The sequence below is a fragment of the Acinetobacter sp. SwsAc5 genome, from assembly GCF_013391485.1.
Lineage (GTDB): Bacteria > Pseudomonadota > Gammaproteobacteria > Pseudomonadales > Moraxellaceae > Acinetobacter > Acinetobacter towneri.
Genome location: NZ_JACAXD010000016.1, coordinates 1 through 57,671 on the forward strand (window position 1 = coordinate 1; position 57,671 = coordinate 57,671).

Sequence of the window (57,671 nt, forward strand, 5' to 3'; positions counted from 1 at the left end):
TACTCACCCGTCCGCCGCTAGCTCAGTTACCGAAGCAACCTCGCCCGCTCGACTTGCATGTGTTAAGCCTGCCGCCAGCGTTCAATCTGAGCCATGATCAAACTCTTCAGTTAAAATCATTTTGAAGCTTTAATCTAAACTTCCAAATCTGGCTCATCAATTTTCTGACTTAAATTTCGCTCAAATAAACTTCGAGTAATTTAAACCAATCAATCAATGAAATATGTTCGATCAATCAATCAGTAAAAATCCACACAAGTTGTTCTTCATAATCTCTTAATGATCTTCTCGATGCTTCGTCAGCATCAAGCTAGGTCGGCTATATTACGCTTTATTTCTAAAGTGTCAACAGGTAATTTAAATTATTTTAAACTTTCTTTCTAAAACCCAACTCAATCATTTTCAATCAAGTCATTGTTTTATCAGAAGTTTTAATCCGCATCACCGCCGATGGATGTGCATTATAGGTGAAATATTTCGCCTTGCAACACTTTTTGCAAAAGAAATATATCGGGTGTTTATTTTATAAACCCAAAAATACATAAACCATTGTTTTATATTGTAAATTTATTTTAAGAAAAATCCTCTTAATTCTTTAAAACCCAGCCATGAAACGTAACTCAATGTTTTATATGTAATTATTTTTATGCAAAAGCAAAAAGCAGAGCCGAAGCCCTGCTTTTGGTTTAAATAAAGTTCAAATTAGAACTTCATACTAATACGCGCCCAATAGTTACGACCAATATTGTTAAATTGCTCATTTGCAGCAAAACCCAAACCTGCATTACCCATTTTGTTTAAATGCTCGGTATAAGTTTTATCTAGTACGTTATCAATGCCCACAGACACATCAACACTTTTATTTAGGTTATAGCTGCCGTTTAAAGATAGTATGCCAAAACCACTACTCTCTTTCACATCATAACCTACGATATTACCTTCACGTTCACTGATACGACTTTGACCATCTACTACACGTAATAATGCACCTAAAGTATATTTATCCTGAACATAGCGCAGGTTTAAACGTCCTTCCAAAGGTGAAATTTGTGGTAACGGCGTATTGTTTGTGGTGTTTTCACCCCACGCATACATAGCACTCACATCTGCCTGTAAGGCATCAGTAAATTGATAACCTATACCAACTTCTGCACCTGCAATCGTTGCATCCACATTTCGAGTATGCGCCTCTAAAGGATTTTCTTTACTCTGAGGCTTTTTTTCATCTCTCAGTTTGTAATTCGTCAAAATATAATCATTAATTAAACCTGCATAAGCCGATGCCCAAGAGCTGAATGCACCATGTTCATGTTGATAGCCAAAGTCCAATTGAAGGGTTTTTTCAGTATTAATGTGATTAAACGTATTTTTATTTCCGTTACCCGACAGAGGACTAAACAATTCCCAATAATCAGGCATACGCTCTACATAACCCAAACCGACATAAGTTTTAGCATCATGGTGTGGATGTTGATTTTCCAAACGAATAAAACCACTTGGCAAGGTTTCTTTACGTTGTTGAGCCGTTTGTACTGCGTCTACTTCGATCTGATCAACACGTATACCTGTAACCAACTTATTATGATCATTCAGTTCATAACTCAGCTCACCAAAACCACCATAGGATTGAAATTCCATATCGGTTGTTACAGGGAAATTCATTTTCGGCATTGTGGCTGAATACATGCCTTTACCATGCTTATTCTGTTGACTATCAATACCTGTAATAAACTGCAATTTATCCCACTCATGTGTCACCGCCATACGCGCATTTAAAGTACGGCGAGTCACATTCATGGCAGATTTAGCTTCCACAAGTTCTTTAGTCATGTGGTGTTCTGCCATTCCCACTTTACGCAGACTATAATTGTCCATCACATGATCATTAAAACTATAGCTCACCTGTGCTTCAATTTTCTTAATCACATCGGTGATATTTTTCTTTTCTACACGTAAACCCAAACTTTCGCGGTCAAATTCAGAACCATCCATCATGCGGCCTGCATAAACCACTTCGGCATCACCACGACCACCTGTCAGCTCAAGCCAAGTATTTTCATCGGGTGTCCAACCTAAAGCCACATCGGCATTCCAACGCTCCCAATCTGAAGGAACAGTTGTACCATTGCCATCTTTATAGCTGTCTGCCACAGAACGGTTGGCGTTTAAACGAATGTATTTCTGCGCATCGCCCGCTGCTGCTTCAATATTATGATCCAAACGACCAAATGAACCCATCAAAACACTGGCTTGTCCACGATAGTTTTGACCTTCACCAAATTGTTCAGGCTTACGCTCAAACAACACCGTTGCTGCCGAACCCGTGTTGGCATATTGCACCGTTTGCGGGCCTTTAATCACGGTAATTTCATCAAAACTTTCTGGTGAAATATAAGAGGTTGGCGAGTCCATACGGCTAGGACATGCGCCCAAGTTTTCAGAACCATCGGTTAAAATTTTAATACGCGAACCAAACATGCCACGGAAGGTCACATCACCATTGGTACCCGCGCCACTGTTCACTGCACTAAAACCGACAATGCTTTGTAAATAATCTGCACCATCTGTAGCAGGAATAGGCTGAATGGGTTGTTTAGGATTGGCACGTACCACCAGACCATTGGCATCATTGCCCTGTTGTGCGGTTGCAACAATAGGCGCAAGGCTATGCGTATTTGCAGACAGCATACTTTGATCGGCAAACGCACTTGCTGAATAGCAGGCAACACAAACTGCAGCCGCAATGGGCTGTAATAAAAATTTAGGCTGAGCCATTTTATTTCTCACTTCAAAACATAAATACAGTTAGGGTCAAAGCAGACCCGAAAAACATTGAATTTATGCAAAGTGAGGTGGAGCACGTCCTTGCGGAAGTAAAAAGAGTTGCTGAAGTGCAAACCAAACATGTTGAAAGCGTTTTTGGAAAGCCAAAAGACGCACCTGAATGCGATCAAGTACTTCTTTAAGCTCTAATTCAGGTGGCAAGACCAAGTTGCCATAGACCGTACAATACTGACATTGATGTGAAGCATCGTGATGATGATGTCCATGCTGTGCAGTCAGTTGTTGATCATCAGCTTGCGATGTAGATGAATGTGCAGCATGCGAAGAATTTGTATGCACGGCGTGGGCTTGTGGCAACAAAAGTGCACGCGTGATGGTTTCACAGACTGGCGCAACTTGATATTGCTCAGGCAGCAAAGGCTGTAAAAAAACAGCAATCTGTAAAAAAACTGCGATAAATGAAAGCAGTAAACCACTACGCAACAACAAAAACATCTATCCTGAATTTGTGTGGCACAAGTATAACAAAGCCCAATCGAAATTGGGCTGATTTTTAGGCTTTGGTCTAAACTTGCGCGTCTAGTCTTCTTGATTGTTCTACGTCTTAACGCTTGACCGCGACTTTTTCTTTCTGACGCTGGCGCACTACTTTTTCGACTTTTTCACGGGCACGCTGACGCTTGAGCGGCGATAAATAATCGACAAATAATTTGCCATTTAAGTGATCCATTTCATGTTGGATACAAACAGCGAGAAGTTCATCCGCTTCTAGCGCAAAGGATTGGCCCTCAAGGTTAATCGCTTCAATTTTTACACGTGACGGACGCTCAACTTTGTCGTATATTTGAGGCACTGACAAACACCCTTCTTCATACGGTTGGGTCTCTTCAGTCAATGCGATAACTTTGGGGTTAATGAAGACCATGGGTTGATCTTTATTTTCAGATAAATCCATGACAATCAGCTGAATATGATGATCGACCTGCGTTGCAGCCAGACCAATTCCGGGTGCGGCATACATCGTTTCAAACATATCTGCAGCAAGCTGACGAATCTCGTCGGTGACTTCTTCGACGGGTTTGGCAATGGTACGCAAACGGGGATCCGGGAAACTTAAAATAGGTAATAAGGCCATGGGACATCCTCACTTATGCCATTGATCAAAAAACCGAATGAAGGAATGCTTCATCAAAAAAATGTGTGTAAGATCGTTATTATAACGCAACTACATACATAATTTTAGGAATTATGATAATGAAAAAGGTTTTGACAGACACATCCTCTTTTCGTGTCTTGGGGTTTAAAAAGCAAGTTTTAGCACTCGCAGTATGTCTCACAGTGGGACTTGGTGCGATCAGTGTGGCTGAAGCAGCACCTGCACGAAACATCAATCCGCCTGCCTTAAAAGCCAGCGCACCAAATGTGTATGTGGTAAAAAAAGGCGATACCTTATGGGATATTTCCAAAAAATTCCTGAACAATCCATTACGTTGGCCTGAAATTTGGGCAAGTAACCGTCACGTAAAAAATCCACACTGGATTTTCCCAGGTGACCGTTTGTTGATGTGTACCTACGAAGGTCGCCCTATTATTGGTAAAGATGAAGGCGATGGCTGTGAAGGCATTATTCGTCGTTATGCAGGCAAGAGCACCAATTTACAGCCGCAAATTCGCGTGGAGTCTTTAAATAATACCATTCCTGTGATTCCACTTGACTACATCAAACACTGGTTAGAGCGCAGCAGCATTATTGCCGCAGATGCGTTACAAGGCACACCATATATTTTAGGTACTTCTGATCAACGTGTTTTAGCTGCTAAAGGTCAAAGTGTGTATGCACGTGGTGCAGGTCTGGAAGTAGGTCAACGCTACGGTGTATATCGTGAAGGCGAACCGTACATGCTGACCGATGCCAATGGTCAAAAATTCAATGCAGGCATTGAACTCACTCAAGTTGCTGCAGGTATTGCAGTACGTGGTGAAAATGACATCACCACACTTGAATTGACCGATACCTACAATGCCGAAGTGCGTCGTGGTGATCGCGTCTTACCAATTTATGACCCAATGCTGCCAACCTTGTTCTACCCAACGCATGCTGAAAATGTCAGCACAGGTGGTCAAGTGCTACGTGTGATGGGTTCGATTGGTACTGCAGCAAAACACAGTGTTGTGGCAATTGATCGCGGTACATTACATGGCGTGCAATCTGGTCATGTGTTTAGCGTAGCGCAAAAAGGCGAAGTGGTCACCGACCCGAAAACCAAAGAACGTGTTCAGCTTCCAGGCGAACGTATTGGCAATATCATGGTCTTCAAGAGCTTTGACCACATTAGCTATGCCTATGTTTTAGACAGTGAATTACCAATTAAAGTCGGTGCGAGCTTACAAGCACCACGAATGGACGACTAAAACGGTTTAAGATGGTGATGTTGAATTCATTCAGCCCACAGCAAATCAACTACATTTTGTTGTGGTATTTGGTTCAACATTCACTGTCTAGTTTTTCCAAACTCGTACAACATTATGGTTCCGTGGCTGCCGCAGTGCAGCCCGAACACCTCCTCACATGGTCAGATGTGCGCATTCATGCCAACCATCTACAACGCGCCAAAGAATATCTCAGCCCAACAGGGCAACTCGCCTTTGAACAATGTCTGAATCAACTGCAACAGCAGTGCGATTTTATTCTAACTTTGGACGATGCGGACTATCCCAATCAGTTACGACCCTATTCCAACAAGCCACCCATTTTATTTGGGCAAGGCAATGCACAGGCTTTGTTGCAAGCGCAAATTGCGATTGTCGGCAGTCGCAAAGCCAGCCCGCATGGTCGGCAAGTGGCTTATGATTTTGCTTATTATTTAAGTGAACAAGGGTTCTTTATCAATAGTGGTTTGGCACAAGGTATTGATGAAGCCGCACATCAAGGTGCTTTGCAACATCAACGTACCATTGCAGTCATGGGCACAGGTTTGGACAGCACTTATCCAAGTGCACATCACAGCCTGCGCCAAAAAATTGTAGAATCTGGTGGTGCCGTGATTACGGAGTTTTTACCACAGACTAAGCCCTTACAGCAACATTTTCCACGACGTAACCGTATTGTCAGTGGACTAAGTTTAGGCGTGATTGTTGCTGAAGCCAGTTTAAATAGTGGCTCGCTGATTACTGCGAAACTGGCAGCAGAGCAAGGCAAATTAATTTTTGCCATTCCAGGACATATTTACAGTGAATTTCATCAAGGTTGCCACCAATTGATTCGTGAAGGTGCAATTTTAGTGGATCATCCTGAACAAGTGATTGAAGATTTAGCCCTACCCACCCAATGGCAATATCAACAAAACCAAATAGCATCAAGCCAAAATCAGACTACAGCAGCTTCAACAAAAGCAAAATTATCTACACCACCGACTGAAGCAATACTTCAAACCACCACAACAAAAACAGCAGATACAAGTACACCGCATATTCCCGAGCATTTATTGGCACTGTATCAACAACTGGATTGGGTCGGACAAAGCATCGATCACTTGGCACAGCAACTGAATTTAGATATTGCCACACTCACCAGCGCATTAATGGAACTGGAACTCATGGGCTTCTGTTTACAACAATCAGGTTTATATCTGCGTTGTCGTCCACTCAAATAAGGTTCACAATAAGCGCCTATTTCACGTTTCTGTTTAGGTAAAACTCCCATGATTACAACTTCTGTCACCGAAGCCGCTGCATGTCTACAACAAGGACAGGTACTGGCCTATCCTACAGAGGCAGTGTGGGGTCTAGGTTGTGATCCTTATAATCAACAGGCATTTTTGGAAATTTTACGTCTAAAACAGCGTCCGATTGAAAAAGGTGTGATTTTACTGGCAGGACATCTATCACAAGTGGAGCATTTACTGCAGGATTTAAACCCCGAAATGCGAGACCGCGTGATTGCATCATGGACGAATACTCATCCCACAGATCGAGCGACCACATGGCTATTACCCAGCACATCTGCTATTCCAGAGTGGATTACAGGTCAACACCCCAAAGTGGCGGTGCGCGTAACCAATCATCCTTTATGTATGGCGTTATGCCATGCCTTTGATGGCTTTATTGTATCGACTAGTGCCAATCCTGCGGGACTTGTCCCTGCACACTCTTTGCAAGAGACAACGCAATATTTTCAACAACAATTGCACTACTTAAATGGTGATTTGGGTTTAAGTCAGCAACCTAGCCGTATTTTAGATGCAGAGAGTGGGGCAGTGATTCGCGCCTAGCTTTAGACAAATTTTAGTTGACATCCTCCCCGACCTAAAGGACGGAGATTCCTACTGCTAGACGCTCATGTCCGAGCGCAAGAATATTCAGTGCGGAATTTACATCCCGATCATGGAGCGTACCGCACTCCACACACTGCCATTCTCTTATTCCAAGTCCTGCTCTACCTTCCGGACTACTGGAGCGTGAGCCACAGCACGAACAAATTTGGGTGGTATAGGCTTCATTGACTTCTTCATAACATACCCCTGCGTTCTCGCATTTATACTTGAGCATGGTTCTTAGTGTTGTCCAACTGGCATCTAGCACTGATTTAGCCAATCTGGTTTGTGCTAATGCTTTGGCATTCACATTGCCAACGAAGATGGCTGCATGTTCATTCACCAGTTTTCGGCTGAATTGATGCAGCATGTTTTGTCTTACATTTTTAATCTTGGCATGGATGGCTTTGACACGTTTCTTATTTTTTGCACGTTGAGCAATACCAAGTTTTTGTTCATATTGCCGATAGATTTGAGGTGCTTTAAGTTTTACGCCATCTGAACAAGTCGCTAAATCTTTTAAACCTAAATCTATGCCAATTGAGGTTTTAGCGTTGTTTTTTCTATTTTGACTGCATCAACTACAAGACAAACATACCAACGTCCACGACTATCTTCTACGAATGTGCCTGTTTTGATATTGTATTGACTTAATCCGTAACTATCCCATAGTTTAAATTGATGCTTGCCATATTCAACATAGCCATCAGCATATTTGATTGCAACCTTTTTAAACGGTATCCAACCCAGTGAACGTATAGCTGATTTTTTATTACTGACATGCCATTTTAGTTTTGCTTTTTTGAACTGCTTGCGTCTTGTGACCAATTCTTCTGTCACTGCCTGAATAGTTTGACTGTGCAAGTTGCATTCTTTCGATGTGCCTTTCGTGTATTTTGCAAGGTCGTATGCTGAAAAGAATTGTTGTTTACGTTGTAGATGCTTAAAACACAAATCATTGACATAATTCCAGACAAAATTTACTTCGGATGCTAACTGATTTAGCACCTTGCAATGTTTGTCTTTTATGCGTAATTTGAGTGTCTTCATCCAATTATTTTAACAGTATTTTTCTTAATAGTGACTATAGTACAAGTATTTAAAACGACATTTCGTGTCGTTCATATGGTTTACTCCAGTCGCTTATATCCTCGTGCTGAACCACGAGGTTTTACGCTCCAGTGGATAAAAAAAAGCTCAACCATATAGGGATGGTTGAGCATAAAAAGGATGTGTATAAAAGCACATCCAGAGGGTTTGAAAATCTTGCTGCAAATGATATTTCACTGATTATTGAATACTGTGGATCATTTTCAGTACGTGAATTATGGAGTAATTTAGTCGACTATACAAATAGATTTTTCCTATTAATCCAAGACAAATATTCAATGAAAGATTCATCTTTTTTTCTTAACAATTTAAATTATCTTACTATTTTTACAATTATTTTAGAAAAATTAAAAAAACTGTCATAACTCATAACACTCAATACTGTATAAATTTTGAATAAAAGGCATTTTAAATACACCTTTATGTGATCAAAAAAACACCAATTAAACTCAACTTTTTGCTTGAATGTGTACGCGTGCTTTCATTTGTGCCAACACAATACCCGTTAAAATAATCAATCCACCGATACTGTGATAACTCCCCCACACTTCTGCCAACCAAAAATATGCAATGATAGCCGTGAAAACAGGCATCAAATTCATAAAAATACTGGTGCGATTTGGCCCTAAATATTGAACGGCCAACATCCATACCAAAGGTGCAATAATTGAAGGAAATATACCTGCATACAGTACACTTAAACCATTTTGGCTATTTAAATGATCCAAGCCGAACCACAAAATAAATGGCAGATGGTAAAGTAAGGCGAATATAATTTGCACATAAAGACTCAGCATGAGCGGCAATTTTAAATTCCATTTCTTTAAAAACACCCCATAAAAGGCGTAAAAAAATACCGCCAAAACCATGAGCATATCGCCCGCATGTCCTGTCAGCTGACTGAGTTGACGCAAATCTCCTTGTGCAATCACATACAACAAACCCGAAAATGAAATAATGCAGCCCAAAACCGCAAATCGTGTCGGAATGTCTTTTAAGATCAGCAATGAAACCAAAACCGTAAACATGGGAATAAACGCATTAATAATGCCCATATTGGTTGCAGTGGTGTAATTGGCTGCGGTATAGCTTAGACCTTGATACAGCACCAAACCAAAAGCACTAAGCACTGCCAACTGTTTCAAATGTGGACGAATCAACTCACGCTGCTGCCAAACTTTGGGCAATATCCACGGGGTTAAAATCAGAAAAGCAATCAACCAGCGATAAAAACTGATACTGACGGGTGAAATATACTCCGCCACATACCTCGTTACTGCAATATTTAAAGACCAAATCAATACCGCAATCAATGGCAATAAAATTGCCCAAAATACGCCTTTATCTGACCGTATCATGTATTCATCATCCTTGTTGTACCAAACAGCATACCTGCTGTGAAACCCTTTTCTATAACTGACTTGTGATGCAAAGTGCTAAAAACCCAGTGTCTATTTATGGCACTTTTCGCTCGATTTATCCATCAATAAAATAAAATGCAGATACGAATTACATTTTTCTGCGCAATATCACGGCTATGCGGGATTCCATCAGTGTCGTAAATTTCTTTGCTATAAAACTTGCTGTACCCAAAAATTACAGTTACAACAGCAGCGGTAAAATACAGATTCTAGGAAGCAACTATGCGCACTTCAGTTTATGACATTGCAGTAAAAACCAATCAGGGTACGGAAACCACATTAAATCAATATGCAGGAAAAGTGTTGTTGATCGTGAACGTGGCATCAAAATGTGGCTTAACCCCGCAATACGAAGGCTTACAGCAACTCTACGCAGCAAAACAGGCACAAGGCTTAGAAATTTTAGCCTTTCCATCGAATGATTTCTTGGCACAAGAACCGGGCAGCGATACAGAAATTCAGGAATTTTGCTCACTGAATTATCAGGTGAGTTTTCCATTGTTTGCTAAAATTCCAGTCGTGGGTGCAGAAAAACATCCTCTCTACACGGCTTTAACGCAAGCAATTCCTGAACGTATTGGTGAAGGCCCATGGTGGAAAGATTTGGTTGATTACGGCTTAACCCCAAATGAACCACCTGAAGTATTGTGGAACTTTGAAAAGTTTTTGGTGAATAAACAAGGTGAAGTGGTGGCGCGTTTTGCCCCAGATTTAACCGCAGATGACCCGCGCATTGTAGAAGCGATTGTGGCTGAATTGGCTAAATAATTTTTTATTCAGCAAGTTAAAGAGTTCTTTCATAAATTCTCTTTAAATCAATAATTCAGCTCCCTCATCCTCTTGCGGAATATATTCCTCATCCTGAGCCATATATGGCGCAAGAGAAGGGACTATCAATATCAATTCGACGCATTACTTATGATCATTTTTCTTTTATGAAAGAAGTGTAATTCATAGGAGTTTCTTTAAAACTCCTATTTTTTTTGATTTAGACAAAAAAATTAAGATTTGTTATTGCTTTGCAACAATCTGTTTTTTATTCATATTTTCGTTTTATATTCATTCTCAATGAGTACCAAAAATCACATGAATATGAAAAATGTATCTTCGAAGACACTACTTCCGTTTGCACTATTGAGTTCTGCCTTGCTACTCAGCGCCTGTGATCAAATGAACACGCCGCAAACGCAAACAACTAATCAAGATGATTCCAGCGCATCATCCAACAGCAATACAAACCCAACCAACGCTCCATTAAGCAGTGGCAATATGTTCTATATTGTGCGCGATGTGGCTGATCTACAGCTCAAAGCAGGTCAATATGTCGAACAACTGAATCAAACCAAGTCTGAATTGCAAACCGCTGTAGATGCGCAAGATCCACAACAATTACAAATTGCAGCGACTCAAATACAACAGCAGTTACAAGGCTTCAATCAAACACTAAGCAGCCTAGACTTAAAAACACAGGAAATTGATACCATCCGTCAAAACTTATTGGCTGCCAATCAGCAAGTTTTGGCTTCACCATTTTTAAATGGACAAATCGATTTAAGCAAAGTGGACTTTAAAAAACTGGAACAGCAAATGGGGAGTATTCAAGCTGAAATGCTAAAGCTGGCGGGGATGATTTTACAGGGCGAATCGAATCAACCTACTGATACCACCAATATGGCATCCTAAGCAAAGATAAGACTTCAATTATAAACAGTATAAAAAAAGCCACTCTTTCGAGTGGCTTCTTTCAATCTTAAACCGACAATTAAAGTGCGCGGTTTTTGATTTTGCGGATGGTTTCCAACTGTGCAGCAGTTTCTGCCAAAGCAGCCAAAGCAGCAGCAGAGTCCAAATCGCTCTTTTGATTTGCCAACAATTGTTCAGCGTGTTTACGCGCTTCAATAATTGCCGCTTCATCTAAGTTTTCTGCACGAACTGCAGTATCTGCAAGAATCGTAACAACATGCGGTTGAACTTCTAGAACGCCACCAGATACATAGATTAATTCTTCTGTACCATTTTCCAGCAGAACGCGGATTGCACCCGGCTGAAGCAAAGTTACCAGTGGTGCGTGACCCGGCATAATACCGAGTTCACCGCCAGCACCTTTTGCAATTAGCATAGTCACAGTGCCAGAGTACAAAGACTCTTTTACACTTACAACATCACATTGCATAGTCGCCATGAGAATCTCCTAAATTAGAGCTGCTAATTAAAGTTTCTCGGCTTTAGCAATCACTTCGTCAATACCACCAACCATATAGAACGCTTGTTCTGGGATATGATCGTATTCACCAGCTAGAAGACCTTTAAAGCCACGAATTGTATCTTTAAGCGGTACAAGTTTACCAGGCGCGCCAGTAAATACTTCAGCTACGTGGAACGGTTGAGAGAAGAAACGTTGGATCTTACGTGCACGGTATACAGTAAGTTTGTCTTCTTCTGACAATTCGTCCATACCAAGAATTGCGATAATGTCTTTCAATTCTTTATAACGTTGAAGAACGTTTTGAACTGAACGAGCAATTTCGTAATGCTCAGTACCAACAACTAATGGATCTAACTGACGTGAAGTTGAGTCTAGTGGATCGATCGCAGGGTAAATACCTTGAGATGCAATATCACGGCTCAATACTACAGTTGCGTCTAAGTGCGCGAACGTTGTAGCAGGTGATGGGTCAGTCAAGTCATCGGCAGGTACGTATACAGCTTGAATAGATGTAATCGAACCAGACTTAGTTGAAGTAATACGTTCTTGAAGAACACCCATCTCTTCTGCAAGTGTAGGCTGATAACCTACTGCAGATGGCATACGACCTAGAAGTGCTGATACTTCAGTACCTGCTAGTGTATAACGGTAGATGTTGTCTACGAACAATAATACGTCACGACCTTTACCGTTCTCATCTTTTTGATCACGGAAGTACTCAGCCATAGTCAAACCAGTTAACGCTACGCGTAAACGGTTACCAGGCGGCTCGTTCATCTGACCGTAGACCATTGCTACTTTGTCAAGAACGTTAGAGTCTTTCATTTCGTGATAGAAGTCGTTACCTTCACGAGTACGCTCACCAACACCAGCGAATACAGATAAACCTGAGTGCGCTTTAGCGATGTTGTTGATCAACTCCATCATATTTACGGTTTTACCAACACCCGCACCACCGAACAGACCAACTTTACCACCTTTCGCGAACGGGCAAAGTAAGTCAATGACTTTAATACCAGTTTCTAAAAGGTCAGTAGAAGCCGCTTGTTCTGCATAAGAAGGCGCTTGACGGTGAATTGGTAAACGCTCTTCAGTTGCAACTGGACCAGCTTCGTCGATAGGGCGACCAAGAACGTCCATGATACGACCAAGTGTCGCTGTACCTACTGGTACAGAGATTGGCGCGTTAGTGTTAGTTACGTTCAAACCACGCTTAAGGCCTTCAGTAGAACCCATTGCAATAGTACGAACTACGCCATCACCAAGTTGTTGCTGAACTTCTAATGTAGTTTCAGTACCGTCAACTTGGAGAGCGTCATAGATCTTAGGAACGCTGTTGCGTTCAAACTCGACGTCGATAACCGCGCCGATGATCTGAATGATACGACCGCCACTCATTGCTGTCTCCTCAATTCAAACTAATAATGTTAAACGGCAGCGGCACCACCAACGATTTCAGAAATTTCCTGAGTAATCGCGGCTTGACGCAGCTTGTTATAAATAAGTTGTAGGCTCTTGATCAGTTCACCTGCGTTATCTGTTGCAGCTTTCATTGCAACCATACGCGCAGACTGTTCACATGCGATGTTTTCAATCACACCTTGATAAACCATAGACTCGATGTAACGAACCAATAAACCATTTAACAGCTCTTCAGCTTCTGGTTCATAGATATAATCCCAACCGTATTGACGGTTAAGAGTCTTGTTTTCTTCAGCAGATGCTAAAGGAACAAGTTGTTCGATTTTCTGATCTTGAGTCATGGCATTGACAAAGCCGTTTGACACGAGGTAAATGCGATCTAACTCGCCTTTATCGTACGCATCTAACATCACTTGCACAGAACCAGATAACTGTTCAAGACTTGGCGCGTCACCTACGTTTGTAGTTGCACCAAGCACTTTACCGCCGTAGTTTTTAAAAAACGAAACCGCTTTTTGACCAATTAAAGCAAACTGAACTTCAATTGACTGCTCTTGTTGTTGCTGTACATGCTTTACAACTTTCTTGAACAAGTTAATGTTCAAGCCACCTGCCAAACCACGATCTGAAGACACGATGATATAACCAACGCGTTTTACAGGGCGTTCAATCATATAACGGTGTTTGTATTCAGGGTTCGCCTGTACCAAATGAGCAATTACACGGTGCATATTTTCGGCATACGGACGGCCTTGAGCCATGCGCTCTTGCGCACGACGCATCTTAGAAGCAGCAACCATTTGCATCGCGCGAGTAATCTTTTGCGTGCTCTTGATACTAGCAACTTTGGCGCGAATTTCTTTTAAATTTGCCATACGCTTAACCTAGTATTCGAAAGCCCTTTCAGGCTTCCGAAGGTTGATTCCGTGAACCAAACCCCTAACTAGCCAATGCTAAATTAGTAAGTTTGAGTCGCTTTAAAGCTTTCAATACCTGCTTTGATTGCAGCTTCGATGTCTTTGTTAAAATCACCAGTTTCATCGATTTGTTGCATTAACGCAGCATGTTCTGAACGGAAGTAAGAGATTAACGCAGCATCAAAGTCTACGATTTTCTTCACTTCTACGTCAGCCATATAGCCTTCGTTAGATGCATAAACTGAAACAGCTTGGTCAGCAATTGAGTATGGCGCATATTGTTTCTGCTTCATTAACTCAGTTACACGTTGACCATGTTCAAGTTGCTTACGAGTTGCTTCGTCAAGGTCAGAAGCGAACTGAGCAAACGCTGCCAATTCACGGTATTGCGCCAAAGCGGTACGGATACCACCAGACAATTTTTTGATGATCTTAGTTTGAGCAGAACCACCAACACGCGATACAGAAATACCCGCGTTCACAGCAGGACGGATACCTGCGTTGAATAATGATGTTTCTAAGAAGATCTGACCATCTGTAATCGAAATTACGTTGGTTGGTACGAATGCAGATACGTCACCTGCTTGAGTTTCAATAATCGGCAATGCAGTTAAAGAACCAGTTTGACCTTTAACTTCACCGTTAGTGAATTTCTCAACATAGTCAGCAGATACACGAGAAGCACGCTCAAGTAGACGCGAGTGTAGATAGAACACGTCACCTGGATACGCTTCACGACCTGGTGGACGACGTAAAAGCAATGAAATTTGACGATACGCAACAGCTTGCTTAGACAAGTCATCATAAATGATAAGCGCGTCTTCACCACGGTCACGGAAGTATTCACCCATTGTACAGCCAGAGTACGGAGCAAGATACAACATTGCTGCTGGATCTGCCGCTGCTGCTGCAACAACAGTTGTATACGCCATAGCGCCAGTTTCTTCTAGCTTGCGTACTACGTTTGCGATAGTCGATTGTTTTTGACCAATTGCTACGTATACACACTTAATGCCAGAGTTTTTCTGAGCGATGATCGCATCGATCGCCATTGCTGTTTTACCAGTTTGACGGTCACCAATGATCAACTCACGTTGACCACGGCCTACAGGGATCATGGTATCAACTGATTTATAACCAGTTTGAACAGGTTGATCCACTGATTGACGCCAAATTACGCCTGGTGCTACTTTTTCTACAGCATCAGTTAATTTTGCATCAATAGGGCCTTTACCATCAATTGGGTTACCCAAAGCATCTACTACACGGCCTAAAAGTTCTGGACCAACCGGAACTTCTAATACACGACCTGTGCAACGTGCTTTTTGACCTTCTTGAAGGCTTAAGTAGTTACCTAAAACAACGACGCCCACTGAATCCTGTTCTAGGTTCAGTGCCATACCAAATAAGCCGCCGTCGAATTCGATCATTTCACCGTACATTGCATCAGCAAGGCCGTGAATGCGCACAATACCGTCGGATACCATAACAATGGTACCTTCGTTTTTAGCGGTCGCGCTGGTGTCCAGATCGCCGATACGCTGTTTAATGAGCGCACTGATCTCGGATGGATTCAGTTGTTGCATTGCGCTATACCTCAATCTTTTATTAGTTCAGTCTTCGCAATTAAGCTAAAAGACGTGTCCGCATTTTTTCAAGCTTGTTAAGCGCAGAATCATCTATCACTTGGTCGCCTGCACGAATAACCACACCCGCAATTAACGCTGGGTTCACTTCTACAGAAACATTTACTGCCGCAGCGAAACGTTTTTCTAACGCTTGAGCAAGAATTTGTTCTTGTACAGAAGTCAATGGGAATGCTGATTCAATCACAACATCCACAGTATTGTTATTCTGTGATTTGAGCTGTTCGTATTCTGCTTGAATTTCAGGAAGCAAAGCCAAACGGTTGTTTTCAGCAAGCAATGTCAAAAAGTTTGACACTGCTGCAGTTTGGTCTTCACCTAAAACTTTGGCAAAAATACTCACCTGCTCAGCAGGCGTAAGCTCAGGGCGATTTAAGTAAGCTGAAAATGCTTCGTCTTGCACCGCAGCACTGAGCAAGTTAAGTGCTGTTGACCAATTGTCAGTTGCACCTTGCTCAGAAGCGTAAGCAAATGCTGCTTTAGCGTATGGGCGTGCCAACGTCAAGAGTTCAGCCATAATCTGCCTCTCTCTTAAAGTTTAGCAGCCAGCTGAGTCAGCATGGCATTGTGAGCTTCTGCGTCAACTTGCTGGCTAAGAATTTTCTCTGCACCAGTTACTGCAAGCGCAGCTACTTGTTGACGTAATTCTTCGCGAGCAGAATTGATTTCTGTATCAACAGCTTCTTTCGCTTGTTGACGAATACGCTCACCTTCAGCAGATGCTTGGGTACGCGCTTCTTCTACCAATTGTGCTGCACGACGATTCGCTTGTTCGATCAATTGAGCCGCTTGTGCTTTAGCTGCATCTAATTCAGCTTTCACTTGAGCTTGCGCATCGGCAAGATCAGCTTTGGCTTTCTCAGCTGCATTTAAGCCGTCAGCAATACGACGCTGACGCTCACTAATCGCATTGATTAGTGGTGGCCATACAAACTTCATGCAGAATGCGACGAAAATCGCAAATGCAATCGCTTGGCCAAACAATGTGAGGTTGATATTCATTGCAAATTCCTCAAATAGTGAATTTCGGAATTAAGCTGATTAACCTACAAATGGATTAGCGAAGATGAAGAACAAGCCAATACCAACACCGATCATAGGCACAGCATCAAGAAGACCTGCGATTAAGAACATACGAGTTTGAAGTTGTGGAGCCAATTCTGGTTGACGAGCAACAGCTTCAAGGAAGCGACCGCCTAAAAGACCAAAACCAATCGCAGTACCTAAAGCACCGAAAGCGATCAAGATAGCAGATGCAATTGCAACTAGACCTAAAGTGAGTTCCATGATAATTCCTCAGAGGTTAGGTTTTATACCAAATTAAGTTAAAAAATTGTGTGCCCAACCGCCCGATGACAGTTAGGCCATACCATTAATGCTTTTCGCTTGCCATGCTCATGTACACGATAGTCAACATCATGAAAATGAATGCTTGTAGCGTAATAATCAAAATGTGGAAAATCGCCCAAGGCACAGACAATGCCCACTGGATCCAGAACGGTAATAACGCGATAAGAATGAAGATTAACTCTCCCGCATACATGTTACCGAACAGTCGTAGAGCCAATGAAACTGGTCGCGCCAAGAAAGTAGTCAATTCCAACAATAAGTTGAATGGAATTAAAAGCACTTTAGCAACTGGATTACTTGGGTTGAATGGGTTAAGTGCCAACTCACCAACGAAGCCGCCAACACCTTTCTCACGAATACTATAGAAAATAATTAAGAAGAATACAGAAATAGACATACCTAAGGTAATGTTTGGATCTGTAGTCGGAACAATTTTAAAGTAAACCTGATGAGGGTCCACACCCAGCATAGATGCAATCGCCTGTTGAGCTACATAAGGAATAAAGTCAACAGGGATTAAATCCATCAAGTTCATGAGGAAAATCCACACGAAAATGGTTAATGCTAAGGGTGCAATTAATCGAGACTTCCCATGGAAGGTATCACGTACACTTGAATCCACAAACTCGATAATCACTTCAATTACTGACTGGAATTTACCAGGCACGCCTGAATTTGCAGCTTTCGCAACAATCCAGAACAATAAACAGAAGATCAGACCAAGTCCGATAGACCAACCCATTGAATCCAAGTGAATAGCAGTGAACCCCATCTGTTGAGCTTCTTCAGCAGACTCAGCCAACTTCCATGAACCGTCTGGCATTTTGCCATAGGTCATATTGGTCAAGTGATGCTTGATATACTCGGTCGAAGTAAGGGCATGTTCTTCAGCAGCCATAAATCACACCTGGTCAATGTAAAAAAACTAATAGAACAAACGAACATCGCGTGCTGCTTGATATCTCGCCTATTCCTGAAAAACTTTTCAATTTTTGCTGCGTTTAGACTCGTTTTTGTAATCGTGACACCCAAAATGGCGCAACCCACGACATGCTTTGAACGAGCATAAAACCACAAAACAATGCCACCGGGGATAACGGCTGTACATTGCTTAAAATTAAAATGAATCCTACGATCACGATTGCAAACTTACCGAGCATTCCTCTATACATGTTCGAAAGAACCTGTCTGGACGCTCGTGCACCTGCTGCTCGAAACGACTGCCATGAAAAATAACAACTTGCCAACCAACAAACACTAGCACCAAGTGCAGCGCTTAAGGCAGCCGTTGAGTCTTTCAAGACCCACGCTATCAGGGCTGAAACTGGAATCATGAATGCTTGTAAGAAGACCAAAGCTTTAGCTAATCGTCGGTCAATCAAGCGACTAGTTCGGCTCATTTTTTATCCACTCACAGCATTAATGCTTGACAAGTTCAACTGATGATCGTTTTTTATCGCAGGCATTATAGAGTTAGCCCCCTGAACATGCAATCGTTTCCCGACCTTAGTCGTGTTTTTTTGCATGTTTGTCTCGGAATTGTCATATTTCAATTTTGCTTAAAAAACGCATCATTTTCGTGCATTTAATACACAAGCCTTGGTTTGCTTGGCTAATTGCTGCCACGCTTGCACAAAATCATCTGCACCGCGCATGCTTTCATCGACCTTTTGAAACACAATTGGATTCAATTTCATATACTGATTTTTACTGGCATGTCCTTCTGCAAGTAGGCACATTTTTGGATTTGGTCGGTGATCGTTCAAATATTTAATTTGTGCGACTGTTGGCGCAATATGCGGATCATTGGTCATCGACCCAGAAAATTCTAAATTTAAGGCACGTTCTAAATATTGATAGGCATCGTGATAAGCCCAATATGGCTGTACTGCTGTTTGAGTCTGAAACTGACTTGCACTTTTGAATAAACTCTGTGCGAAGGAACGTGCGTTGTTCCAATAAGCATCGCGATGTTCAGGCATTTGCTGAGAACGTAACGCGGCAATAAAGAAGCCGATACGCACCGCATTGTTTGGGTCTAGCCAGACATGGCTGTCTACTGTATTTTTTAATGCTGCACCACGTTCTGAACGCTGCGGCAAAGTTTTCATAATGCCCGTATCTAATAAAGCAATCGCTTTAGGATTTTGATGTAATACACGTTCTAGCGGTGCTTCATGCGCCTTACCTAGCCAAATAATTAAATCCGCATCTTGGATGATTTTTCGATGTGCAGGCGTGAGCGATACATCATGCCCTGTTTGATCTGCCAGTAATAACGTGGGTGTTTCGATATTTTGCGTGACTTTTTGGGCAATCAAATAGATAGGATGGGTAGACACCACCAAAGCCTGCGCCATGCTGACAGTACTGCATAACGCTAAAAGACAGAAACTAAATAAACGAAACATTGCGACATATCACGAAAAATCGACAAATGTTATAATATAACAAATTTATAAAAATACCTACGTATAATCGAAACTAATAACGCTTCATGCTAAGATTTACTGTCGTTTTTCTTTTAAAGTTCAACTGGGGTGGCTATGAGCTTATGTTCGCACGAGCATCACAATGCATTACATGGCGTTCACGACCATCACAATGTCGATCAACGTCTTGCCGAAGCTGAAAGTTTATGTGCGGCAACAGGTGCTCGTTTAACACCGCTACGTAAAGAAGTGTTGGAACTCATTCTCAAGGCATCTGCACCAATGGGTGCTTATGATTTATTGGCGAAAATTAAAAGTGAGTCTGATCGTCCTGCAGCACCGCCAACGGTGTACCGTACTTTGGATTTTTTACTGGAAAAAGGACTAATTCACCGTTTGACTTCAATCAATGCATATATTCCTTGCTGTCATCCACGTGAAGGACACCAAGCGGCTTTTTTGATCTGTACTGAATGTAAAGTCGTTAAAGAAGCTTCAGCGCAAGGTTTATTAGAGCAACTCGATCAGTTGGCAGCCTCTGACCGCTTTAGCCCGCATCACAGCATTATTGAGATTTCTGGAAAATGTCAGCAGTGCAACAGCAAATAACCACTGCACCGCTCATCGCCTTGCACAATATTCAGGTGCGAATAGATGAGCGCGATATTTTAAAAAATGTCGATTTTGAATTACATGCACGTGAAATTGTCACGCTAATTGGCCCCAATGGCGCAGGAAAATCGACTCTAATTAAAGTCTTGCTTGGCATTGTCAAACCAAATGCAGGCAAGCTCGTAAATGCTCGCAAATTGACCTTTTCTTATGTGCCGCAAAAGTTTAATCCTTCACACAGCTTGCCTTTAAGAGTGAAAGATTTACTGGCTTTAGAAAAATGCCCAGACGCAATTAAAGCAGAAATTATCCGCGATACTGGCATTGCCAAACTGCAAGATTCAAAAGTACAACAACTGTCTGGTGGTGAGCGGCAACGGGTGCTATTGGCACGCGCCTTATTACGTCAACCTGATGTTTTAGTACTGGATGAGCCGATGCAAGGACTAGATATTCAGTCCGAAGCTGAACTGTATGACTATGTGCGCAACTTACCGAGCAAATATGGCTGTGCGGTGTTGATGGTGTCGCATGATTTGCAATGGGTCATGCAAGGTACGCATCGTGTGGTATGTTTAAATAAACACATTTGCTGTAGCGGTTTGCCCGAAAATGTACAGCAACATCCTGAATACCAAGCTATTTTTGGAACCAATCGGGTGTTTTATCAACATCACCATGAACACTGCGCCCATGGCGATCATGCCGAGCCTTGTCAGCATGATTCACGTCCTCATATTCACCCTGAACCGGAAGCTTAACCCATGATGGATTGGCTACAATTGCTGTTACCTGCATGGATCATGGGCAGTTTATTGGTATTTTTGACCGCCCCACTTGGCTGTTTAATGCTGTGGCGACGCATGTCCTTTTTTGCCGACACGATGGCACATGGTACGTTATTGGGGGTGGCGATTGCAGGGGCGTTGAGTTTGCCTCTGTGGATGGGCGTGACATTCTTGGCATTATTATTGGTGGGTGTTTTGTGGATTTTACATGATCCACGGTTGCCAAATGATGCATTATTGGCGCTCTGCTCTGCAACATTGCTCTGTTCAGGTTTGCTTTTTATTCAGCATATTCCAAGTTTGCGTCCTGAATTGCTGAGCTATTTATTTGGCGATTTACTCACGATTTCATGGGCAGATTTACCTGTATTTGCCCTAGTGATTATTGTTGCTTTAGCGGTGCTGTATAAATTTTGGCAGGCACAAATTCAAATTGCAATTGACCCTGATATTGCGGTCAGTGAAGGCGTGAATGCCCAATGGCAACGCCTGATTTTTATGTTGTTGTTGGCATTATTTACCGTATTGGCTTTACGTGCAGTCGGTTCTTTATTGATGGGCGCATTGTTGGTGATTCCCGCTTTAACCGCACGTTTATTGGCTCACTCGCCTAAACAAATGGTGATTTGGGCATTTATTGTGGCGCAAATTGCAGTCAGCGTAGGTTTATGGTCAAGTGCGGGCTTAAATATTTCGACAGGTTTAAGTATTGTGATGACTATGGCGATCATTTTTGCGGTGATTTTTAGCGTTCAAAAAGTCAGAACCATGGCTTAGTTTTTCGTTAATGAGTATCTATATTTTTGTATTGCAGCAATGAGCATTACGACTAAAAGTGGCAGCATATACACTATCCACAGTGCCATATCACTGTGAATCACTTGCTGTAAAAGACTCAATTGCTGCTGACCTTCTGAAACAGCATTCCAATCTATTGTTTGTAGATAAAACATTGCATGAATGGCAATCAACAACACAGCCGTAATATTAATCAACACCACACTTTGCCACACCGTATGTTTAAAATAAGTTTGCAAGGCGGCAAATACAAAAGAAAAAATCAAATTGATACTCAAATGTGCCATCAAAGCAATTGGCCAAAACACGCGATCTACTGAAAACTGAATTGCTAATCCAATTGCAATTAAAGTTGAAAAACTCAAAAGCAACATGCTAATCTAACAATGTTGCCAATAACGTGCTCGCGGAATACCTTTTATTTTCAACGTATATCTCAATCTATTTTTTTATAATTACAACATACACTTTTGTTTAATTGAAGGCATTACTGATGCACCAAACTCAACAAAAAAGCAGCGCCTGCAAACAATGCAGCAAAAGTACGATTCATGACTTTTTGCTGCTTCGGTGATCTTAACAAACGTAAAACTTTAGCAGCCAAGCCCGTATAGCCCGCCATAACAATCAAATCAATACTAATCATGGTCAACGCCATAATTGCATATTGCGCCCATTGCGGTTTAGATAAATCTAAAAATTGCGGTAAAACTGCCAATAAAAACACAATTGCTTTGGGATTGCTCATATTGACCAGAAAGCCGTACATCACCAATTTTCCAGCAGATTTTCGCGTCAGCTCATGCTGAATTTCAATCGACTGTGCAGGCGCTGCCCATTGCAAATACGCCAGATATAACAAATATGCCACACCAAACCATTTCACAATTAGAAATGCCCAAGGTGTTGTCGCAAATAATACCCCTGCCCCTGCGGCTACAATCGCGATTTGCAATAATAAAGCGAGTTGTAGACCAATCGCATTCCAATACCCATGTCGAAAACCATAATTCAAACCACTCGACATAGATGCTATTGCACCCGCGCCAGGTGAAACACTAATCACCCAACAGGCCAACATAAACGCAATCCAAACTTGATAAGACATATATCGCCGCTTTTCACAAGACAGTGCATTATATGATATTTCACTTAATCTCATGACTAAAAACGTTGAATAAAATCGGGTTCAGGCTATTAAGCCTGCATGCAATCAGGCACAATAAAGTCAACTTTATAGAAAACAACAAATTTTCAGGAGCTATACATGACTGCCCAATCTGTAATTTTGCCACTACCTTCAGATCATGCTCGCTTTCTTGTACTTCGTTTAAAAGACTTAAGCATTACTGAGTTAAAAGAAAAATTGGCTGACTTGTTTAGCACACGGGATCGTTTGATTACCCAACATCCACATGCCCAAATTAAAACTGGCGTTGCTTTTGGCCCTGAACTTTGGGCACAGCTCTATCAGCAATCTCCAGAGGGTTTTAAACAATTACAACCAATTCAAGGTGCGTACCCAATGCCTGTCGTGCCTGCCGATGTGATCATTCACCTCGCCAGTACACGTGCGGATATTTGCTTTGCACTCAGTCAGGCATTCTTTGAGGGGATTCAAGACAAAATTGAGGTCTTGGATGAACGGGTCTGTTTCCGTTATTTTGATGGACGCGACATGACGGGCTTTATTGATGGTACCGAAAATCCACAATTTCCAGATGATCGTGCCGAAGTTGCACTTTTAGGCGAAGATGCAGGCGTGTTTGCCGATGGTTCTTTTATTTTTGCACAGCGCTATTGCCACGATTTAGAAAAATGGAAAAAGCTGAAAGTCGATGCTCAGGAACACGTGATTGGTCGTACCAAACTTGAATCTATTGAGTTGGATGACGAGGTTCAACCTGAGAACTCGCACGTGTCGCGTACTGTGGTTGAAGATGATGCAGGCGATGAGATGGAAATTTTGCGTCACTCGCTGCCTTATGGCGATGGTCAGGGTGATCAAGGCTTATTCTTTATTGCCTACACCAAAGATTTGAGCATTATTGATGCCATGTTAGAGCGTATGTTTGGCACGTCTGGTGATGGCATCCATGACCGTTTACTGCACTTTGTGACTGCTCTAGACGGTGCATATTACTTTGCCCCAAGTGAAGAGTTGTTAGAAGAAGTGATGGAAGGTTGATCAAAGCTATCATGAAGTTGCTACAAAGCGACTTCATGAGGATTATCCTATACATCAAATAACATCGGACAGCATAATATATGCCTTTACCACTCCATTTTTTTTACTAATATAATCAATACTTAGGAAAAAATTATCTTTGTTTTTTGCAATATGGTTTATTTTGACTCGATCCCCTTGGATGAGATAAGACTTTTTCCGAATAAAATAACGATCAAACAAGAATGCTTTAGGAGAAGTTATCATCAGATTTTGAATCTCTCTTCCTAAGTCATCTTTAAGCACATAAACTTTATAACCATTTAAAAAATAAGTACTTATATTTATGTTTGGAGCCAAAGATTTCCATTCCTCTTGTCTTGAATAGCTTCCAGACTTTAATGTATAGATTCTTTTGTAGCTGATTGCTCCATCTTTGAACCTTTCAATAATCTGATTATTTATAAATTCAGGATCATACAAAGGACTTAAATAAAATTCTTTTGCCTTCAGGGAAGAAATTTCAAATATTCGATACTGCCCACTTGGATTACAGTCTTCAGTATAATTGACCACTACATATTTTTTTAAAGGAATACCAAAATACTCTACTGAAAAAGCATCTTTATCAAAACAATAGTCTTTTTTATTAAATAATAAGAAATTTTCTCCGTTTTCATTATAATAAATACTATTTTTTTCTTTAATCAATATTTCTTCTGCCGATACATAACAAGTAAAAAGCAATAAAAAAAATAGATAAAATTTATTTAAACCCATCTCTTTTCTCAACCTCTTTTAATATTTTTATAAATAATTTTTTTCTTTCAGCCATACCATTATTTCCACCGTTTATTCTCCTACTAACAGATTCAACAACTTTTAAATGATAGTTATCACTATAAGTGCCATTTAAATCTTTATATCCTTTGTGAATTAAACTATCAGCATTTTTAAATACATTAAAAGCCCAGACTGAGCTATCTACAGCATGAAATAAATCATCACAGAGTAATTCCGGATTATTAACCACGTCAATTCCAGAATAGCTTTTATATTTTTTATACGCACTTTTCCAAGTTAGCTGAATTAAGCCTCGCCCTTTGTATTTAGGGCCATCTCCTAAAGATGTGTTTCCTTCAGCCAAAATTTGTTTTCTTCTTCTACATGCTCGGCTTTTTTTTATATCACAAACAGATGGTGGAAAATTTGAAATATCATAATCCTTACCGCTCGCATACTCAATCAATGTATTAAAATGATCACACTCATGATAAATTTGTGCTAAAAAATGACATAACATTAATTTGTCTTTAAGATTATGCTTAATTAGGCTTTTGTTTAACTCTATAACAAATTTTTCAGGTGGAGTATTATGTGTCGATCGCCCTTTCATTACACGATGAGAAAATAGTTTATTAGAGCCATAAACAGCTTTAAAAAAACTTAATGAAACTATCTCCTCTAAATTATACTTGATACTTTTCTCAATACTCGGCCTACCCTCTGCCGTGATACCTTTAACAACCTCCACATCCAAACGCAATTCAACCGCATCTGCACGCATTCTTTTTGCACTATAAGTCACAGGGCTTAAAGCATCCCCATTCGGCTTTAATACTCTAAATTGCAAACGCTGCCCCACCATACTGAACAATGGAGTACTGCCATTTAAAATGGTAATTATCTGTTTTTTACCCGTATCCAACATCAACATTTCAATATCAGTTGGAGTTTCAATTAACTGCTCACCTGTTCTATCTTTTAGTTTTAATTCAGATCGGCTTTTGAAATTACTATATGGTTCATCGAGTTGTATTAAAATCGGCTGCTGTGAGCCATTTTTAGAATTTACCTCACATTTCACGACAAATTGATCATTTGAAGTTAACACCAAAATTTCAATATCACGCTGTGGTGATGACAATACCTCCACGATCCCATTTTCATTGGTATATCGTTCATAAGCATTTTTCCGCCCTCTAGGTCTTGATTGAATAGGAAAATTTGAAACCACTTTCCCAGCACAATCTACCACTTTAAAAGTAGTTGTAACAATTCTAGCTTTGGTTTCACCTAATTCTTTTTGTTTATATTCTTCAATTGTTTTAGGTAACTGAATTTTTATTGGATCTTGTGATGATGAACCAATAGATGTATGAATGACCTTAAAAACAGTAAAATCTTTTTGATTGGGTGGTTTTGCCAGTATTTCTACTGTTCTTTGTGGAGATGCCTGAAATACAAACTGCCCATGAAGATCAGTTTTCTGAAGATTTTCACGTTTTGAACCTTGGTATCTAGACATAACATTTAAGTTGATCACCCGACGCCCTGAACGATCATAAAATTTTGATGTAATTGTGACTAAATTACTCATTAGCCTAAATCCTCTTCTGCATAAACTTCATCTTCTTCTAATTCTGTTTCTTCTTCTATTTCAGCCCATAATTCATCAATATTATTATCTTGTACAGCCGACTGAGTTAAATAGACATAGGATGAATTAAACCCTAACGCAACGAATTCAGTTTTTTCTGACGTATAAAATCTTAATGAACTGACACTCTGATTTGCATCTTGTATATTTTTATTCGTGTTAATGAGCCTTCCATCTTGCTTTCCGACAACAAAAATCTCTTTCTCATCTTCAGTTGCAACATCCCACTGATAATCAATTTGATGACTATATTCAGTCTCAGCTTGAGGCAAACTGTATTGGACGCTTGCCACCCGTTCCCCACCCTCAAAACAATGCTGCCCCGCCTTACATTCAAATTTCCCACCTGTTGTATTCAACACACCTTTTGAATTTATTTTGATTTGTGAACCGCCTGCCGTTAGCACAATTTCTTTCGGACTGCTGATTTCAATGCGCCCCTCAGTTGAAATAATTTGAATCCCTTCCCGTGCAAAAAAATCTACACCATCATCTTGTGCCTGAATTTCGACTTTACCCTTGGCTGCAAAAGCACGTATACCTTGCTCCGCTGCAAATAAACTGATTTTATCGCGTGCATGTGTAATCACAGATTTTTGGGTAGAAACATTAATACTGCCTGCGGCACTTTGATGAATATGTTGATCTGCAGAAAGGTGTAAATCTTGCTGAGTTGAAACTGCAATTGAGTTGGGCGCACAAAGAATCATAACCGCCTGCTTAAAACTTGCCACTTTAGTTTGATCTTCTAGTTCAATTTGATTTAAAAATTCTTTGAGATGCTCCAGTGTTTCCAAAGGATCTGTTTGCTGATTTTGTGCCAACTCACTTAAGCCTTTGCTTGCCGCTAAACTGGACTCCAATTGCCTTTTGGCAGGACTCGCATCTAAATGATACGCTTGTGCCTGTGCTTGTGGATGAGTTGAAAGCAGTAAGCCTGCACCTGCACGCACAGCTCCCCACCGATCAGTTCTTAATTCAAAGCCTTCGCCGCGCCCAATTGAATCCTCCTGCCGCATTGGATGGCTCAAATATCCTAAATTCAACTGACTCGCAGCATGACTACTCTGCAATTGCGCACTGAATTGTTTGGTGGTGTCATTGAAGCGAAGTTGGTTAAACCCTGCACCACGTATTTCTTGTGAACGAATCCCGCTCAAGTATTTGGTATCGGGTAGAGTTCCAACTGTATCGAATTGTGTCTGTTGTCGTTCTGCCTCATGTAAACGTCCAACCACAAAAGGACGATCAATATTGCCATCAAAGAAATCCACCACCACAATTTCACCAATACGTGGGTGAAATCTTGCACCATAACCCTCACCTGCCCACGGTGTGAGTACATCCACCCACGCCGAATCGCTCTCATTGTCGTTGGCACCCGCACCACCATCATGCAAGTGGTCATCACTTCGGGTAAATAAAAACCGAACTTTAATACGCCCCCACGCATCTACATGCACGGTTTCATCCTCAGGTCCAACCACTTTAGCGCGCTGTGGATAAGCCACGGGACGATGCAGTAATGGATTAAACTCTGGAACGAGCGCAATATGTCGTCGAATCAAATTCAATTGACAAAATTGTTGAGGATCACCCTCCAACGGTAACTGAAATGTCCACTGACTTTGTTGCAGCAGACTCAAAAAATGCTGTTGTAATTCAGGTGCTAAATTGTTTTGGTTATAAAACTGTTTGGACAGTATTAAAAACTCTCGTTCAGTTTGGGGATGTTGATCAATTTCAGCATGCCCGTGTAATTCAAACCAATACCCCACTTGCGCATCACGTAAATTACTTTGCGCGGAAAAATATTTTGCCTGCAAATCATAATACTGAGCCAATTGTTGTCCCAATTGTTCTAATTGTTCGGTACTTGCAGCTGTCACCTGATCTTGCCCAGTTAAGTCTTGCATCCACGCAGGACTCACGCACCACGCCTGTTCTAAACTTAAAGCTTCACTATTTTGTGTGCTACTTTGTAAGGGCGATGTGAACTGTACTGAATTTTGGTCCTGTGCCAAAAGATCGGGTTGCCAGCGTTGTAACTGTACTTCAGTGGGTTGCAGGTTACGCTGTGCCATCCAAGTGTAAATGCTATCCCGCTGCTCGATTGCACTTGTACGCTGAAATGCCACTCGTCTACGTTTTAAGGGCTGATAATGACTATTCTGCTCAATCAGTCTTAATTTTTGTGTATCCATAGGCGTTAAAAAATGCTCAACCCAAGGTTGTTTTTCATCCACCAACCAATTGATGCCTTCGCTACGCCACAAACGGGTTAAAAACTCATAATCGCTTTCGTTGGATTGTATGATGAGAGGTCGAACTGCATAACGCTGACTGAGACCACTTAAATCTAAACTTAAACTTGCAGCAAATAATGCACTGCGGTCTTGCCATTCTTTAAACAGAATTTCACTCACCTCCACCACAGTTTTATTCATAAATACCCGACTGTTGCGGCGTTTATGCCACAAAGCCGTTGCATCCTGAATCTGCAATTTATAGAGACTGAGCGTGCCATCACTTTGCCCTTGCGCTGCTGCAGTAATAATGCCGCTATGTCGAAATAATTCGCCTTGATCGGTGAGTTGATCTACAGCCACCCGACTGCCAATAAATTGTTTCAACGGCAAATTTGCATGCGGTGAGAGGCATAAGACATCCATCTGCAAACCTTGGTTGATGGCATGCTGACCATAAACGCACTGCAAAAAGACCTGATGATTTAAGGCTGAATTAGAAAACTGGATATGAATTGTGCGGTGTTGAGGGCTTAAGCCAAATTTTTCTAATACAGCAAAGAGTGAACTTTGCATTGTTATTATCGTTGCTATTTTTATAGTGGCGCTATTCTAATCAGCAACTTGGCAATTATCTAGAGCGTAAAATGGATAAAGCGATAAACGGAATTTGCAGTTAAGACCATCTCCATCGCCAATTTTGATAATCCTCAATCCCTCTATTGATGAAAAATCAACAAACATGACACATTGCGTTACTCTGCAGTCAAGACAATCTTCAATCGCTATGCTACAACTGAGTTATGCCGTCAAAAAAGGAGAGGTGAAGAAATTTATTGTTTTTTATCAAAACCTTTTTTTATTTTTATTTCGTCATCTCAGCTTTCTACATAAAAGGGTCATCATTAAGCTTTAGCATAATAAAAGCATGCAAATGCCTTACATATATAACTGCTATTCGGGAGCGAACATGAATAACAGCCAAAATTATGTCAAACAAATTAAAAATGCTAAACGTGGAGGATATACGCCTACCATCGCCAAAGACATCAACAAACATAAGATTCAAAAAGCCATTCGCCTAATTGAACAATGGAGAACGCTCGCAAATGAACTCAAACCACAAATGCAACTTGATATGGCCTTTACCTTAGAAGAATGTGCACAGGATTTAGATCGCATCTTAAGAAATAAATAATCGCTTTTCACACTTCATTTCAAGTTATTTTCTTCAATGAGCCCACCCGCTGGGCTCATTTCATACAAAACCTTCTATGTGATTTCCTCGTTTGTAACGCGCCAAAATACTGTGTACAAAATCTTCAAAAACTCTATGCCCTGCATTAAACGGTTACTTTTTGGCTTGCGCACACGTAAAAATTCTGTAAAATTCTCTACACAACGCCGGCATAGCTCAGTTGGTAGAGCAACTGACTTGTAATCAGTAGGTCCACAGTTCGAATCCGTGTGCCGGCACCATATTAAACCTCATAAGTTTTTAATTTATGAGGTTTTTTGTTTCTATAAACGTATATTTTTATCTTCCTCATGCTGCTCGAATCTCCAATTTATTTAGGGCTTCGATGTATCTGCAAAACTTCAATTGCAATATAAGATTGTGACTTTTCACTTGTTAAATGTATTTTATGATTTAGAATGCTGTACACATATTTCAGATCGTATTTTTATATTGATGGTCTATTTTGTTGATGTTTCATCCATATAAACTGACATTTAAAAATATTTTTGTGAATTAAAATAAAAATTTAAAATTATAAGTCTTAGAAAATTGAGTATTAAAACAATGCTTCTCTAAAATTTTCCAGTTTAAGGAAGACCTCATGGCTCAAAGCTTTGCAACGCATCATTCCATGACCAATCATGGTGGAATCATCCTTGCCAACCAAATGCGTGTTTCTCAAATGGGAAATTTATTTTTAGTGGCGGGTGATGGACATTTCTGCCCTCAGTGCCAACGTTGGTCCACGATTATAAAAAGTCACGATCATATTCTTTTTGATGACAAAGCCGTGGGTTATGTCGGGGATCAATTGACGTGTGGCGCAAAAATTTTACCGAAGCAGTTTCATGTGGTGGGTGGGATTTAAAGCCAATTATGAACATCCAAACACCGAAAAACTTCATTATCTAGCAGCTGATTACGATAGATTAAGCTTTTTCCGCACTCACCTGCACATATTTAATCCAGCCATCCGCATAGAGCTTGGCACATAAACGTGCGGTCATGGCAATTTTAAACCAGTCTGTATCTCGCGTTTGTACTCGATGCTTGAGATGCTGATTCACATAGTCAGCAAAACCCGCCAAAACTTGTGCCGACAAATCTTCCACCTGAATCTGTTTAAATTCAAACTGTTCTAAAACCGCTCGAAGCTGACTTTCAGACATCAGATCTTTAAAATTGACAGCGGCAGATTTTAATAAGGCACGATATTGCAGCTGTTTGAACGCATGCGTTGGCGCTTGTTCTGCCCAAATTAAATAATGAAAGCCCAAACGTCCATTTGAATTCAAAACCGCACTGACCTGACTTAAAAATGAATTCAAATGACTGTGATATGCTGCATCGATACAGAACACCACATCAAAACGTGGTTGTGGAAAAAGTGCTTTTAAATTTAAAAATGAAGCAGCGTGAATTTTAATATTTGAATTTAAATGTTGTCGAATCGACTGCACATGATGATCTTGTAGCTCAACAGCTTCAAGTCGTTGTATTTGATAGTGTTCCAACCAATATTTAAGACTGGCACCTTGCCCACAGCCTAAATCCAGTACAACATCTTTTGAATTTAAATGCACTGCTGCGGCCAAATGCGCTGCTAAATTTTGACATGCAGCGGGATAATCAGATCCCACTGCATCTGACCAATAACCTAAATTGCTCCACGGCAGTGCGGAAGTATCTCCCAAATATGCCGCTTGAATGGCATATTTATGTTTTGGAAAATGCTGTCGTATCGCCTGTTGCCATTTCATACTGACTCAGTCTAATTCAAAAAAGAGGGGGCTGTTGATAATTCATCTATGTTTGCGACAACGCATATTTTTTAGCTGATATGAGGCATGAGGCAGGAAATTTAGTCATTCTAAATGACTGACTCATAACGCAATAGCAGCAAAAAATATGCTTGTCCTGAAAGGCTGTGGCTAAAACTTTCTCAGATTGCGTTATGAAACTTGGCAATAGTCTCGCTATTCCCTGCGTTTCATGCCTGATCTGCTCAGTTTTAGCCTACAGCACAAACCATTTATGAAATATCAACAGACCCTAAACTTAATAACCTAATTGCGGCGCAACCTCAACTTGTGGTTTTAAATCAATAAACGGTAATGGTGCACCAAAAATTTCTGCAATATGCATAGCGGAAGTCACTGCAGATTCTAAAATTGGTAAACCATCGCACGACCATGAACCGCAGAAGAACACTTTACGATTGTCTTGGTGATGGCGCTGCTGCAACTCTTTGTTTAATGCCACTGTCTTTGAATCCACCACAGCGCGGGTTAAAGTTACCGTTGAAATGATCTTTTTCGGATCAATTGGTGTAACTGGACGCCATGTTTGGAACACTGGCGATTTACCGACCAAAGTTGGTTCGATCGAGTTAAGCCATACCGTAAATTGCTGACGGGTAAATTTACGATCCATCATATAACTTAAAACAGACCAATCTTTGCGTTTTGGTGGCATCACTGTTTGATCGGTGTGAATCACCAAATCACCCTGCTCGAATTTGAATTGTTTAAGTAATTCAATATCTTCTGCAAATTGTTGATTGTCCAAGAAATCTTGAACTTTGGTGGTTGGCGTTGCAATCACCACACGGTCAAATGTTTGCGACTGACCTGCAGAATTTTCAACAACCACACCATCTTCTTGTTGATGAACGCGAGTAATCGCTGCACCGCTTTGAATATTAATGCCTTCAATCAGCTTATCAACCAATGCAGGCGTGCCACCTTGTAAACGCAATAAAGCATCACCATCAGTCAATTGGCGTAAAAATACCAACAATGGTTTTGCAGGCCATTCGCCAATGGTTTTTGGATCACAAGTACAAATGGTGTAAAGCACTGGCATCACTGCGCCATGCCAAAACACTTCTTCAATTTCGTTACGATTGATAAATTCCGCAAGGGTAATGTCTTGGTTTTTAGATTTGAAAAATTTAGCAATGGCTGTTTTTAACTGCAACATGCCTTTCACCAAACGCCAGCCGTATTGTTGTATGCCTTTACGGTTGTTAATGATTGGGAAATTACCAATACGGGTACGGCTTGTGGTCAGCCAAGTTTCGGTACGATCTTCAAATAACCAACTGCACGCCATATAAGTACGCACAGGATAAGTTTTAATGCCTAAATGTGTGGCCAAGCTGAGGGTGTTTTTCCACAAATGTGGGTTCATGACCCGTAACGGCGCATCAATTAAACCATCCTCAAATTCGATGCTATGACTGTCCATTCCACGACCAGGCAGCGCCTCAAAAATTGTAATGTTATGCCCTGCATCTTTAAGAATTCTTGCGGTAGCCAGTCCAGCCATACCACTACCGATCACTGCGATATCCAAACCGATCATCCATCTTTTTACATACTTTATGAAATTATGAACCATGCCTAAGGAAAATGAGCTATTAAAAACTACCAGATTGTGTACTTTTCACAGAGAAACAACACAAAGTACATTGGCAATATGATTACATTTTTTAACAATCAGAAAGTGCTTAAATAAGCCTTAGAATTTATTTATATTATTTCTTTAATACTATAAATAGTGTTCTAAACCATGTAGATAAATTCACCAATTTTATAATTTTCGTTTTACAAATAAATCTCTAAACGCTATGATACCAAGCACAAAAATGATAACTACATCACATATAATTATCATAAGGAATATGATCAATCCGCTAAAACTAGAAATTTGACAGCGCCAGAACAACAAAAGCCTCGGTCGGGACATCGACATGAGGCTTTTTTCTTGGCTAAGATTTTTTTAAAGCTTAACCTGCTTGATGTTGAATCGGAATTTCACCAAACTTGCCTTGATTAAAATCTTCAAAAGCTTGAATGATTTCCTGCTTGGTATTCATGACAAATGAACCATAGCCTTGAATGGGTTCATTTAATGGCTTGCCTGTCAGCACTAAAAATTGTGTATCTTGCAGTGCTTCAAGCTGAATTAATACTTCGCCATCTTGAGCAAACAACACCACTGAGTGATCTTGCACAAGTTGACTGCCATTGACTCGCACTTCACCTGCCAATACCACCAATAAAGTATTGTGATCCACAGGCACATGCAGCGCTTGAGTCTGTGCAGCTTTCAGTTGTCCATCCCAAACATTGACAGGGCTAAAGGTGCTGGCAGGCCCAGATTGCTCTGCATATTGACCTGCGATAATACGTAAATGCCCCGCCTGATTTTCAAACTCAATTGTCGGAATATGTTGAGATTCAATGGCTTGATAACGTGGCGTCGTCATTTTGTCTGCAGCAGGCAAATTGACCCAAAGCTGTACCATTTCAAACAACCCGCCTTGTGCTGCATAGTCTTTGGAGTGAAACTCCTCATGCACCACACCAGCACCTGCTGTCATCCACTGCACATCACCTGTTTTAATGGTGCCACCACCGCCTGCCGAGTCTTTATGCGTCACTTCGCCCCGATAGGCAAGTGTCACCGTTTCGAAACCGCGATGTGGATGCGAGCCAACTCCATGTTGTGCCGTTGTCGCATCAAAATGATACGGCGCTGCATAATCCAAGAGTAGAAATGGACTGATCGCCTGCCCTAAACGGTCATAAGAAAATAGATTTTTGACTGGAAAACCATCGCCCACCCAATGCATGTTTTGGTTGCGATATAAACCGATTATTTTTTTCATGTGTTACACCTATTGCTAGGAGAATAGATGTTTTGATCTTAATCGCTCATCACACCACAACCTAGTGCAAATTTGGCATACAGCATTGCAAGAATGGAATAATCTTGTTGAAACTTATACATGGTTAAACAAATCATGAGCATAAAAAATCCAGAAGCGAAGTTCTGGATTTTTAAAATTGAGTAAGATGACTCGATTAGATTTTACCAACCAAATCAATAGATGGTGCTAGGGTTGCATCACCTTCTTTCCACTTGGCAGGGCAAACTTCGCCAGGATGTGCATGCACATATTGCGCTGCTTTTACTTTACGCAATAACTCTTGCGCGTCACGACCAATACCGCCTGCATTGATTTCTACAATTTGGATTTTACCTTCAGGGTCAATCACGAAAGTACCACGATCTGCTAAACCTTCTGCTTCAATCAGCACTTCAAAGTTTTTAGACAATGTCCAAGTTGGGTCGCCAATCATTGGATACTGAATCTTTTTAATTTCTTCTGAGGTGTCATGCCATGCTTTATGGGTAAAGTGCGTGTCTGTAGATACTGAGTAAATTTCCACACCCATTTTTTGGAATTCAGCATATTGATCGGCTAAATCGGCAAGTTCAGTTGGGCAAACAAAGGTGAAATCTGCAGGGTAGAAAAACACCACTGACCATTTGCCAATAAAGTCTTGCTCAGATACGTCAATAAATTGACCATTGTGGTAAGCGGTTGCGTTAAATGCCTTGACTTGGGTATTGATTAAACTCATGGATAATTCCTCATTTCATTTCAGGGATTGCTTATCTTGTGTAGTTAGAATACGAAAAACCAATGAATCGGTAAAACAGTGTTTTTTTATAAAAATAATCGGATTTACAAATTAACAATCCTATCATAGTTTGAAATTTAATCGAGAAAATAGATATTTGCTGAATATCTGCATAAAAAAACCCTTTGTCGAAACAAAGGGTTTGGATGATGATTTTCCATTTTGAATCAAATGGCTATCTCTAGTATGTCTCAAAACGGCAAATCATCATCTAAATCTGCAGGTGCAGTTGCAGGCGCAGCTTGTGGCTTCGGTGCAAAACCACTCGGGTTATTGTTGGCATAGCCGCCACCCTGATTTTGGTTAAAACCGCCTTGATTTTGATTCGCATAACCTGTGGCTGGAGCTTGGCTTTGATTGCCATAACCGCCTTGGTTATTGTTAAAACGTGGTTGAGCAAAACCACCATCTTGCTGGTCAGATTGTCCACGGTTAGCAGAGTCGAGCATTTGCATTTGATCGCCACGAATTTCAGTGGTGTAACGCTCTTGACCATTTTGGTCCGTCCACTGACGTGTACGCAATGAACCTTCAATATATACCTTAGAACCTTTGCGTAAATATTGCTGTGCAATCTCGCCTAAACGGTTATGTAAAACAATGCGATGCCACTCTGTTTGCTCTTTACGCTCACCCGTGTTTTTGTCTGTCCAGACATCACTGGTTGCGATAGAAAATTGAGTGAGAGAACCACCATTTGGGAAAGTTTTTGTTTCAGGATCACGACCTAAAGTACCCACTAAAATGACTTTATTTACACCACGCATTAGACGTTTTCTTCCTATTTGTTTCTATTATTTACTTTATAAGAGTTATGCTTAAATGGCTACCTCTTTCCCAAACAAGTGCGTTAATTGTTGTCGCGCAGCATCATCAATTTGCTGTTTATCCACTTTCACATAAGCCACTTGCTGGTCAGACATCACCACGACCTCTTCAATACCACGAATTGCCAAAAGTTGAGAAGTCCATTCATCTGTTTCTCGGTTCTCAGGCAAACGCAACACCAAAGACGAAAGATAGCGCGGCTGCGCCAATCCAAAACTAACGAATAGCCAAATTATAGCAATCGCGGTCAAAATACTCCAACCCATTGCGGTGTGGTTGAGCATCAATAATTGTCCGCCAATCATCCCACCAAAGAATGCACCCAAAAACTGACTGCTGGCATTTACACCCATCGCGGTGGCTTTAGATTGAATTGGTGCAGCCTTTGACAACCACGAAGGTAATAAGGCTTCCATAACGTTAAAGGCAATAAAGAATAAACCCAAACCCAATAAAAGGATGTATTTCGATTCAAACCCGAAAATCAGCACCAACAGCCCTAAAATAATACCTGCAATCGCGGTCAGGAAAATGCCACGCATTTTGCGATATTTTTCTGCCAAAACAATGCTTGGAAATGCCACGAACAGACTGACCAACAACAATGGCAAATACACCCAACCATGATGCTGCAAAGGAATATCGGCAAATTGGATTAATTGCGAAGGCACATAAATAAACATGGCAGTCAGCAATAAATGTAGGGTAAATACCGATACATGCAGACGGTTTAAATCGCCCATTTTCAGGACTTGCTTTAACTGAGTGATATAGCCTTGCTGAAAATTACGATGATGACGCGTGACTTTAGGCACCAATAACAACATGAGAATCGCTGCTAGTCCCATCACTGTGGTGACCCAAAATAACCCTGAAATACCAACCCAGCCCGTAAGCCATGGCCCTAAACTAAAGGCCACCACAAAGGACATACCGATACTCATCCCCATCACCGCCATGGCTTTCATGCGGTTTTCTTCGCGGGTCACATCGGCCAGTAATGCCATCACCACGGCAGATACTGCGCCACCACCTGCAATGGCACGACCAATAATCACGCCATAAATGGTGTCAGACATGGCTGCAATTGCACCACCCAAAGCAAACAGTAATAAGCCAAAAACCACCAATGGCTTACGGCTATAACGGTCTGCAATTAAGCTAAACGGAATTTGTAAAATGGCTTGGGTGAGTCCATAAACACCAACGGCAAGACCAATCAGTGCAGGAGTTGAGTATTGATATGACTGCCCTGCTACTGAAAATACAGGAATAATCATGAACAGACCCAACATGCGCAATGCAAAAATACTGCTTAAAGCAAAGGTCGAGCGGCGTTCTAAGGCATTCATCATATCAATCGACTAAAACTAAATAATTTTGAATTTGCAGATATCCTACAACATTCAGCTTAAGGATGCTGATTTTTCCCGATGTTTATTCAACAGACCCTACTTTTTCAATAAAAAAGGGCGCAACGTTGTGCACCCAAATTTATATTTTATACAGTCTTCATCACCGTATTGCTCTGTGATTTCGCGGCAATACAGCAACGGGCATCACCATAGCATTAACCCGCTTTTGCCTGACGTTTTTTAAATTGAATAGATGCAATCACCGCCCAAACAATAAAGGCAACACCAATTAAACCTGTCACCACTTCTGGCACATGCAAGCCTGTACCGCTGGCAATCATAATAAAGGCCAACGCACCAATCGCATAGTGCGCACCGTGTTCAAGGTAAATATAGGCATCCAACGTGCCTTTTTCGACTAAATAAATCGTCATCGAACGCACGAAAATTGCACCAATCGCCAAGCCTAACATGATGATCACCACATCAGAGGTGATTGCAAATGCACCAATGACACCATCAAAACTGAACGAGGCATCTAGCACTTCCAGATATAAAAAGCCCCCAATACCCGCTTTCACCACGCCTGTCGGTACGCCATTTTCGTCATGACGCACAGCATTGCCCTGTTCATCGACCTCTGGTTCACCGCCCAACATGTGACTCAGCACTTGTACGCCAATATAAATCACGATGCCCCAAATACCCGCCATCGTCACCACAAGGCGCTTATCTTCCACCACATTGGCCGCCATGATTAACAAAGTCACTAAGGCCAAAAATACCGACATGGCAGGCACGCTTGCCAGATTGCTCAAACGACGCTCAAACCATCTAAACCAGTGCGTGTCTTTTTCATCATCCAAGAAAAAGTTTAGGAAAACCATCAACAAGAATGCGCCACCAAAAGCAGCAATTTCAGGGTGATGTGCCATCAGTTTAGCCGAATATTGCTTCGGATCATTCAATGCCAGTTGCACCACTTCCATCATGCCCATATCGGCAGTGACCGCCACAATGACCACAGGGAAAATTAAACGCATACCAAAAACTGCAATGATAATCCCCACGGTTAAAAACAGCATTTTCCAGAAATGATCCCAACCGCGCAGCACTGACGCATTCACCACCGCGTTATCAAACGACAACGACACTTCCATAATCGCCAAAATTGCGGTAATGGTTAGTGCGGTAAGCATGGTTTGCACACCTGCTTCTGGGCCATGGGTATAGCCCCAGTATGCAGATAGCGCAAGACACACAATCGAAAATACGATTGAGAAACCAAAATGTTTCATCATGAGAAACGACCTATCACTATATTTTGATCTGAACTTTTCATCTGCCGAATCTGTACCATCAACGCAAAGTACAGTTTTGATTAAGCTTTAACAGATACAAAAATTCTGAAAATTGAATTGCCCGAATTTTAAATCGGACAAAAACTGAGAATGTAAAATTTTATGCTGCAATTATGACGCTTTTTCCTCAACTTCGGCAAAATTCTTCGTATGATTTTTGGTTTCCCGATCAGATACCGTGAAAACCGTGTTTTTCATTCCCAAACTGCTATAGTGAAATGCAACGACATATTAGGAATTTAGGATGCGCTTTTCTCAAGACGCTTGGCAACGTAACCTTGCCCTTTATCACAAGACGCTCGCTTTACCATTTAATCAGGAGTTGGCACAAGGCACCTTAAGTAAAGCTGCTTTTGCACATTATGTGATTCAAGATTCACATTACTTAATTGCCTACGGGCGTGCACTGGCAGTCTGTGCGGCTAAAGCTTTTGATGCAGATGATATTATTCAGTTCGCAGATGCCGCCAAAATCGCAATTGTGGTGGAACGTACCTTACATGACAGCTTTATGCAGGAGTTTGATATTTCCAAACAGGAATTTGAAAGTACTCCGCTGACCCTTGCCTGTCATCACTACACTTCTTATTTAGTCGCAACCGCATGGTCAGAAAGCTATCCTGTGGTATTGGCATCACTACTGCCATGTTTCTGGATTTATGCCGAAGTTGGTAAAGATATCGTCAATAATTCTGCACCGAATAATCCGTATCAGGCATGGGTCGATACCTATTCGGGCGAGGAATTCCACACCGCAGTCAATAATGTGATTCAAACCATAGACCGTGTTGCTGCGCGCTGTGATGCCGATACCCTTGAAAAAATGCACCACGCCTACACCAAAGCTGCAGAACTGGAATGGTTATTCTGGGATAGCGCCTATCATCAACGTCAGTGGCCGGGTTTAGATCAAGCTTAACGGCCGCCCTCACGCACCGTATGGGGATCACTCCATACAGTGCGACAAGCCATGACCGATAAAGCATGAAAAATAACACTTGAACAATTTTCATGCGCTATCATATATAGGTTTTTCATTTGCAAAATATCGAGAAGTTTTTATGAGCCAAAGTCATATCCGTATTCGAGGTGCACGTACCCATAACCTAAAAAACGTGAACCTTGATATTCCACGCGATAAATTTGTGGTAATTACGGGTTTATCTGGTTCAGGAAAATCTTCACTGGCGTTTGATACCCTTTATGCCGAAGGACAGCGTCGTTATGTCGAATCGCTTTCTGCATACGCACGCCAGTTTTTATCGCAAATGGAAAAACCTGAAGTCGACTCGATTGAAGGTCTAAGTCCCGCAATTGCCATTGAACAGAAATCGACCAGCCATAACCCGCGTTCAACCGTGGGTACCATTACCGAAATTTACGACTATTTGCGTTTACTGTATGCACGTGTCGGCACACCTTACTGTCCTGAACATGATTTACCAATGGTGGCGCAAACTGTTTCAGAAATGGTCGATGCTGTAAAAGCACTGGAAGAAGGCACTGCCTTAATGCTCCTCGCGCCAGTAATTCGTGAGCGTAAAGGCGAATATGTGCATCTGTTTGAGCAACTACAAAGTCAGGGTTTTGTACGCGCCCGAGTGGATGGCGAAGTCATGGACATTGACCCACCGCCTGAACTCGACAAAAAGAAAAAACATACTATTGAAGTGGTGGTAGACCGTTTTAAAGTCCGAGATGATTTGGGCAACCGTATTGCCGAAAGCTTTGAAACCGCGCTGCGTTTGGGTGGCGATTTAGCCATTTTATCGTGGATGAATGCGGAACAACCTGATCGTATTTTTTCAGCCAAGCACTCTTGCCCACAGTGTGACCGTGCCGTAGCAGAACTTGAACCACGCCTGTTCTCATTTAACAACCCTTTTGGCGCTTGTCCAACGTGTGATGGTTTGGGGACACGTAGCCATTTCAGTGCGGAAAAACTCATTCCAAACCCTGAACTGTCGATTAGTCAGGGCGCTATTCGCGGCTGGGACAGACAGCGTCCGTATTATTACAGCATGCTAGAAAAAGTCGCGGCACATTATGAACTGTCACTCGATACGGCATGGAATCAGCTGGACAGCGTGACACAAAAGAAATTCCTGTACGGTACAGGCAAGGACAAAATTGACCTGAGTTATACCGATGAACGTGGTCGCCATCATAAACGTGTGATTGCTTTTGAAGGTGTGTTACCGCATTTAGAGCGTCGTTACCGTGAAACCGAAAGTAATTATGTACGTGATGATTTGGCACAGTATTTATCTAATGCGGCCTGTGATGTCTGCGGTGGTTCACGCTTAAATGAAATCTCCCGCAATGTCCGTGTGAAAGACAAAACTATTGCTCAAATTACCCAAATGTCGATTGGCGATGCCGAGCAGTACTATCAAGGACTGAATCTGGAGGGTGCCAAAGGTGAAGTGGCAGATAAAATCTTTAAAGAAATTCGTGAACGCTTACATTTTTTAGTGTCGGTAGGTTTGAATTATTTAAGTTTGTCACGTTCTGCCGAAACGCTGTCTGGTGGTGAAGCACAGCGCATCCGTTTGGCATCACAAATTGGTGCAGGCCTCATGGGCGTGATGTATGTGCTGGATGAACCCTCAATTGGCTTACACCAACGTGACAATGACCGATTGCTAGAAACCCTGATTCGTTTACGTGACTTGGGCAATACCGTATTGGTGGTAGAGCATGATGAAGATGCCATCCGTGCAGCCGATCATATTATTGATATTGGCCCAGGTGCAGGTGTGCATGGCGGGCATATTATTGCCGAAGGTACCTATGCAGAGCTGGCGGAAAATGCCGATTCACTGACAGGGCAATATTTATCGGGCAAGTTAAAAATTGAAGTACCGAAAAAACGCACCCAACCGCCACATCCTGAACAACAAATTAAACTCATGGGAGCCGCAGGACACAACCTGAAAAAAGTGGATCTGAATCTGCCTTTAGGGGTCATGACCTGCGTTACAGGTGTGTCTGGTTCGGGTAAATCGACCTTAATTAACCGCACTTTATTGCCTTTGGCTGCAACACAATTAAATGGTGCAACGACCTTAAATGCAGAAAAGTTCGACTCAATTGATGGTTTGCAATATTTAGATAAAGTCGTGGATATTGACCAAAGCCCAATTGGACGCACTCCACGCTCTAACCCTGCGACTTATACTGGCTTGTTCACTCCAATCCGAGAACTATTTGCGCAAACGCCTGAAGCCAAAGCGCGTGGCTATGCGGCTGGTCGCTTCTCCTTTAACGTTAAAGGTGGACGCTGCGAAGCTTGTGAGGGTGACGGTATGATTAAGGTAGCGATGCACTTCCTGCCTGACATGTATGTGCCTTGCGATGCCTGTCATGGTAAGCGCTATAACCGCGAAACATTGGAGGTTAGCTATAAAGGCCGTAATATTTCTGATGTGTTAGAAATGACCGTTGAAGATGCTATGCATTTCTTTGATGCGATTCCTGTGATTCATCGTCGTTTGGAAACGTTAAATCAGGTGGGCTTGGGTTATATTCGCCTTGGACAATCAGCTACCACTTTGTCAGGCGGTGAAGCACAGCGCGTAAAACTGGCGCGTGAACTGGCCAAACGAGATACAGGAAAAACCTTGTATGTACTGGATGAACCGACCACTGGTTTGCATTTCCATGACATTGCCAAATTGCTCGACATCCTGCATGAGCTACGCAATAAGGGTAATACCATTGTGGTGATTGAACACAACCTAGATGTGATTAAAACTGCAGACTGGATTGTCGATTTAGGCCCTGAAGGTGGTGCAGGCGGTGGACAAATCATTGCCGAAGGCACACCTGAAACTGTCGCAAAATCTAAAATTTCACATACCGCAAAATTCTTAAAACCGATGTTAAAAGGCTAAAATAGATTATTTCAGTTTTTAAGCCCATTCAAGTTTAAATACAGATTCAGCACAAACTTGTGCTGAATCTTTCACTCTAGGCTTTTTATCACTTCGGAAATGCTCGTGGATCAATTACTGTGACTTAGTCACCAGCAACGGCATTGCGCCCACGTGCTTTGGCTCTAAATAAGTGTTTATCGGCTTTTTCCAACAATCTGCTCCATGACGCAGCACCCACCGCCACGCCAGCACTGACCGACACTTGAATATAATCATTCAGTTCTGGAATAAAAATTTCTTGATTCACAATATGGCAGCGCAATTTATCTGCCAAATACAGCGCCTCAGTAAATTCTATTTGCTCAATCAAAACCAAAAACTCATCGCCACCATAACGCACCACCAAGTCTGAGGCACGGACATGCGCTTTGAGAGTATCGGCAATACATTTTAAAGCTTGATCACCTACCACATGCCCGAAGGTATCGTTAATGTGTTTGAATTTATCCACATCCATAATAATCAGACCAGTTTTGCTCAATTTTTCAGGTCGATGTTCTAAATATTTGATGTATTCCTCAAGCGCCAAACGGTTGGAAACACCAGTTAAGGCATCGGTATTGGCAATATTACGCAGCTGAAATTCTAAAATATCACGCTGCTCTAGGCGTTGTTTTAATTTTTGAATGGCCTCTAAGAGCGTTACCTTGTCTGGATTTTGCGTCCCTTGAGCTTCATCATCATAAGCTGCCAAGCGTAAAATTTGGCTACGTGCCTGAATTAAAGGAATAAAGACCTTTGAGCGCGCATAGACCATGGTGAAAATAGCAGCCAATAACGAAATAATTGACGCTACTAGGGTTAAAATGAAAATACGCTGAGCTTGATGATAATCTTTGTGCGCAACCTGCAAACTGTGCGCTAATATAAATGACTGCAAACTGACCACAGTGTTGAATTTATCCACCATTTTTTGGGTGAGTTCAGTGCCTGTCAATGAATAGGGTTGCCCATCAATACTTTGCTGAATCAATTGATTGACGATAGGAATTCCCTCATCCAGAAACTCCTTTTTTAATTGATCATGCAAAATATTATATTCAGGAATTTTATGTGCTTCAGGCAAAATGGTATGGATTAAATCCCACAAATAATAAGCTTGGCGTTGGGTTTGCAAAGAGCTCGCCAAATTGGTTTCAGGAATTTTTTCAGCAAACGTTACCGCGGCAATAATATTGGATGCCACCCTTCCCGCTTGATCACGCAAATCTGAAAGAACAAAAATCACACTATAATAGGTCGATACCGATGAGTCTTTTGCCACTGAATCGAGCATGACGTGTTTCAGCACATGCTGAGAACTGTCCCATGCCGCAAACATTTTTTGAATCGCATGATCCATCTGTTGAGAGCTACGCAAATGCTGTGGAGTTGCTGCATATTCATCGACCGCCTGACGCCCTTGTTCTAAAGCGGTCTTTAAATGATGCGCATGGATAATAAAACCTTCTTTTCTTAAAATATTGATGGTCTGTTCTACTTGTTGATCCACGTCAGCACGGTACGCTTTCAGTTCTTGTAAATTTTGCCGAAATTCAGCTGCTGAACTCGACATGACTTTGTTTGCAGGTGCTCGTTCACGCGAAATACTATTGGTCAGTTCAGCCACTTTGCCTAATACAGAAATTTCAATTAAAGCACGTTTTGTTTTTTGATAACTCTGATAACTATTCACCATCAGAGGAACGCAAATAAAAAGCAATGACACGATAATAATGATCATCGAGATCAACAGTCGCTGACTGATATGCTCTGTGCGCAATTTCATCATCATGCTAAGTTTCACCTACGTCATTATAACTGTGCAAAATCGTGGACTTGATCACTTAATCGGCGACTATATTACATGAGCAATCTTTAAATTACTTACAAAAAAGATAATTAATTCACTTATATTTTAAAGCCGTCTAACTAAGTCATCTCATTCATGAAAATTTCTAAAAGCATGCCCTGCGCCGACTTACCTAAAACAACAAATACAAAAAATAATGTTTCAGCATGCAGAAAATATTTTACATATGCAACATTTGGGTGCATAATGCACCTCATTAGGGCGAGTTTAGTTTTTCCTCAGCAGTAAACTAAATTTACCCGCAAATTTTGGCGAAAAATCCCAGTTTTTGAAAGAAAACTGGGATTTTTTTATGGGTTTTGATCATATCACACCCTCATACTGCACCATATCGGTGCAATTTTTGCAAAACCATTTGCGTTTTCACATGCAAAAAAAAAACCCAACCTTGGGGAAAGTTGGGCAGATAAAAAGCAAACAATTATGGAGAATCAGATCGCACTACTGGATGAACCAAGCTTAGGATTTGATGGTTAAATTATGAGATAAGTCACATAATTTACAAACCCGACTTAAGTAGTAGGACTCCATGGTGGAATTATGAAATAAATCACAGTTTATGTAAAGCCTAGTCAACCAGTCTGATTTATTTTTATACAAATATTAAAATTTAATGTGACTAAACTCACATTAATTCAAATATTCCACTCAAATTCAGTCTAAACAAGCCTTCTTTATTGCTTGTTTTTTACCCAAATATCATGATTTCACCCTAAAACAGGTGAATTTTTCCGTTATTCTTCACTCTCCAAGAATTATTATTAAAGATAATTTCAATAAAACTGATCGATTAATCCAATTAATGCTTTGCTTATTATTTCTACTTTTGTTGCAAAAACGAACATATCGACTTGTTATCCATACAGTTTTTAGGTTGACAGCAAAAATTTTATTTGAATATTTTTTAAACACCAAAGTCAATTGGACTTAATTCTTAAATAAAGTCCTTTTAGTTCATTGACTTAATAATTTGTTACACTAAAATGATCAATGTTTCATCCATTTTTAACAAAACTGGTAACTATCATGAAAAAACTCGGTTTAGCCACTGCATTATTATTAGCCATGACCGGTGCTCAAGCGTACCAATTCGAAGTTCAAGGTCAATCTGAATACATCGACAATACAGTAAACGATAAGAATTTCACTGGTGCTGTTCAAGGTACTTACTACTTCAAAAATGTTGATGCGACTAAAGGTCCATTGGCTGAAGCTGCATTCTTAAACCAAGCTTCTAACTTCTCTTTAGCATACAACTATGGTGAATATGACGAAGATGGTTTCGATATCGTTTCTCACACATATGGCGCTAAAGCTGAAGCGTATGTACCAACTAAGCTTGTACCTGTTTATGCAAGTGCAGCATATAGCCATACAATTAATGACAGCAAAAATAACCTTAAATCTGATGACCAAGGTGACCGTTATGCCTTAGAACTTGGTGCAGTAGTAGCGCCTAACTTCTTGGTTGCGGTAGGTTATACAAGCGTTGCAGACCAAGATTCTTATGACGCTTTCAATATCCTTGCTAATGGTGTTGCTAAAGCAGCGCTTGAGTCAGACACAATTGATCAAGACCAAGACGCAATCACTGCACGTACAAAATATGTAGGCGCAATTGACGGCACCAATATGGCTGTTGGTTTTGAAGCAGGTCTTGTATATGGTGAAGATACTATGTACAACTTAAAAACTGATCTTTACTTAACACCAGCACTTAGCGTGGGTGCTTCTTATGCAGAAACAAGTGCTAATACTGATGTCGATTCTGCTTGGGGCGCGAACGTAAACTACTTCATCACTCCTGCAGTTGCTGTAGGTGCTAGCTATGTAAATGCGAATGCTGTTGGTGTAGCTCGTGACACTCAAACTGTTGGTGTAAACGCTAAATTCCGTTTCTAATTTCACATTAGATACTGATGTTAAAAAAGACGCTCATCTGAGCGTCTTTTTTAATGCCTGAAATATGTCATGAAAAATTTACACGCTGTTTTACTCAGCTGAATCATCGTGGTGATTATGCGGTAAGTGGCGAATGTATTGCAATGCGATTAAACGTGACACGATCAATGCCAAATACATTACCCCACAGAACATTTGCAACATGGCAATCACCCGTGCTTCAGGACTGATCGGTATAAGATCAGATAAGCCTGTCGCAGACTGCAAACTAAAACTTAAAAACAGTAAATCAAGCCAGCTTTGTAAACCTGCAGCATTTGGGTTCTGAAAACTTTGCGGAATCAAAATTTGACAGATGCTATATAAAAAAGCAAAACCCCAAGCAATTAAAGTAAAGACTGCTGCCGCAGCAAACAGCTCATCTTTGGTTAAATAGCGATCATGAAACATATAACGCAGTAAACCATAAGCAGCACTAAAATATGCAGCCGCTTCGCAGGCATGACTCATCACCAATACCAGCGGATGCCGCACCCCCAACAAAATCAATACTGAAAAAAATAGTGCAGCATATACAAAACTTAGTCCCAGCACGCTCAGCATAGGAGTCTGACGTATAACTTTGGCAATCAATAACAAGACCAGTACGCCGACCATCCATGTTATGACTTTAAAAGGCATGTTGTGATGTGCAAAAAGTGAGAGCAGCAAAATCACAAATTGCAAGAACAACAGCCATGCCGAAGGTAATACCCGAAAACCTTTCCATACATTTTGTAGTGCTTGCATACGCCTCGGCTGCCTTTTTATTGTTTTGATTTCTAACATAACATGCTGCCAGATCACTGCATGCATGGACTCTGTATCAAAATTGCATATATAAAACCTCTCTCTATGCTTTAGATGAAATAGCCTCCCGCAGATACTAGATAGATCATCCATGAATTTTTAGCCATAAAAAAAGTCCCATTGCTGGGACTTTTTTGAGGTGTTTCAGACCTTAGTGGTCAGATGCACCAGAGATACCAATACCAGTTTGTGAGCGTACGAACTGTGCATCGAATGCTTTACGTTCAGCTTGTGCTTGCGCAGAGTTGTCAGTGATAGAGAACAACCAGCAGCAGAAGAATGAAAGTGGCATTGCAAAGATCGCAGGACCGTTAAATGGGTTGATTGGTGTGTCAGAAATTTGAAGCGTATCTACCCAAACTGCTTTAGACAATATAATTAAGGTTACTGCTGAAGCTAAGCCTGCTACACCACCAATCACTGCACCGCGAGTCGTTAAGCCTCTCCAGAACATAGACAATACAAGTACTGGGAAGTTTGCACATGCTGCTACAGAGAATGCTAAACCTACCATGAACGCAACGTTTTGTTTCTCGAAAAGAATACCCAAGATCATTGCGAAGATTGCTAAGCCTAAAGTTGCAATTTTAGACATGCGAAGTTCAGATTCAGGAGTCGTTTGACCTTTCTTGAATACGTTAGCGTACAAGTCGTGAGAGATTGCTGAAGCACCAGACAATGTCAAACCAGCTACAACCGCAAGAATTGTTGCGAATGCTACCGCTGAAATGAAGCCCATGAACAAGTCACCGCCAACTGCATCAGACAAGTGCACCGCAGCCATGTTGTTACCACCAACAAGTTCTAACTTGCCAGTCACTGCCATTTTCGCAACATCAAGGAATTGTGGGTTGTTGGATACATAAAGGATCGCACCAAAACCAATGATGAACGTTAATAGGTAGAAGTAACCAATGAAACCTGTAGCAACTACAACTGATTTACGCGCTTCTTTTGCATCTTTTACAGTAAAGAAACGCATCAAGATGTGTGGTAAACCTGCAGTACCGAACATTAATGCAAGACCAAGTGAGATTGCATCAATTGGGTTAGAAGCTAGCTTACCAGGACCCATAATGTTTGCAGCATCTGCCAAGCTCAAGTCATGTACTTTAGAGAATACTTGGATTGATTGCTCGAACATGTTAGTGAAGCTGAAGCCCACACCTTTCATTACCATGAAGGCCATGAAAGTTGCACCTGAAAGTAACATCACCGCTTTGATGATCTGTACCCAAGTTGTTGCCAACATACCACCGAACATTACGTAAGCCATCATGAGTAGACCCACGATTACTACAGCAATATTATAGTTCAAACCAAAGAGTAGTTTGATTAACTGACCCGCACCTACCATCTGTGCAATCAGGTAGAATGCAACTACGACAAGCGAACTGAATGCTGCAAGGGTACGTACTGGCTTTTCAGCTAAACGGAACGATACAACGTCAGATAAGTTATATTTACCTAAGTTACGTAAACGCTCAGCAATCAAGAACAATACGATTGGCCAACCGACCATGAAGCCAAGTGAATACAGCAAGCCGTCAAAGCCTGACATAAACACCATTGCGGAAATACCCAGGAACGATGCTGCTGACATATAGTCACCTGCAATCGCGAGACCATTTTGGAAACCTGAAATACCACCACCTGCGGTATAGAAGTCCTTGGTGCTTGTGGTTTGCTTTGCTGCCCATTTAGTAATGAACAAAGTTGCGCCCACGAAAATCAAGAACATAATAATTGCAGGCCAGTTGGTTGGCTGCTGTTCTGCTGCACCTAAATCTGGTCCTGCAAATGCCATACCTGACATTAATACAGTAGACGCAGCCAGTGCTTTCAATGAATTCCATTTCATCTTAGTGCGTTCCTTTCTCATGTGTAATTGCTTCAACTTCACGCATCGCTTCTTCGTTCAATTGGTCAAGTTTGCCATTCGCAATTGATGAGTAAACTGCACATAAAATGAAAGATAAAACGATAATGCCCAGACCCAGTGGAATACCCCAAGTCGTCACACCACCTGAAATTGAACTCAATAAGAATTCTTTGTTATAGCCCACTAAAAGCATAAAACCTACGTACACAAACAACATGATTGCTGTTAATGTCCAGCTTAGGTTACTTTTTCTGCGAACCATTTCTTTGAATTTTGGGTTTTGTAGAATACGTTCTACTTGTACCTCATCCATAACCTGCTCCTTCAAGCGCCCTGCCTTAGGCGCAAATTTTTAATTCGAATTATTTCGAACTTAAAATTAACAATGTTAGAGCCGATTTGCAATTTAGACTTTGGTCGGGCTTTGTTGCATAAATATGTAAGCATCTGATTTAAATAAATTTAATTTTGGATCAAAAAATAATCAAAACTTTTAAAATCATATAGTTATGAAATCTTTGTGCAACAAAGCCCTTTGGTCGCTAAAAAAATGATCAACCTCAGCGCAAAGGCAATGGAATAGGCTATCATAGCCCTATTGTCGATACTTTTAAGGCATCATGAACAGCTGGCTCATTATGGGGGTTTTAGCCCTCTATATCGCATTACTTTTTATCTGTGCTTTCTATGGGGAAAAACACGCCAGTCGTTTAAGCACACGTGGGCGCATGCTCATGTTCAGCTTAACTTTAGGGGTGTACTGTTCATCATGGACTTTTTATGGTGCAACGGGCGCAGCCGTTCGTGAAGGGATCATTTTTTTACCCATTTATTTAGGGCCTTTGCTGTTTGTCGCTGTTGGTTATGATATTTGGCGACGTTTAGGTCGAGTGCGACAACACCACGCCATTTCATCCATTGCTGACTTTGTTGCCGCACGTTATGGGAAAAGTGGACCTCTGGCATCACTGGTCACAATTTTGGCAGTGATTGCAATTATTCCTTATTTGGCCTTGCAGTTACGTGCCATTGCGCTGAGTGCTGCCGTCATTCTCGATCAAAGCACCAATGTAGAAAGTACCACCAATGCGGTGTTGTTCCTGACAGGTTTATTGGCAATTTTAGCTATGCTGTTTGGTACCCGACAAATTGCCAATACGGAGCAGCACGGCGGTTTAATGCTGGCAGTGGCCTTTGAATCGTTTGTGAAACTGTTTGCTTTACTTGCTGTGGCGTTCTTTTTTGTTTTTGAAGCACCCGGCAATATTCATCAAATTGCCAATGATGTTTCAATCACCTTTCATGAAGTCCAGCTATTTGGTGTGCCTGAAACCTTCTGGATACAAACCTTATTGGCGGCATTAGCCATTATTTGTTTGCCACGTCAGTTCCACGTAGCTGTGGTTGAATTGCGTGATGAAAAGCATATTCGGGGTGCACGTCGCTGGTTTGCCGTTTATCTGATTTTAACCACCATCGCTATTGTTCCCATTGCCAGTTGGGCCTTGCACGCAGCGCCACAATATTTAGCCATCCCTGATGTAGCAGTATTGTCTTTACCGCTTAGCTATAACCAAGACTGGCTGACTCTGTTGGCATTCTTGGGCGGTTTCTCAGCGTCTACAGGTATGCTGTTGGTGTCTTCTGTTGCGTTGTCAATCATGTTGAGTAATGACCTGATCATGCCTGCCTTGTGGCGCTTGGGCATTTTCTCACGCCATGACAAGCGTTTGCCTTTGGTGCTGAAATTCACCCGACGCATTTGTATTTTAGTGGTAATGCTGCTTGGCTTCCTGTTCTTCAACTTCTTTAACGATATTGATCAGCTTTCTGTGTTTGGCTTATTGGCCTTTAGTGCAGTGGCGCAGTTCTCCCCTGCCCTAATTGGTGGTTTGTATTGGCGCGGTGGTAGTAAGCAGGGCGTTTATGCGGGCTTAATTGTCGGTTTTACGATGTGGGCCTATACCCTGCTGCTTCCGACCATTTTACGCAGCCTGCCAAGTCAGTTCAGCGAGTTTACCCGTGAATTTTTACTACTTGGGCCTTTGGGCATCAACTGGTTACGCCCTGAAGCCTTGTTTGGCTTTGAATCTTTTGCACCGCTCACACACGGAGTCGTTTGGGCGCTTGGTTTAAATATTTTGTTATACATTTGGGTGTCACGTATTTTTCGCCCAAGTGTGGCAGAACAAATTCAAGCCGAAAGTTTCTTTTATTATGAAACCAAGCCTCTGCCAACCCAGAACATCAGCAACGAGGTCAGCTATTCACATCAAGATGTAGCACGTTTAAAAGTAGGAGATTTAATCACACTGGCAAAACGCATTACAGGTGAATCTCCAACCCGACAAGCCTTTGAACAGTTTAGTCAGCAAAATAATGTGGTGCTGAATGAAAACGCCAACGCCAACGGCATGTGGTGGCGTTTTACCGAACAATATTTGGCAGGCACCATTGGTGCAGCATCTGCGCGTACTTTGCTCACCACTGCCATGGTCAATAACGGACTCGCTTTAGGGCAAGTTGCGAATATTCTTGACCAAGCCTCACAATGGCAACGCTTCAACCAAAATCTGATCATGACCATGATTGACCACATGACCCAAGGGGTGAGTGTGGTAGATGAAAATATGTGCTTGGTGGCATGGAATAATCAATATCTCAAACTATTTGATTATCCTAAAGATATTGTCTATGTTGGCTGCCCAATTGCCGATTTGATTCGCTACAATGCCGAACGTGGCGAATGTGGTCCAGGTTCAATTGAAGAACATGTGCGTAAACGTATTCATTGGATGAAAATGGGCAGTGCGCATGAGTTTGAGCGCATCCGTAAAGATGGTCGTGTCATTCAAATGCGCGGCAACCCAATTGAAGGCGGTGGTTTTGTAACCACCTTTGCCGATATTACTGCCTTCCGTGAAAATGAAGCTGTGCTTGAAGCACGGGTGCAGGATCGTACCCAACAATTGGCCGATGCCTTGTCCGAACAACAATTGGCTCGTGAACAAGCCGACAAAGCCAATATGTCCAAAAGCCGCTTTATTGCCGCAGCCAGCCATGACTTATTACAACCGATGCATGCGGCACGTTTGTTTAGTACGGCTTTAGAGCAAACCATTCAGTCGGATGAAGACCGTAAAACCCTGCAGCAGCTAGATCGTGCCCTGCATGGTGCAGAAAGTATGCTTTCCGCCTTGCTGGATATTGCCCGTTTAGAGGGCGGTACCATTCAGCCAAAACGTCAGGCTTATCCACTGCATGATTTACTCAGTGATTTAAGCCTGCAATTTAAATCGATTGCAGCACAACGTGGCATTGAATTCCGTGTGCATGATGTGCAGTTCTGGATTGATACCGACCCACAATGGATTCGTCGTATTATCCAAAACTTTGTCAGCAATGCCCTGCGCTATACCGCCAAAGGGCGTGTTGTGGTAGGAGTACTGCGTTCTGCTGAGCATCCACAGCATATTCGGATTGGGGTTTGGGACACAGGGCCAGGCATTGCCGAAGAACAGCGCATTAAACTGTTTCAGGAGTTTGAACGTTGTGGACATACTTCACCTTGGGGTGAACAAGGTCTAGGCTTAGGCTTGGCGATTGTACAACGTATGACCAGCCTGCTGAACTACCCTGTGCATGTCTATTCTGAACTGGGCAAAGGCTCTTGCTTTATGATTGAAGTGCCAATCGTAGAAGCACCAAAAGTGGTGGCAGCGCCTGTGCAAGTGGTGCCAATGAAAACCAAAGCCTACAAAATTTTATGTCTGGATAATGATGAGACCATTTTGGAAGGCATGGCGACCCTGCTCAGCAAATGGGGCTATCACGTCTTTAAAGCCACTGAACCTGAACAAGCCATTGACCTGATTCAGCGTGAACACATTCAGGTTTGGTTGGTCGATCAACACTTAAATGACGATAAAATTGGTTTAGATTTTATTCTGGAACATCGTCAGGAAGATGTCCCTGTGGCATTAATTACAGCAGACTCCGACCCAGAATTGCCGCAGCGCTTAAAAGAGCTGAATATTGTGTTGCTGAAAAAACCATTAAAACCAGCATCGCTGCGTTCTTGGTTATCTGGACTGAAAATTTCGGAGACTTGATTCACATACCTAACTTTGGCTAATTTGGGGCGCTCATCCCACAGAGATAAAGCTGAGATGAACGCACCGACCTTGTTACATTTTCTGGTTTGGTTACATTTGTTAGTCTGATGACCAAGCTTCACTTTACATAGCGAAATATGGCTACAATGAAAATCCAACACATTTGCTGTCAATATTGACAGCGATTGACCTGATGCAGCACACCAATTGACCAAACTTTTCAAAAACACTGCCTTTTGATGCGCTACAATTCACATTAAATATCATGGTCAGATTCGCTATGGCAAAGTCTGACAAGATGGTAAGTGAATATGCTCAATAAATTTTACAATTTGTCTAAGCCCTGAGTTTGTCGTTATTTTTTGCTCTTATCGCCAAAATATTAGACTTTAGTCGCATATGCTTAAAACACTTCATGCGCGCATAACTAAGTACAAGAAATGATCAATAGGCTGGTGTAACCTATATAAATACTGCGATTGATCAACCCTTCTTCTCGTTTTAGGAAGTGATGTCATGAATTTAGCTGAATATGAACAGCAGCTTGCCGAACAATCTCAGCAACTGCATCGTCAATACGGCGTCAATGCGCTCTTACCCGAAATTCAATGGAATCAGCTGTTCCCCAATAGCAAACTCAGTTCCACCCATCTCCAAGCTTTGGAAACCATTTACCAAAGTGCAGTGCCCTTAGCCTTGCAGGTTTTTGAAGAGTTAAACTTTGATGTATTTAGTCCAGCAGCTTATAAACCTCAAGGTTTAGGTCTGTTCGAGAAACTCGCAGATCAGGAACAACAATTACTCAGCCTTTTGGAGCAAGAAGCTCAAGGCCTCGATGAACCTACCCGCCAACATATTTGGAGTATGTTATTGCGCGGTGGTGCCGTTCTGGTCTTTAAAGCATGGTTGGGTAAAGTCAAAACCGATACAGCACAGCTCGATACCTCTCAATTTGATGAGCTGTCCGATTTACTGTTTATTAAAACCCCACCCTTTGAATTGGCAGAACGCTTGAATATTAATGCACATGCCCCTGCCGAACATATTTTTCTGTTATATGGCAATGACGTGTATTTAGACCGTTTTAACAGTCTCGAAACCGCAGCGCTATTTGTCGATTTAGGCGTCTATGATGCGGCTTTTTTAAGCCTGAGAGATGACCGCGTGGCCAAATACTTAATTGGCCAAGGCTATGTCAGCCAGCAACAAATTGATGAATTACAATGTGCCTTAAATCCATTAAATTGTGCCGATTTAAATCCGAAACAGAATTATATTGCCTAAGGTTTATTGGACATTACATTTAAAAAAACAAAGCGTGCCAATGGCACGCTTTGTTGGTCTATCTATCTGCCAATTAAGACAGTAAAATTGCATAACCTGCCTTAAAAAGTCACTCGCTTATAGTCACGGTAAGCAGGCTTCCAAAAGTTTGCTTCAATTGCCTCTCGTAAAGCCTCATCACTCATGAGAGGTGCAACCCCTGCATCCATTGCTGCTTTTGCGACTCTAAATGCAATAAATTTAGACACCTGCTGAATTTCATTTAAATCAGGCAATAAATCTGCGTTTGGATCCTGCAACAATGGTGAGCAGTCCGCCAGCGCATTACTTGACGCAATCAGCATACTGTCTGTCACACGTGTAGCCCCTGCAGCGATTACTCCTAAGCCTATACCTGGGAAAATATACGAGTTATTGCATTGGGAAATATTATAAAGTTTGCCCTGATAGTTCACTGGCTCAAACGGGCTACCTGTTGCAATTAAGGCCTTGCCTTCAGTCCACTCCAAAATATCGGCAGGAAATGCTTCAACTTGTGAGGTTGGATTTGACAATGGCAACACAATTGGACGCTCGCAATTGGCAGCCAAGGTTTTAATTACCTCTTCAGTAAATAAACCCGGTTGCCCCGAAACCCCAATCAATACGGTTGGTTTGGCGTTTTGAATGACGTCCAACAGAGAAATCACACCCTCAGGATTACCCCAATGTGCAACACGGTCAGGACTTTGTGCCAATTTACGTTGGAAATCGAGTAAGTTTGGCTGATTGCTGGTGAATAAACCAAAACGATCCACCATATACACACGGGCACGTGCTTCAGCATCGCTCAAGCCTTCCACCACCATTTGCGCCACAATTTGCTCGGCAATACCACATCCTGCAGAACCCGCGCCCAAAAAGGCAATGGTTTGATCTTTCAGCTGCTTGCCTGCCGCACGTGATGCAGCAATTAAACTGCCCACAGATACGGCAGCTGTGCCCTGAATATCATCATTAAAACAGCAAATCTGATCACGATATTTATTCAGCAAGGGCATGGCATTTTTCTGAGCAAAATCTTCAAACTGAATCAATGCCTTTGGCCAACGGCGTTTCACCGCATCAATCACCTGATCGACAAATTGATAATATTCCTCACCACTAATACGTGGCTGATTCCAGCCCATATAGATCGGATCATTCAGTAATTGTGGGTTATTGGTGCCGACATCTAAGGTAATCGGCAAGGTATAGGCAGGGCTAATACCACCACACGCTGTATATAAAGATAGTTTCCCAATTGGAATACCCATGCCGCCAATGCCCTGATCACCCAAGCCTAAAATACGCTCACCATCGGTAATCACAATCACTTTGACATTCTTTTTATTGATGTTTTGTACAATATCATCAATATGGGCACGGTCTGGATAGGAAATAAAAATACCCCGATGACGGCGGTAAATATCGGAAAAACGCTGACATGCCTCGCCTACAGTTGGGGTGTAAATAATAGGCATCATTTCACTCAAATGCTGTTCAATCAGGTGATAAAACAGGGTTTCATTGGTGTCCTGAATGTTGCGCAAATAAATATGCTTGTTGATGGCATCGCTAAAAGCAGAATATTGCTGATACGAACGCTGGCTTTGTTCTTCAATATTTTCAATTGCATGTGGAATTAAGCCATGCAAGTTAAAACGGGTGCGTTCTTCTTCTGAAAATGCAGAACCTTTATTTAATAAAGGCAATTCTAAAAGGCCGTTGCCCGCATAGGGAATATATAAAGGACGTTTCTGCTGCAAATTTGCGGTTGTCATTGTTCATCTCATTCTAATCGGTTGCTGATGGCGCATGGATTGAGATGCACCATCTGACATCTGACTAGCTTAGCCCGAATTGCAGCAAATAGGGCATTTAGAAGTTTGATAACCAAATCTGAATGATTTTTATTTCTGATAGCCCATGTTATATAGGCATCGAACCTAATTTATTTGGGTGGTTGCAGTGGCGTCATATCTACAATTAAGCCAGTGAACTTACGCACCAAAGGCAGCACACATAATACGACTGGAAAAGCAAACGCCCAAGAAATCATCCAGTTATGCAACCACAGGGTAAAAAATCCCTCAATCCAGCCCAAATTTCGGATCATATTAATCAACGAAATGATGCCACTCATCAAACATGATAAAAAGAAAGGCATTACCACCGTGGCCCATTTCATGGGTAATTTGGGTACATTGCCAAAAATCATTGCACGTTGTTTCATGCTCCAGCCTTTTCGCCTCACTGAATGCCGCATACTATGCCATGAATTGCTTGCTTAAAGGATGATTTTTCAGGCAATTTGTTCATGCTTAGCTACAATCTCTGAAATTCGATAAAGCATACAATTGCACTCCCCTAAAGCCCCTGAAATTTGCTATATTTAGCGTTTTTCTGCACATCTATTTTTCGACTAAATATGAATACGGCAATACAAGCAGCGCTCGATCATGCAGTGCAATCCCTTCAAGCTGAAGGTGTACTCCCATCTGACTGGAACAATACGAGTAATTTAACCCGTACCAAAGACCGCAGCCACGGTGATTTCGCATCAAATATTGCCATGATTGCCTCTAAAGCTGCAGGCATGAAGCCACGCGATTTAGCCGAAAAAATTCTTGCTGCTTTGCCTGAAGTTGCAGACATCAGCAAAGCAGAGATTGCAGGTCCTGGTTTTATTAACTTCTTTTTAAATGCCGACCAGCGTTTTAGCGTTTTAGACCAAATTCAAGCACAAAAACAACAATTTGGACGCAGCCAAATCAATGCAGAAAAACGCATTCAGGTCGAGTTCGTTTCTGCCAACCCAACCTCAAGCCTGCACGTGGGTCATGGTCGTGGTGCGGCTTATGGTATGACAGTTGCCAATTTACTTGAAGCCACAGGTG

Annotated in this window: 49 protein-coding genes, 1 tRNA gene, 1 rRNA gene and 2 pseudogenes (1 of these 53 running past the window's edge); 19 read left to right on the forward strand and 34 right to left on the reverse strand. The window is 41.6% G+C overall.

The genetic code is table 11. The features are described 5' to 3' along the window. The 4 genes from HYG89_RS10125 to def all read right to left on the reverse strand — a co-directional run. A 16S ribosomal RNA gene (locus HYG89_RS10125) occupies positions 1-113 on the reverse strand; the annotation flags it as partial. A gap of 589 nt (positions 114-702) precedes the next feature. Continuing rightward, a complete protein-coding gene (locus HYG89_RS10130) occupies positions 703-2,775 on the reverse strand; it encodes a TonB-dependent copper receptor (RefSeq protein ID WP_178867356.1) in 2,073 nt (690 codons plus the stop codon). Between the two features lie 63 nt (positions 2,776-2,838). After that, positions 2,839-3,273, reverse strand: coding sequence for a DUF2946 family protein (locus HYG89_RS10135; protein WP_026438527.1), 435 nt, complete (start codon positions 3,271-3,273; stop codon positions 2,839-2,841). Between the two features lie 115 nt (positions 3,274-3,388). Then, complete coding sequence (gene def / locus HYG89_RS10140) at positions 3,389-3,919, reverse strand: peptide deformylase (RefSeq protein WP_178867357.1); 531 nt, start codon at positions 3,917-3,919, stop codon at positions 3,389-3,391. A gap of 119 nt (positions 3,920-4,038) precedes the next feature. Here def and HYG89_RS10145 point away from each other — a divergent pair, with 119 nt between their 5' ends. The 3 genes from HYG89_RS10145 to HYG89_RS10155 are packed head-to-tail and all read left to right on the forward strand — an operon-like array spanning position 4,039 to position 7,055. Then, entirely contained in the window at positions 4,039-5,196 is a 1,158-nt protein-coding gene (locus HYG89_RS10145; protein WP_070155503.1) for a LysM peptidoglycan-binding domain-containing protein, read from the forward strand. Positions 5,197-5,213: 17 nt separating this feature from the next. Further along, a complete protein-coding gene (dprA, locus tag HYG89_RS10150) occupies positions 5,214-6,437 on the forward strand; it encodes a DNA-processing protein DprA (protein WP_004970117.1) in 1,224 nt (407 codons plus the stop codon). A gap of 48 nt (positions 6,438-6,485) precedes the next feature. Beyond that, entirely contained in the window at positions 6,486-7,055 is a 570-nt protein-coding gene (locus tag HYG89_RS10155; protein ID WP_178867359.1) for an L-threonylcarbamoyladenylate synthase, read from the forward strand. A gap of 34 nt (positions 7,056-7,089) precedes the next feature. On the opposite strand, the pseudogene HYG89_RS10160 reads toward HYG89_RS10155, so the two are convergent. Continuing rightward, a pseudogene (locus tag HYG89_RS10160) lies at positions 7,090-8,147 on the reverse strand (RNA-guided endonuclease InsQ/TnpB family protein). Positions 8,148-8,278: 131 nt separating this feature from the next. Between HYG89_RS10160 and HYG89_RS10165 the strand changes: the two are divergent. Continuing rightward, the gene (locus tag HYG89_RS10165) at positions 8,279-8,572 is read left to right on the forward strand and encodes a hypothetical protein (RefSeq protein WP_228258776.1); all 294 of its coding nucleotides are present in this window, start codon (positions 8,279-8,281) and stop codon (positions 8,570-8,572) included. An 84-nt stretch (positions 8,573-8,656) separates the two neighbouring features. Here HYG89_RS10165 and HYG89_RS10170 read toward each other — a convergent pair whose 3' ends face one another. Next, on the reverse strand, positions 8,657-9,565 hold the full coding sequence (locus tag HYG89_RS10170; protein ID WP_096902732.1) for a DMT family transporter: 909 nt from the start codon (positions 9,563-9,565) through the stop codon (positions 8,657-8,659). A 285-nt stretch (positions 9,566-9,850) separates the two neighbouring features. Between HYG89_RS10170 and HYG89_RS10175 the strand changes: the two genes are divergently transcribed. Both HYG89_RS10175 and HYG89_RS10180 read left to right on the forward strand, forming a co-directional pair. Next, complete coding sequence (locus HYG89_RS10175) at positions 9,851-10,396, forward strand: glutathione peroxidase (RefSeq protein WP_178867361.1); 546 nt, start codon at positions 9,851-9,853, stop codon at positions 10,394-10,396. A gap of 324 nt (positions 10,397-10,720) precedes the next feature. Continuing rightward, positions 10,721-11,311, forward strand: coding sequence for a hypothetical protein (locus HYG89_RS10180; protein WP_178867363.1), 591 nt, complete (start codon positions 10,721-10,723; stop codon positions 11,309-11,311). Positions 11,312-11,390: 79 nt separating this feature from the next. Here the strand turns inward: HYG89_RS10180 and HYG89_RS10185 are convergent, their stop codons facing one another. The 10 genes from HYG89_RS10185 to HYG89_RS10230 all read right to left on the reverse strand — a co-directional run bounded on the left by HYG89_RS10185 (position 11,391) and on the right by HYG89_RS10230 (position 19,580). Next, on the reverse strand, positions 11,391-11,810 hold the full coding sequence (locus HYG89_RS10185; RefSeq protein WP_004970132.1) for a F0F1 ATP synthase subunit epsilon: 420 nt from the start codon (positions 11,808-11,810) through the stop codon (positions 11,391-11,393). A 27-nt stretch (positions 11,811-11,837) separates the two neighbouring features. Continuing rightward, complete coding sequence (gene atpD / locus HYG89_RS10190; protein ID WP_004970134.1) at positions 11,838-13,232, reverse strand: F0F1 ATP synthase subunit beta; 1,395 nt, start codon at positions 13,230-13,232, stop codon at positions 11,838-11,840. A 29-nt stretch (positions 13,233-13,261) separates the two neighbouring features. Continuing rightward, complete coding sequence (gene atpG, locus HYG89_RS10195; protein ID WP_004970136.1) at positions 13,262-14,131, reverse strand: F0F1 ATP synthase subunit gamma; 870 nt, start codon at positions 14,129-14,131, stop codon at positions 13,262-13,264. Positions 14,132-14,214: 83 nt separating this feature from the next. Beyond that, on the reverse strand, positions 14,215-15,759 hold the full coding sequence (atpA, locus tag HYG89_RS10200; protein WP_019837172.1) for a F0F1 ATP synthase subunit alpha: 1,545 nt from the start codon (positions 15,757-15,759) through the stop codon (positions 14,215-14,217). A 40-nt stretch (positions 15,760-15,799) separates the two neighbouring features. After that, on the reverse strand, positions 15,800-16,336 hold the full coding sequence (locus HYG89_RS10205) for a F0F1 ATP synthase subunit delta (protein WP_004970141.1): 537 nt from the start codon (positions 16,334-16,336) through the stop codon (positions 15,800-15,802). Positions 16,337-16,350: 14 nt separating this feature from the next. Further along, positions 16,351-16,821 (reverse strand): F0F1 ATP synthase subunit B, encoded by a 471-nt coding sequence (locus HYG89_RS10210; RefSeq protein WP_004970142.1) that lies wholly within the window; start codon positions 16,819-16,821, stop codon positions 16,351-16,353. Between the two features lie 39 nt (positions 16,822-16,860). Next, the gene (gene atpE / locus HYG89_RS10215; protein WP_000424060.1) at positions 16,861-17,106 is read right to left on the reverse strand and encodes a F0F1 ATP synthase subunit C; all 246 of its coding nucleotides are present in this window, start codon (positions 17,104-17,106) and stop codon (positions 16,861-16,863) included. Between the two features lie 85 nt (positions 17,107-17,191). Next, entirely contained in the window at positions 17,192-18,067 is an 876-nt protein-coding gene (gene atpB, locus HYG89_RS10220; RefSeq protein WP_004970145.1) for a F0F1 ATP synthase subunit A, read from the reverse strand. Positions 18,068-18,170: 103 nt separating this feature from the next. After that, positions 18,171-18,569, reverse strand: coding sequence for an ATP synthase subunit I (locus tag HYG89_RS10225; RefSeq protein WP_004970147.1), 399 nt, complete (start codon positions 18,567-18,569; stop codon positions 18,171-18,173). Positions 18,570-18,740: 171 nt separating this feature from the next. Further along, positions 18,741-19,580, reverse strand: coding sequence for a metal ABC transporter solute-binding protein, Zn/Mn family (locus HYG89_RS10230; RefSeq protein WP_178867364.1), 840 nt, complete (start codon positions 19,578-19,580; stop codon positions 18,741-18,743). Between the two features lie 135 nt (positions 19,581-19,715). Here HYG89_RS10230 and HYG89_RS10235 point away from each other — a divergent pair, with 135 nt between their 5' ends. The 3 genes from HYG89_RS10235 to znuB are packed head-to-tail and all read left to right on the forward strand — an operon-like array spanning position 19,716 to position 21,778. Continuing rightward, positions 19,716-20,210, forward strand: coding sequence for a transcriptional repressor (locus HYG89_RS10235; protein WP_004970151.1), 495 nt, complete (start codon positions 19,716-19,718; stop codon positions 20,208-20,210). After that, on the forward strand, positions 20,186-20,974 hold the full coding sequence (gene znuC, locus HYG89_RS10240; RefSeq protein ID WP_131261255.1) for a zinc ABC transporter ATP-binding protein ZnuC: 789 nt from the start codon (positions 20,186-20,188) through the stop codon (positions 20,972-20,974). The genes HYG89_RS10235 and znuC overlap by 25 nt, the downstream gene beginning before the upstream one ends. A gap of 3 nt (positions 20,975-20,977) precedes the next feature. Further along, positions 20,978-21,778 (forward strand): zinc ABC transporter permease subunit ZnuB, encoded by an 801-nt coding sequence (gene znuB / locus HYG89_RS10245; RefSeq protein ID WP_167845687.1) that lies wholly within the window; start codon positions 20,978-20,980, stop codon positions 21,776-21,778. Here znuB and HYG89_RS10250 read toward each other — a convergent pair. Continuing rightward, positions 21,775-22,164, reverse strand: a complete 390-nt coding sequence (locus HYG89_RS10250; protein WP_178867365.1) for a hypothetical protein — start codon at positions 22,162-22,164, stop codon at positions 21,775-21,777. The genes znuB and HYG89_RS10250 overlap by 4 nt on opposite strands. Before the next feature lie 122 nt (positions 22,165-22,286). Beyond that, the gene (locus tag HYG89_RS10255) at positions 22,287-22,907 is read right to left on the reverse strand and encodes a LysE family transporter (RefSeq protein WP_167845685.1); all 621 of its coding nucleotides are present in this window, start codon (positions 22,905-22,907) and stop codon (positions 22,287-22,289) included. Positions 22,908-23,066: 159 nt separating this feature from the next. Here HYG89_RS10255 and HYG89_RS10260 point away from each other — a divergent pair, with 159 nt between their 5' ends. Next, on the forward strand, positions 23,067-23,987 hold the full coding sequence (locus HYG89_RS10260; protein WP_178867366.1) for a Dyp-type peroxidase: 921 nt from the start codon (positions 23,067-23,069) through the stop codon (positions 23,985-23,987). 54 nt (positions 23,988-24,041) lie between these two features. Here HYG89_RS10260 and HYG89_RS10265 read toward each other — a convergent pair whose 3' ends face one another. Genes HYG89_RS10265 through HYG89_RS10275 form a run of 3 tightly spaced genes read right to left on the reverse strand, consistent with a single transcriptional unit; the run spans position 24,042 to position 29,228 of the window. Then, positions 24,042-24,746 (reverse strand): hypothetical protein, encoded by a 705-nt coding sequence (locus HYG89_RS10265; RefSeq protein ID WP_004970164.1) that lies wholly within the window; start codon positions 24,744-24,746, stop codon positions 24,042-24,044. Beyond that, positions 24,733-26,346 (reverse strand): glycoside hydrolase family 19 protein, encoded by a 1,614-nt coding sequence (locus HYG89_RS10270; protein WP_131261260.1) that lies wholly within the window; start codon positions 26,344-26,346, stop codon positions 24,733-24,735. Before HYG89_RS10270 ends, HYG89_RS10265 begins: the two co-directional genes overlap by 14 nt. Then, positions 26,346-29,228 (reverse strand): type VI secretion system Vgr family protein, encoded by a 2,883-nt coding sequence (locus HYG89_RS10275; RefSeq protein WP_178867367.1) that lies wholly within the window; start codon positions 29,226-29,228, stop codon positions 26,346-26,348. The genes HYG89_RS10270 and HYG89_RS10275 overlap by 1 nt, the downstream gene beginning before the upstream one ends. A 394-nt stretch (positions 29,229-29,622) precedes the next feature. On the opposite strand from HYG89_RS10275, the gene HYG89_RS10280 reads away from it, so the two are divergent. The 3 genes and pseudogenes from HYG89_RS10280 to HYG89_RS10290 form a co-directional block, all read left to right on the forward strand. Next, entirely contained in the window at positions 29,623-29,850 is a 228-nt protein-coding gene (locus HYG89_RS10280) for a hypothetical protein (protein WP_004970172.1), read from the forward strand. Between the two features lie 205 nt (positions 29,851-30,055). Next, positions 30,056-30,131: transfer RNA gene (locus HYG89_RS10285), tRNA-Thr, on the forward strand. 362 nt (positions 30,132-30,493) lie between these two features. After that, positions 30,494-30,751 (forward strand): annotated as a pseudogene (locus HYG89_RS10290) (PAAR domain-containing protein); the annotation flags it as partial. A gap of 70 nt (positions 30,752-30,821) precedes the next feature. On the opposite strand, the gene HYG89_RS10295 reads toward HYG89_RS10290, so the two are convergent. The 7 genes from HYG89_RS10295 to HYG89_RS10325 all read right to left on the reverse strand — a co-directional run bounded on the left by HYG89_RS10295 (position 30,822) and on the right by HYG89_RS10325 (position 38,871). Beyond that, the gene (locus HYG89_RS10295) at positions 30,822-31,652 is read right to left on the reverse strand and encodes a cyclopropane-fatty-acyl-phospholipid synthase family protein (RefSeq protein WP_154321174.1); all 831 of its coding nucleotides are present in this window, start codon (positions 31,650-31,652) and stop codon (positions 30,822-30,824) included. Positions 31,653-31,950: 298 nt separating this feature from the next. Next, positions 31,951-33,258, reverse strand: a complete 1,308-nt coding sequence (locus HYG89_RS10300; protein WP_178867368.1) for an FAD-dependent oxidoreductase — start codon at positions 33,256-33,258, stop codon at positions 31,951-31,953. Between the two features lie 424 nt (positions 33,259-33,682). Further along, complete coding sequence (locus HYG89_RS10305) at positions 33,683-34,567, reverse strand: pirin family protein (protein ID WP_178867369.1); 885 nt, start codon at positions 34,565-34,567, stop codon at positions 33,683-33,685. A 196-nt stretch (positions 34,568-34,763) separates the two neighbouring features. After that, positions 34,764-35,327 (reverse strand): alkyl hydroperoxide reductase subunit C, encoded by a 564-nt coding sequence (gene ahpC / locus HYG89_RS10310; protein WP_178867370.1) that lies wholly within the window; start codon positions 35,325-35,327, stop codon positions 34,764-34,766. A 251-nt stretch (positions 35,328-35,578) separates the two neighbouring features. After that, positions 35,579-36,154: a single-stranded DNA-binding protein gene (gene ssb / locus HYG89_RS10315; protein WP_178867371.1), complete on the reverse strand. Its 576-nt coding sequence runs from the start codon at positions 36,152-36,154 to the stop codon at positions 35,579-35,581. 51 nt (positions 36,155-36,205) lie between these two features. After that, the gene (locus tag HYG89_RS10320; RefSeq protein WP_104852874.1) at positions 36,206-37,570 is read right to left on the reverse strand and encodes an MFS transporter; all 1,365 of its coding nucleotides are present in this window, start codon (positions 37,568-37,570) and stop codon (positions 36,206-36,208) included. Between the two features lie 215 nt (positions 37,571-37,785). Further along, positions 37,786-38,871: a DUF475 domain-containing protein gene (locus tag HYG89_RS10325; protein ID WP_004970195.1), complete on the reverse strand. Its 1,086-nt coding sequence runs from the start codon at positions 38,869-38,871 to the stop codon at positions 37,786-37,788. A 304-nt stretch (positions 38,872-39,175) separates the two neighbouring features. On the opposite strand from HYG89_RS10325, the gene tenA reads away from it, so the two are divergent. After that, complete coding sequence (gene tenA, locus HYG89_RS10330; protein WP_004970198.1) at positions 39,176-39,850, forward strand: thiaminase II; 675 nt, start codon at positions 39,176-39,178, stop codon at positions 39,848-39,850. A gap of 142 nt (positions 39,851-39,992) precedes the next feature. Then, on the forward strand, positions 39,993-42,827 hold the full coding sequence (gene uvrA, locus HYG89_RS10335) for an excinuclease ABC subunit UvrA (RefSeq protein WP_178867373.1): 2,835 nt from the start codon (positions 39,993-39,995) through the stop codon (positions 42,825-42,827). A gap of 124 nt (positions 42,828-42,951) precedes the next feature. Here the strand turns inward: uvrA and HYG89_RS10340 are convergent, their stop codons facing one another. Continuing rightward, on the reverse strand, positions 42,952-44,640 hold the full coding sequence (locus HYG89_RS10340; RefSeq protein WP_178867393.1) for a GGDEF domain-containing protein: 1,689 nt from the start codon (positions 44,638-44,640) through the stop codon (positions 42,952-42,954). 1,071 nt (positions 44,641-45,711) lie between these two features. On the opposite strand from HYG89_RS10340, the gene omp33-36 reads away from it, so the two are divergent. Next, positions 45,712-46,623 carry a porin Omp33-36 gene (gene omp33-36, locus HYG89_RS10345; protein ID WP_346813108.1) on the forward strand — a complete coding sequence of 304 codons (912 nt, stop codon included), beginning with the start codon at positions 45,712-45,714 and terminating at the stop codon, positions 46,621-46,623. Between the two features lie 90 nt (positions 46,624-46,713). Here omp33-36 and HYG89_RS10350 read toward each other — a convergent pair whose 3' ends face one another. The 3 genes from HYG89_RS10350 to HYG89_RS10360 all read right to left on the reverse strand — a co-directional run bounded on the left by HYG89_RS10350 (position 46,714) and on the right by HYG89_RS10360 (position 49,667). Then, entirely contained in the window at positions 46,714-47,412 is a 699-nt protein-coding gene (locus tag HYG89_RS10350; protein WP_178867377.1) for an ion channel, read from the reverse strand. 211 nt (positions 47,413-47,623) lie between these two features. Further along, positions 47,624-49,333: a cation acetate symporter gene (locus tag HYG89_RS10355; protein WP_004970210.1), complete on the reverse strand. Its 1,710-nt coding sequence runs from the start codon at positions 49,331-49,333 to the stop codon at positions 47,624-47,626. A gap of 1 nt (position 49,334) precedes the next feature. Beyond that, entirely contained in the window at positions 49,335-49,667 is a 333-nt protein-coding gene (locus HYG89_RS10360) for a DUF485 domain-containing protein (protein ID WP_131261272.1), read from the reverse strand. A gap of 307 nt (positions 49,668-49,974) precedes the next feature. On the opposite strand from HYG89_RS10360, the gene HYG89_RS10365 reads away from it, so the two are divergent. Continuing rightward, positions 49,975-53,466, forward strand: coding sequence for a PAS domain-containing hybrid sensor histidine kinase/response regulator (locus HYG89_RS10365; RefSeq protein WP_178867379.1), 3,492 nt, complete (start codon positions 49,975-49,977; stop codon positions 53,464-53,466). A gap of 519 nt (positions 53,467-53,985) precedes the next feature. Continuing rightward, positions 53,986-54,753: a hypothetical protein gene (locus HYG89_RS10370; protein WP_178867381.1), complete on the forward strand. Its 768-nt coding sequence runs from the start codon at positions 53,986-53,988 to the stop codon at positions 54,751-54,753. 101 nt (positions 54,754-54,854) lie between these two features. Here HYG89_RS10370 and HYG89_RS10375 read toward each other — a convergent pair whose 3' ends face one another. Together HYG89_RS10375 and HYG89_RS10380 are read right to left on the reverse strand one after the other, a co-directional pair. Further along, a complete protein-coding gene (locus tag HYG89_RS10375; protein WP_178867383.1) occupies positions 54,855-56,555 on the reverse strand; it encodes an NAD-dependent malic enzyme in 1,701 nt (566 codons plus the stop codon). 170 nt (positions 56,556-56,725) lie between these two features. Continuing rightward, a complete protein-coding gene (locus HYG89_RS10380; RefSeq protein WP_004970219.1) occupies positions 56,726-57,007 on the reverse strand; it encodes a DUF2798 domain-containing protein in 282 nt (93 codons plus the stop codon). Positions 57,008-57,202: 195 nt separating this feature from the next. Here HYG89_RS10380 and argS point away from each other — a divergent pair, with 195 nt between their 5' ends. Then, positions 57,203-57,671, forward strand: the start of a protein-coding gene (gene argS, locus HYG89_RS10385) for an arginine--tRNA ligase (RefSeq protein ID WP_178867385.1). Its footprint extends 1,322 nt past the window's final position; only the first 469 of its 1,791 coding nucleotides appear in the window; it begins with the start codon at positions 57,203-57,205; the stop codon falls past the right edge of the window.

Excerpts from the sequence above, each read along its gene's own strand:
- HYG89_RS10275 (WP_178867367.1), bottom strand. The coding sequence starts at position 29,228 with ATGCAAAGTTCACTCTTTGCTGTATTAGAAAAATTTGGCTTAAGCCCT.
- HYG89_RS10360 (WP_131261272.1), bottom strand. The coding sequence starts at position 49,667 with ATGGATGAGGTACAAGTAGAACGTATTCTACAAAACCCAAAATTCAAA.
- ssb (WP_178867371.1), bottom strand. The coding sequence starts at position 36,154 with ATGCGTGGTGTAAATAAAGTCATTTTAGTGGGTACTTTAGGTCGTGAT.
- atpE (WP_000424060.1), bottom strand. The coding sequence starts at position 17,106 with ATGGAACTCACTTTAGGTCTAGTTGCAATTGCATCTGCTATCTTGATC.
- def (WP_178867357.1), bottom strand. The coding sequence starts at position 3,919 with ATGGCCTTATTACCTATTTTAAGTTTCCCGGATCCCCGTTTGCGTACC.
- HYG89_RS10170 (WP_096902732.1), bottom strand. The coding sequence starts at position 9,565 with ATGATACGGTCAGATAAAGGCGTATTTTGGGCAATTTTATTGCCATTG.
- HYG89_RS10280 (WP_004970172.1), top strand. The coding sequence starts at position 29,623 with ATGAATAACAGCCAAAATTATGTCAAACAAATTAAAAATGCTAAACGT.
- HYG89_RS10300 (WP_178867368.1), bottom strand. The coding sequence starts at position 33,258 with ATGATCGGTTTGGATATCGCAGTGATCGGTAGTGGTATGGCTGGACTG.
- HYG89_RS10325 (WP_004970195.1), bottom strand. The coding sequence starts at position 38,871 with ATGATGAAACATTTTGGTTTCTCAATCGTATTTTCGATTGTGTGTCTT.
- atpG (WP_004970136.1), bottom strand. The coding sequence starts at position 14,131 with ATGGCAAATTTAAAAGAAATTCGCGCCAAAGTTGCTAGTATCAAGAGC.
- HYG89_RS10130 (WP_178867356.1), bottom strand. The coding sequence starts at position 2,775 with ATGGCTCAGCCTAAATTTTTATTACAGCCCATTGCGGCTGCAGTTTGT.
- HYG89_RS10185 (WP_004970132.1), bottom strand. The coding sequence starts at position 11,810 with ATGGCGACTATGCAATGTGATGTTGTAAGTGTAAAAGAGTCTTTGTAC.
- HYG89_RS10370 (WP_178867381.1), top strand. The coding sequence starts at position 53,986 with ATGAATTTAGCTGAATATGAACAGCAGCTTGCCGAACAATCTCAGCAA.
- HYG89_RS10270 (WP_131261260.1), bottom strand. The coding sequence starts at position 26,346 with ATGAGTAATTTAGTCACAATTACATCAAAATTTTATGATCGTTCAGGG.
- omp33-36 (WP_346813108.1), top strand. The coding sequence starts at position 45,712 with ATGTTTCATCCATTTTTAACAAAACTGGTAACTATCATGAAAAAACTC.
- HYG89_RS10180 (WP_178867363.1), top strand. The coding sequence starts at position 10,721 with ATGAAAAATGTATCTTCGAAGACACTACTTCCGTTTGCACTATTGAGT.
- atpA (WP_019837172.1), bottom strand. The coding sequence starts at position 15,759 with ATGCAACAACTGAATCCATCCGAGATCAGTGCGCTCATTAAACAGCGT.
- HYG89_RS10365 (WP_178867379.1), top strand. The coding sequence starts at position 49,975 with ATGAACAGCTGGCTCATTATGGGGGTTTTAGCCCTCTATATCGCATTA.
- HYG89_RS10175 (WP_178867361.1), top strand. The coding sequence starts at position 9,851 with ATGCGCACTTCAGTTTATGACATTGCAGTAAAAACCAATCAGGGTACG.
- dprA (WP_004970117.1), top strand. The coding sequence starts at position 5,214 with ATGTTGAATTCATTCAGCCCACAGCAAATCAACTACATTTTGTTGTGG.
- HYG89_RS10355 (WP_004970210.1), bottom strand. The coding sequence starts at position 49,333 with ATGAAATGGAATTCATTGAAAGCACTGGCTGCGTCTACTGTATTAATG.
- HYG89_RS10375 (WP_178867383.1), bottom strand. The coding sequence starts at position 56,555 with ATGACAACCGCAAATTTGCAGCAGAAACGTCCTTTATATATTCCCTAT.
- HYG89_RS10210 (WP_004970142.1), bottom strand. The coding sequence starts at position 16,821 with ATGAATATCAACCTCACATTGTTTGGCCAAGCGATTGCATTTGCGATT.
- HYG89_RS10255 (WP_167845685.1), bottom strand. The coding sequence starts at position 22,907 with ATGTCTTATCAAGTTTGGATTGCGTTTATGTTGGCCTGTTGGGTGATT.
- HYG89_RS10350 (WP_178867377.1), bottom strand. The coding sequence starts at position 47,412 with ATGCAAGCACTACAAAATGTATGGAAAGGTTTTCGGGTATTACCTTCG.
- HYG89_RS10205 (WP_004970141.1), bottom strand. The coding sequence starts at position 16,336 with ATGGCTGAACTCTTGACGTTGGCACGCCCATACGCTAAAGCAGCATTT.
- znuB (WP_167845687.1), top strand. The coding sequence starts at position 20,978 with ATGATGGATTGGCTACAATTGCTGTTACCTGCATGGATCATGGGCAGT.
- uvrA (WP_178867373.1), top strand. The coding sequence starts at position 39,993 with ATGAGCCAAAGTCATATCCGTATTCGAGGTGCACGTACCCATAACCTA.
- HYG89_RS10225 (WP_004970147.1), bottom strand. The coding sequence starts at position 18,569 with ATGAGCCGAACTAGTCGCTTGATTGACCGACGATTAGCTAAAGCTTTG.
- tenA (WP_004970198.1), top strand. The coding sequence starts at position 39,176 with ATGCGCTTTTCTCAAGACGCTTGGCAACGTAACCTTGCCCTTTATCAC.
- HYG89_RS10155 (WP_178867359.1), top strand. The coding sequence starts at position 6,486 with ATGATTACAACTTCTGTCACCGAAGCCGCTGCATGTCTACAACAAGGA.
- HYG89_RS10305 (WP_178867369.1), bottom strand. The coding sequence starts at position 34,567 with ATGAAAAAAATAATCGGTTTATATCGCAACCAAAACATGCATTGGGTG.
- atpD (WP_004970134.1), bottom strand. The coding sequence starts at position 13,232 with ATGAGTGGCGGTCGTATCATTCAGATCATCGGCGCGGTTATCGACGTC.
- ahpC (WP_178867370.1), bottom strand. The coding sequence starts at position 35,327 with ATGAGTTTAATCAATACCCAAGTCAAGGCATTTAACGCAACCGCTTAC.
- HYG89_RS10380 (WP_004970219.1), bottom strand. The coding sequence starts at position 57,007 with ATGAAACAACGTGCAATGATTTTTGGCAATGTACCCAAATTACCCATG.
- HYG89_RS10340 (WP_178867393.1), bottom strand. The coding sequence starts at position 44,640 with ATGATGAAATTGCGCACAGAGCATATCAGTCAGCGACTGTTGATCTCG.
- HYG89_RS10235 (WP_004970151.1), top strand. The coding sequence starts at position 19,716 with ATGAGCTTATGTTCGCACGAGCATCACAATGCATTACATGGCGTTCAC.
- HYG89_RS10295 (WP_154321174.1), bottom strand. The coding sequence starts at position 31,652 with ATGAAATGGCAACAGGCGATACGACAGCATTTTCCAAAACATAAATAT.
- atpB (WP_004970145.1), bottom strand. The coding sequence starts at position 18,067 with ATGGCTGCTGAAGAACATGCCCTTACTTCGACCGAGTATATCAAGCAT.
- HYG89_RS10230 (WP_178867364.1), bottom strand. The coding sequence starts at position 19,580 with ATGTTTCGTTTATTTAGTTTCTGTCTTTTAGCGTTATGCAGTACTGTC.
- HYG89_RS10265 (WP_004970164.1), bottom strand. The coding sequence starts at position 24,746 with ATGGGTTTAAATAAATTTTATCTATTTTTTTTATTGCTTTTTACTTGT.
- znuC (WP_131261255.1), top strand. The coding sequence starts at position 20,186 with ATGTCAGCAGTGCAACAGCAAATAACCACTGCACCGCTCATCGCCTTG.
- HYG89_RS10145 (WP_070155503.1), top strand. The coding sequence starts at position 4,039 with ATGAAAAAGGTTTTGACAGACACATCCTCTTTTCGTGTCTTGGGGTTT.
- HYG89_RS10260 (WP_178867366.1), top strand. The coding sequence starts at position 23,067 with ATGACTGCCCAATCTGTAATTTTGCCACTACCTTCAGATCATGCTCGC.
- HYG89_RS10320 (WP_104852874.1), bottom strand. The coding sequence starts at position 37,570 with ATGATGAATGCCTTAGAACGCCGCTCGACCTTTGCTTTAAGCAGTATT.